Annotated in this window: 50 protein-coding genes, 1 tRNA gene, 1 pseudogene and 1 riboswitch (2 of these 53 running past the window's edge); of the genes and pseudogenes, 30 read left to right on the top strand and 22 right to left on the bottom strand. The window is 59.3% G+C overall.

What is annotated here, in order from left to right:
- Window positions 1-100 carry the 5' end (the start) of a YjfB family protein gene (locus HP15_RS18710; RefSeq protein ID WP_014578913.1) on the bottom strand. Its footprint begins 113 nt before the window's first position, so the window shows 100 of its 213 coding nt (coding positions 1-100); the start codon lies at window positions 98-100; its stop codon lies beyond the left edge, outside the window.
- 225 nt (window positions 101-325) lie between these two features.
- Between HP15_RS18710 and HP15_RS18715 the strand changes: the two genes are divergently transcribed.
- Entirely contained in the window at window positions 326-1,501 is a 1,176-nt protein-coding gene (locus tag HP15_RS18715) for a type III PLP-dependent enzyme (RefSeq protein ID WP_014578914.1), read from the top strand.
- Window positions 1,502-1,671: 170 nt separating this feature from the next.
- Here the strand turns inward: HP15_RS18715 and HP15_RS18720 are convergent, their stop codons facing one another.
- From HP15_RS18720 to HP15_RS18735, 4 genes and pseudogenes are all read right to left on the bottom strand, one after another.
- Window positions 1,672-2,874 carry an MFS transporter gene (locus HP15_RS18720; RefSeq protein WP_014578915.1) on the bottom strand — a complete coding sequence of 401 codons (1,203 nt, stop codon included), beginning with the start codon at window positions 2,872-2,874 and terminating at the stop codon, window positions 1,672-1,674.
- A 12-nt stretch (window positions 2,875-2,886) separates the two neighbouring features.
- Window positions 2,887-3,282, bottom strand: coding sequence for an ectoine synthase (locus HP15_RS18725; RefSeq protein WP_008176749.1), 396 nt, complete (start codon window positions 3,280-3,282; stop codon window positions 2,887-2,889).
- Between the two features lie 50 nt (window positions 3,283-3,332).
- A pseudogene (locus HP15_RS18730) lies at window positions 3,333-4,762 on the bottom strand (GTPase/DUF3482 domain-containing protein).
- Entirely contained in the window at window positions 4,759-6,168 is a 1,410-nt protein-coding gene (locus HP15_RS18735; protein WP_014578918.1) for a DUF2868 domain-containing protein, read from the bottom strand. Before HP15_RS18735 ends, HP15_RS18730 begins: the two are co-directional and overlap by 4 nt.
- A gap of 97 nt (window positions 6,169-6,265) precedes the next feature.
- Between HP15_RS18735 and HP15_RS18740 the strand changes: the two genes are divergently transcribed.
- On the top strand, window positions 6,266-6,628 hold the full coding sequence (locus HP15_RS18740; protein WP_008176755.1) for a DUF6164 family protein: 363 nt from the start codon (window positions 6,266-6,268) through the stop codon (window positions 6,626-6,628).
- 11 nt (window positions 6,629-6,639) lie between these two features.
- Here the strand turns inward: HP15_RS18740 and HP15_RS18745 are convergent, their stop codons facing one another.
- Complete coding sequence (locus tag HP15_RS18745; protein ID WP_049784504.1) at window positions 6,640-7,551, bottom strand: alpha/beta hydrolase; 912 nt, start codon at window positions 7,549-7,551, stop codon at window positions 6,640-6,642.
- A gap of 354 nt (window positions 7,552-7,905) precedes the next feature.
- Here HP15_RS18745 and HP15_RS18750 point away from each other — a divergent pair, with 354 nt between their 5' ends.
- The 8 genes from HP15_RS18750 (at window position 7,906) to HP15_RS18785 (ending at window position 20,533) form a co-directional block, all read left to right on the top strand.
- The gene (locus tag HP15_RS18750; RefSeq protein ID WP_041646439.1) at window positions 7,906-10,011 is read left to right on the top strand and encodes a 3-hydroxybutyrate oligomer hydrolase family protein; all 2,106 of its coding nucleotides are present in this window, start codon (window positions 7,906-7,908) and stop codon (window positions 10,009-10,011) included.
- 142 nt (window positions 10,012-10,153) lie between these two features.
- Window positions 10,154-11,566, top strand: a complete 1,413-nt coding sequence (locus HP15_RS18755; RefSeq protein ID WP_014578922.1) for a sigma-54 interaction domain-containing protein — start codon at window positions 10,154-10,156, stop codon at window positions 11,564-11,566.
- A gap of 327 nt (window positions 11,567-11,893) precedes the next feature.
- The gene (locus HP15_RS18760) at window positions 11,894-12,946 is read left to right on the top strand and encodes a TRAP transporter substrate-binding protein (protein ID WP_041645879.1); all 1,053 of its coding nucleotides are present in this window, start codon (window positions 11,894-11,896) and stop codon (window positions 12,944-12,946) included.
- Between the two features lie 116 nt (window positions 12,947-13,062).
- The gene (locus HP15_RS18765) at window positions 13,063-13,701 is read left to right on the top strand and encodes a TRAP transporter small permease subunit (protein WP_014578925.1); all 639 of its coding nucleotides are present in this window, start codon (window positions 13,063-13,065) and stop codon (window positions 13,699-13,701) included.
- On the top strand, window positions 13,701-15,065 hold the full coding sequence (locus HP15_RS18770) for a TRAP transporter large permease (RefSeq protein WP_014578926.1): 1,365 nt from the start codon (window positions 13,701-13,703) through the stop codon (window positions 15,063-15,065). Before HP15_RS18765 ends, HP15_RS18770 begins: the two co-directional genes overlap by 1 nt.
- A gap of 13 nt (window positions 15,066-15,078) precedes the next feature.
- The gene (locus tag HP15_RS18775) at window positions 15,079-15,858 is read left to right on the top strand and encodes a 3-hydroxybutyrate dehydrogenase (RefSeq protein WP_014578927.1); all 780 of its coding nucleotides are present in this window, start codon (window positions 15,079-15,081) and stop codon (window positions 15,856-15,858) included.
- Between the two features lie 16 nt (window positions 15,859-15,874).
- Window positions 15,875-17,863 (top strand): acetoacetate--CoA ligase, encoded by a 1,989-nt coding sequence (locus HP15_RS18780; protein ID WP_014578928.1) that lies wholly within the window; start codon window positions 15,875-15,877, stop codon window positions 17,861-17,863.
- Window positions 17,864-18,289: 426 nt separating this feature from the next.
- Window positions 18,290-20,533, top strand: a complete 2,244-nt coding sequence (locus HP15_RS18785; protein ID WP_014578929.1) for an NADP-dependent isocitrate dehydrogenase — start codon at window positions 18,290-18,292, stop codon at window positions 20,531-20,533.
- A gap of 88 nt (window positions 20,534-20,621) precedes the next feature.
- Here HP15_RS18785 and HP15_RS18790 read toward each other — a convergent pair whose 3' ends face one another.
- Together HP15_RS18790 and ybaK are read right to left on the bottom strand one after the other, a co-directional pair.
- Window positions 20,622-21,815, bottom strand: coding sequence for a cation:proton antiporter (locus HP15_RS18790; protein ID WP_014578930.1), 1,194 nt, complete (start codon window positions 21,813-21,815; stop codon window positions 20,622-20,624).
- A 3-nt stretch (window positions 21,816-21,818) separates the two neighbouring features.
- Complete coding sequence (gene ybaK / locus HP15_RS18795) at window positions 21,819-22,289, bottom strand: Cys-tRNA(Pro) deacylase (protein ID WP_014578931.1); 471 nt, start codon at window positions 22,287-22,289, stop codon at window positions 21,819-21,821.
- A 222-nt stretch (window positions 22,290-22,511) separates the two neighbouring features.
- On the opposite strand from ybaK, the gene HP15_RS18800 reads away from it, so the two are divergent.
- Together HP15_RS18800 and HP15_RS18805 are read left to right on the top strand one after the other, a co-directional pair.
- The gene (locus HP15_RS18800) at window positions 22,512-23,699 is read left to right on the top strand and encodes a sensor domain-containing diguanylate cyclase (protein WP_108018187.1); all 1,188 of its coding nucleotides are present in this window, start codon (window positions 22,512-22,514) and stop codon (window positions 23,697-23,699) included.
- Window positions 23,700-23,823: 124 nt separating this feature from the next.
- Window positions 23,824-25,110: an EstA family serine hydrolase gene (locus tag HP15_RS18805; RefSeq protein ID WP_014578933.1), complete on the top strand. Its 1,287-nt coding sequence runs from the start codon at window positions 23,824-23,826 to the stop codon at window positions 25,108-25,110.
- A 10-nt stretch (window positions 25,111-25,120) separates the two neighbouring features.
- On the opposite strand, the gene HP15_RS18810 is transcribed toward HP15_RS18805, so the two are convergent.
- A complete protein-coding gene (locus tag HP15_RS18810) occupies window positions 25,121-25,465 on the bottom strand; it encodes a hypothetical protein (RefSeq protein ID WP_008176786.1) in 345 nt (114 codons plus the stop codon).
- Window positions 25,466-25,661: 196 nt separating this feature from the next.
- On the opposite strand from HP15_RS18810, the gene HP15_RS18815 reads away from it, so the two are divergent.
- Window positions 25,662-25,913, top strand: a complete 252-nt coding sequence (locus tag HP15_RS18815) for a hypothetical protein (protein ID WP_008176788.1) — start codon at window positions 25,662-25,664, stop codon at window positions 25,911-25,913.
- Here the strand turns inward: HP15_RS18815 and HP15_RS18820 are convergent.
- A complete protein-coding gene (locus tag HP15_RS18820) occupies window positions 25,910-26,980 on the bottom strand; it encodes a hypothetical protein (RefSeq protein ID WP_014578934.1) in 1,071 nt (356 codons plus the stop codon). The two genes, HP15_RS18815 and HP15_RS18820, sit on opposite strands and share 4 nt — an antisense overlap.
- A 202-nt stretch (window positions 26,981-27,182) precedes the next feature.
- Here HP15_RS18820 and HP15_RS18825 point away from each other — a divergent pair, with 202 nt between their 5' ends.
- From HP15_RS18825 to HP15_RS18835, 3 genes are read left to right on the top strand one after another with little or no spacing between them, the layout of a single operon-like run.
- The gene (locus HP15_RS18825; RefSeq protein WP_257903058.1) at window positions 27,183-30,641 is read left to right on the top strand and encodes a response regulator; all 3,459 of its coding nucleotides are present in this window, start codon (window positions 27,183-27,185) and stop codon (window positions 30,639-30,641) included.
- 32 nt (window positions 30,642-30,673) lie between these two features.
- Window positions 30,674-31,231 carry a hypothetical protein gene (locus tag HP15_RS18830; RefSeq protein ID WP_041645885.1) on the top strand — a complete coding sequence of 186 codons (558 nt, stop codon included), beginning with the start codon at window positions 30,674-30,676 and terminating at the stop codon, window positions 31,229-31,231.
- Between the two features lie 14 nt (window positions 31,232-31,245).
- A complete protein-coding gene (locus tag HP15_RS18835; protein WP_008176796.1) occupies window positions 31,246-31,659 on the top strand; it encodes a response regulator in 414 nt (137 codons plus the stop codon).
- 25 nt (window positions 31,660-31,684) lie between these two features.
- On the opposite strand, the gene HP15_RS18840 is transcribed toward HP15_RS18835, so the two are convergent.
- On the bottom strand, window positions 31,685-31,957 hold the full coding sequence (locus HP15_RS18840; protein WP_041645887.1) for a hypothetical protein: 273 nt from the start codon (window positions 31,955-31,957) through the stop codon (window positions 31,685-31,687).
- Window positions 31,958-32,504: 547 nt separating this feature from the next.
- Between HP15_RS18840 and HP15_RS18845 the strand changes: the two genes are divergently transcribed.
- Window positions 32,505-32,744 (top strand): hypothetical protein, encoded by a 240-nt coding sequence (locus HP15_RS18845; protein ID WP_008176800.1) that lies wholly within the window; start codon window positions 32,505-32,507, stop codon window positions 32,742-32,744.
- A 15-nt stretch (window positions 32,745-32,759) separates the two neighbouring features.
- Here the strand turns inward: HP15_RS18845 and HP15_RS18850 are convergent, their stop codons facing one another.
- Entirely contained in the window at window positions 32,760-33,293 is a 534-nt protein-coding gene (locus HP15_RS18850; protein WP_014578938.1) for a 3'-5' exonuclease, read from the bottom strand.
- A 185-nt stretch (window positions 33,294-33,478) separates the two neighbouring features.
- Here HP15_RS18850 and queC point away from each other — a divergent pair, with 185 nt between their 5' ends.
- Both queC and queE read left to right on the top strand, forming a co-directional pair.
- Window positions 33,479-34,144 carry a 7-cyano-7-deazaguanine synthase QueC gene (queC, locus tag HP15_RS18855; protein ID WP_041645889.1) on the top strand — a complete coding sequence of 222 codons (666 nt, stop codon included), beginning with the start codon at window positions 33,479-33,481 and terminating at the stop codon, window positions 34,142-34,144.
- Window positions 34,144-34,800 carry a 7-carboxy-7-deazaguanine synthase gene (gene queE, locus HP15_RS18860; RefSeq protein WP_008176809.1) on the top strand — a complete coding sequence of 219 codons (657 nt, stop codon included), beginning with the start codon at window positions 34,144-34,146 and terminating at the stop codon, window positions 34,798-34,800. Before queC ends, queE begins: the two co-directional genes overlap by 1 nt.
- On the opposite strand, the gene HP15_RS18865 is transcribed toward queE, so the two are convergent.
- From HP15_RS18865 to HP15_RS18880, 4 genes are all read right to left on the bottom strand, one after another.
- A complete protein-coding gene (locus tag HP15_RS18865) occupies window positions 34,801-35,868 on the bottom strand; it encodes an AraC family transcriptional regulator (RefSeq protein ID WP_014578940.1) in 1,068 nt (355 codons plus the stop codon).
- Between the two features lie 156 nt (window positions 35,869-36,024).
- A complete protein-coding gene (locus HP15_RS18870; protein WP_014578941.1) occupies window positions 36,025-36,912 on the bottom strand; it encodes an alpha/beta fold hydrolase in 888 nt (295 codons plus the stop codon).
- A gap of 128 nt (window positions 36,913-37,040) precedes the next feature.
- Complete coding sequence (locus tag HP15_RS18875; protein ID WP_169702186.1) at window positions 37,041-38,660, bottom strand: ExeM/NucH family extracellular endonuclease; 1,620 nt, start codon at window positions 38,658-38,660, stop codon at window positions 37,041-37,043.
- 150 nt (window positions 38,661-38,810) lie between these two features.
- The gene (locus tag HP15_RS18880; protein WP_014578943.1) at window positions 38,811-39,752 is read right to left on the bottom strand and encodes a helix-turn-helix transcriptional regulator; all 942 of its coding nucleotides are present in this window, start codon (window positions 39,750-39,752) and stop codon (window positions 38,811-38,813) included.
- 232 nt (window positions 39,753-39,984) lie between these two features.
- Here HP15_RS18880 and HP15_RS18885 point away from each other — a divergent pair, with 232 nt between their 5' ends.
- From HP15_RS18885 to HP15_RS18915, 7 genes are all read left to right on the top strand, one after another.
- Window positions 39,985-41,268, top strand: a complete 1,284-nt coding sequence (locus HP15_RS18885; protein WP_014578944.1) for an MFS transporter — start codon at window positions 39,985-39,987, stop codon at window positions 41,266-41,268.
- A 162-nt stretch (window positions 41,269-41,430) separates the two neighbouring features.
- Window positions 41,431-41,856: a MarR family transcriptional regulator gene (locus HP15_RS18890; protein ID WP_008176821.1), complete on the top strand. Its 426-nt coding sequence runs from the start codon at window positions 41,431-41,433 to the stop codon at window positions 41,854-41,856.
- 3 nt (window positions 41,857-41,859) lie between these two features.
- On the top strand, window positions 41,860-43,251 hold the full coding sequence (locus HP15_RS18895; RefSeq protein WP_014578945.1) for an MDR family MFS transporter: 1,392 nt from the start codon (window positions 41,860-41,862) through the stop codon (window positions 43,249-43,251).
- Between the two features lie 51 nt (window positions 43,252-43,302).
- A riboswitch (yybP-ykoY riboswitch) is annotated at window positions 43,303-43,486 on the top strand.
- Between the two features lie 3 nt (window positions 43,487-43,489).
- Window positions 43,490-44,059 carry a TMEM165/GDT1 family protein gene (locus HP15_RS18900; RefSeq protein ID WP_014578946.1) on the top strand — a complete coding sequence of 190 codons (570 nt, stop codon included), beginning with the start codon at window positions 43,490-43,492 and terminating at the stop codon, window positions 44,057-44,059.
- Window positions 44,060-44,111: 52 nt separating this feature from the next.
- Window positions 44,112-45,158: a L,D-transpeptidase family protein gene (locus tag HP15_RS18905; protein ID WP_014578947.1), complete on the top strand. Its 1,047-nt coding sequence runs from the start codon at window positions 44,112-44,114 to the stop codon at window positions 45,156-45,158.
- 105 nt (window positions 45,159-45,263) lie between these two features.
- Window positions 45,264-46,751, top strand: a complete 1,488-nt coding sequence (locus HP15_RS18910; protein ID WP_041645892.1) for an NfeD family protein — start codon at window positions 45,264-45,266, stop codon at window positions 46,749-46,751.
- A 37-nt stretch (window positions 46,752-46,788) separates the two neighbouring features.
- Window positions 46,789-47,592, top strand: coding sequence for a slipin family protein (locus HP15_RS18915; RefSeq protein ID WP_014578949.1), 804 nt, complete (start codon window positions 46,789-46,791; stop codon window positions 47,590-47,592).
- 39 nt (window positions 47,593-47,631) lie between these two features.
- Here HP15_RS18915 and HP15_RS18920 read toward each other — a convergent pair whose 3' ends face one another.
- The 3 genes from HP15_RS18920 to HP15_RS18930 form a co-directional block, all read right to left on the bottom strand.
- Complete coding sequence (locus HP15_RS18920; RefSeq protein WP_014578950.1) at window positions 47,632-47,913, bottom strand: Lpp/OprI family alanine-zipper lipoprotein; 282 nt, start codon at window positions 47,911-47,913, stop codon at window positions 47,632-47,634.
- 206 nt (window positions 47,914-48,119) lie between these two features.
- On the bottom strand, window positions 48,120-48,683 hold the full coding sequence (locus HP15_RS18925; RefSeq protein WP_014578951.1) for a L,D-transpeptidase family protein: 564 nt from the start codon (window positions 48,681-48,683) through the stop codon (window positions 48,120-48,122).
- Window positions 48,684-48,790: 107 nt separating this feature from the next.
- Entirely contained in the window at window positions 48,791-50,515 is a 1,725-nt protein-coding gene (locus HP15_RS18930; protein WP_014578952.1) for a potassium/proton antiporter, read from the bottom strand.
- Window positions 50,516-50,584: 69 nt separating this feature from the next.
- Between HP15_RS18930 and HP15_RS18935 the strand changes: the two genes are divergently transcribed.
- A tRNA-Gly gene (locus tag HP15_RS18935) sits at window positions 50,585-50,658 on the top strand.
- 24 nt (window positions 50,659-50,682) lie between these two features.
- Here HP15_RS18935 and HP15_RS18940 read toward each other — a convergent pair.
- On the bottom strand, window positions 50,683-51,993 hold the full coding sequence (locus HP15_RS18940) for an NAD(P)/FAD-dependent oxidoreductase (RefSeq protein ID WP_014578953.1): 1,311 nt from the start codon (window positions 51,991-51,993) through the stop codon (window positions 50,683-50,685).
- A gap of 246 nt (window positions 51,994-52,239) precedes the next feature.
- Window positions 52,240-52,845: a TetR/AcrR family transcriptional regulator gene (locus HP15_RS18945; RefSeq protein ID WP_014578954.1), complete on the bottom strand. Its 606-nt coding sequence runs from the start codon at window positions 52,843-52,845 to the stop codon at window positions 52,240-52,242.
- 117 nt (window positions 52,846-52,962) lie between these two features.
- Between HP15_RS18945 and HP15_RS18950 the strand changes: the two genes are divergently transcribed.
- Complete coding sequence (locus HP15_RS18950) at window positions 52,963-53,517, top strand: carboxymuconolactone decarboxylase family protein (protein WP_041645893.1); 555 nt, start codon at window positions 52,963-52,965, stop codon at window positions 53,515-53,517.
- A gap of 25 nt (window positions 53,518-53,542) precedes the next feature.
- On the opposite strand, the gene HP15_RS18955 is transcribed toward HP15_RS18950, so the two are convergent.
- Window positions 53,543-55,651 carry a NosR/NirI family protein gene (locus HP15_RS18955; RefSeq protein ID WP_041645895.1) on the bottom strand — a complete coding sequence of 703 codons (2,109 nt, stop codon included), beginning with the start codon at window positions 55,649-55,651 and terminating at the stop codon, window positions 53,543-53,545.
- Between the two features lie 109 nt (window positions 55,652-55,760).
- Between HP15_RS18955 and yghU the strand changes: the two genes are divergently transcribed.
- On the top strand, window positions 55,761-56,633 hold the full coding sequence (yghU, locus tag HP15_RS18960; protein WP_014578957.1) for a glutathione-dependent disulfide-bond oxidoreductase: 873 nt from the start codon (window positions 55,761-55,763) through the stop codon (window positions 56,631-56,633).
- Window positions 56,630-56,806, top strand: the 5' end (the start) of a protein-coding gene (locus tag HP15_RS18965) for an LOG family protein (protein ID WP_014578958.1). The gene runs 384 nt beyond the window's last position; the window shows 177 of its 561 coding nt (coding positions 1-177); its start codon is at window positions 56,630-56,632; its stop codon lies off the right edge, out of view. Before yghU ends, HP15_RS18965 begins: the two co-directional genes overlap by 4 nt.

A 56,806-nucleotide genomic window follows, 5' to 3' on the forward strand; every position in this document is an offset into this window, starting at 1 on the left:
TATCGAGGGAGGCTTTCAGGACAGAAAGCTGTGCCTGCTCCTGCACGCGCTGCTGATTCAGTTGAGTGCTGGCGGCGGCAATTGAGCTGATGTCCGACATATAAAAACCACTGGGTTCTTATCAAATAATGCTCAGTTTAACACGAGCGGAATAGCCCTCAACGCCCCTTTTCATTCGGTAACAAATTCCCTTCGTTTTATGGGTAAAAGTGCTCATATCCGGGCCCTCAAAAAAGCCCGATGATCGCGCTATCTAACGGGTGCTGCAGCGTTGCTGTAGTGCCTTTTTTTATGCCTGTTTGCCCTGTGGAGGGACACACCACCCATGACCGAAGCCGCTAACGCCAATATCGCCGATTACTACGAAGCCGACACGTTCAAGCGCATCAAGGACTTTGCCGACGGCAAGGAAACTCCGTTTGTGGTGATCGATACCGCAACGATTGACCGTCAGTACGACGAGCTGGTCGAGGGTTTCCCCTACGCCAAGGTTTACTACGCGGTGAAAGCCAACCCGGCCCCGCAGATCCTGACTATGCTGCGCGACAAGGGTGCCTCTTTCGATATCGCGTCGGTTTACGAGCTGGACAAGGTGATGGCCCTGGGTGTGACCGGTGAGCGGATCAGCTATGGCAATACCATCAAGAAGGCGAAGGACATTCGCACCTTCTACGAGAAAGGCGTTCGTATGTTTGCCACCGACTCGGAGGCAGACCTTCGGAACATCGCCAAGGCGGCCCCGGGCTCGAAAGTGTATGTGCGTATCCTGACCGAAGGTACCCTGACGGCAGACTGGCCGCTGTCCCGCAAGTTCGGCTGCCAGACTGACATGGCCATGGACCTGCTGATCCTTGCCCGTGACCTGGGCCTGGTGCCCTACGGCGTGTCGTTTCACGTCGGTTCCCAGCAGCGCGAGATTGGCGCCTGGGATGCGGCCCTGAACAAGGTGAAGGTGATTTTCGAGCGTCTGAAGGAAGAAGACGGTATCGAGCTGAAGATGATCAACATGGGCGGTGGTTTCCCGGCCAACTACATCACTCGCACCAATGAGCTGAAGGTGTACGCCGAGGAGATTGCCCGCTTCCTGCACGAGGACTTTGGTGCGGAGCTGCCGGAGATCATCATCGAGCCGGGCCGATCGCTGATTTCCAACGCCGGTGTTCTGGTGAGCGAGGTGGTTCTGATTTCCCGGAAATCCCGTACTGCCCTGCATCGCTGGGTGTTTACCGATGTGGGCAAGTTTTCAGGCCTGATCGAGACCCTGGATGAGGCGATCAAGTTTCCGATCTGGACGGAAAAGGTGGGCGAAGGCGAGGACTGTGTGATTGCCGGGCCGACCTGTGACAGTGCCGATATCATGTATGAGCACCATAAGTATCCGTTGCCGTTGAATCTGGCGATTGGGGATCGGATGTATTGGCTGTCTACCGGAGCCTATACAACGACGTACAGCGCCATTGAGTTTAACGGGTTTCCTCCGTTGAAGGACTATTACATCTGACCCTGTATTAGTTCGAAGTCTGGCCGCGGGGCGAGGGTGTCTTTTCCTCTGGGAAAAACAACTCGCTTTGCTCAGACATTTTTTCCCGGCGGAAAGGACACCCCCGCCCCACGGCCGTTCCGGCTGGATACGGGGAGCCCGCGAAGGGAAAATTGGTATTCAGAGAAGGATCAGCTTTCGGGCTGGTCCTTTTTTCGTTCCAGGTTCAGGGTAAAGGCCAGGGGCAAGACCAGCAGGCCGTAGGTGATCATCAGCATCAGGGCATGGCGGGCATCACCGGTCCAGTCGGCGACGACACCGCCAAGCATGGGCACGCAAAAAGCGACGGTGTAACCGACCAGAAAGGTGCCGGCGGAGAGGCGGCCAGTTTCGGCGGAGGAGACCACCAGCGGAGGTATCGCTACGAGCAGGATCAGGAGCATGCCGGCGACCAGGCTCATGAGGGTGGCACTGACGATGGACCACCAGCCGGTAAGCATGACCGCGCCAATGGCGCCGAGCAGGCTGATGCTGGCCAGGGTGGCTATGACGCCACGACGCCCGACCCAGTAGCGCGCCATTTTCAGCATGATCAGGGAGGCGAAGACCTGGGCAAGGTTGTACCAGAACAGGGCATCCGGCAGTTTGTCGAACTGGCTCTGATGCTGCAGCAGGTTGCCCATGTACGCGTTGAGGCCAAAAAACAGCGAGCCGGAGAGGCCGAGCAGTAGACCGATTCTCAGGGTCAAGGGGTTATGCCAGTCCGGTAGCCAGGCTACTTTTCGCACCGGTTTGGCGCGGTCCCGTTTGGGCAGGAACAGGGCTGCGGCAACCAGCAGCGCCGGGAGTGACCAGGCCACCAGGGTGGCGCGCCAGCTGTTGTCCAGCAGGGGCATGAGCACAGGCAGCGTGATGCCGGCACCGATGAACTCACCCATCAGCATGCCGTTCATGTAGATCGCCGAGCCTAACGCGAGGTGGTGGGGTTCCAGCCACCGGGGCAGTAGTGCCGGCAGTGATGGTTGCATCATGGAAACGCCGATGCCCATGACGGCACTTGCAATCATCAGGGTCAGGGTGTCGGGCATCAGGCCGCGCCCGGCGGAGCCGATCACCATGATCACCATGGCCAGAGCCAGGGTATTGCGGGGGCCAATCCGGGCAATGGCCAGTGAGCCGGGCATGGAGCCGATGGCCAGCATCAGGATGGGGAGGGTGGTCAGGGCGCCGGTGAGTGCCTGGGTGAGTGCCAGTTCGTCGCTGATGAACGGCGCCAGGGGCGGCGCGACCAGTACCGGTATCCTCAGGTAAACGCCTGCCAGCCAAAGCAACACCGCCACCGGCAGCAGCTTCGCTGGCGGTGGCGGTGTGGTCGCGGCCTGGTGTTCAGCCACGGGCAAGACGATTCAGTCTTCGCTGGTGTCCGGCAGATAGGCACCGTCTTCGTCGTGGACTTCACGGCCGGTAACCGGTGGGTTGAAGGCACAGATCAGTCGCATGTCCTCGGTGCCACCATACAGCGTGTGCTGGTCATGCTTGTCGAGTGCGTAGAGAGTGCCGTCGGTGATCTCGTGGGTTTCACCGGTGGCCTTGTCCAGGATCTTGCCGTTACCGGCAACGCAATAGACGGCTTCCAGGTGATGCTTGTACCAGAGGTTCAACTCGGCCCCGGCAGGGATGATGGTCTCGTGGAAGGAAAAGCCCATGCCGTCTTTCTTGAGCAGCATGCGGCGGCTTGTCCATCCGGGGCCGGTGACTTCCCGCTCGGTACCGATAATGTCTTGCACTCGTACGATTTTCATGAGCATTCCTCATTGTGTGATGGAATAGCCTTTTAGTATAAACATCCCTTTCAGGTGCGGTTCAACCGCCAATCGTCGTAAACGGCCATGGCCTGTTCGATCGAGGTGGCGAATCTTTCCCGCTGGCGTTCATCCAGGGGGCGCCGTTTCCGGCACTTGTCGAAGGCTTTCTGAATTTCCTGTCGGCTCGATTTTTCAAGTCGCTCGAGCCAGTGATGGTCTGCTGGCTCAAGGTCCAGCAGGTCGCGACCAGCGTGATTCCGATGGGAGATATGCCACCAGTGATCCACGGCCCTTCCCAATACAACATAGCCGAACTGGCTGTCCTGTACAGGACCGAAGGTGGCTGTTTTCAATCCGTCCCTGAGCACGCCGATGTTCAGGGCCGGCAGGGCCAGCCGATCGCCGTAGAAATAGCTGCCGGCAGCACCGATCAAACCGCCCACCAGAGCACCGGTTCCAAGGGAGGAGCCGAAGGTCAGCGCGTCGATTCCGGCGCCACTGACGGCGCCCGCGCCGAAGCCGGCGGTGGCCAGGTAGCGCTTGCTGACCGCCCAGGCTTTGCGGCTGTCTTCCGAGAACAGGTCGTGTTCGCTGTGCCACTCCAGTTCGGCTTCCTGGCGACGGATGCGCTGGTGCTGATAAAGATGTTCGATATCCACGCGCAGGGTCTGTTCCCGCTTGCGCTGGTGACGATACCAACGTTCCCGCAGCTGTTCGGCCAGGGAGCCGTCACTGGTTTCTGCAGCCTGGCCGGCGGTAAGCGTCCGTTTTCCTGGTAGGACATCATGCTCTGAAGTGTCCCGGCGATCAGTACTGCGGCCTGATGGCGGCGCTGCTGCCGCTGGGCGGACAGGTAGTGAGTGGCCTGTTCCAGTGGTGTTTCCCAGTCCGGCTCCAGTTGTCCGAAAGCCCGTAAAAGGCCCAGATGTTGCTCGAATGGGGCGCGAACAGCGTCGAAACGGCGAACAACCTGAAAGAACTGGCCCAGCGCGGCCTGCCAGGTATCACTGTAGTCGTCGGCACCGATGCTGTTGATCAGGGCCAGGCTCGGACGGCCAGTCCAGCGCAGGATGGTCATTTCTGCCTCGTGCTCTGCGCTGTAGGGCACCGAGCCGTCCACCACGTAGATGATCCCGGCGCCTTCAATCAGCGGTCTGAGAAGCTCACATTCATCGGTGAATCGGCCGTCCCCCTCATGCTGTGCCACAAAGGCTTTGACGGTGTCTGCGTGATCAGAGGCGGAGACACTGTGGGCTTCCAGCCACTCCATTACCCGTCTCGGCCGCTGGAATCCGGGCGTGTCGACCAGAGTGTAGAGGGTCTGGCCGTCCACCTTCAGCGGGTAAGCCTGATGCCTGCGCGTGGTGCCGGGTTCCAGGGCAATGGCAATGGCATCGTTCTGGGACAGGGTCGCCACCACGCTGGATTTACCCTTGTTCGGGTGTCCGACGACCGCAAACGTGGGTATCTGAGTCATGACCCGTCCCCGATGGCTGTGTAGGGGTCCCGCATCTGGAATGGGGGCAGAGACACCTGGACGAACTCGCTGCCCACCCTTTCGGCAAATCGCAGCCAGGGCTGGATCTGGTGGGCATCGGGTTGCTGATTGCTGTCCGTGGCCAGTGGCACCAGCGCGACCCTGGCGTTGTCGGGCCAGATGTCCCGGGCGGCCGCGAGGAAGTCCTGAAGCTCGCCGGTCGGGGGTTGCCAGCAGCGAACCAGCAGGATGACTGCCCTGGCGCGGTTTTTCAGATGCTCGGCGATCCGGTGCAGGGCCTGATCATCGTCCGAAAGGCTGGCGCTGCCGCCGGCGCTGAGCACGAGCTGCTTGCCTGACCGAAGCGACTCTGGCAATTCCGGTTCACCGGCGCCGGCCCAACACAAGAGAATGTCGCTGTCGGGCAGTGGTAGCAGGTTGCCTCGAGTGTCGGTGTCCGGCAGATCGTCGGCATCATGATGGCTGTTGCCAGTGTCCAGGGCGGGTGTTTCCATGCGATACAGCAGGGCGTGCATGGCCGGATGGCTGGTGAGCAGGCGCCGGGCTTTTTGCCGGGCCTGCACGGACGCACACGCCCAGAGAATTATCCTTGGCAGAAGAACCCAGGTCGACCACATCATGGCCACAAACGGCCACCACAGGCCCCAGAGGGCCGGGTCAGGACTTGCCGTCGGGTCACCGGCCCGGAAAAAACGCGTTGCCTCGACCAGCGCTAGATCCGGGGCCGCGGCAGGCCAGAGCCAGGCCCAGGGCATCGCAATGGCCTTTACCAATCCGTGATAGCTGGTGGCGGCAGTGTCCAGCGTGGTGCTCCAGCCGAAGGCGAGGTCCTGCAAGACGACCATGGCCAGCAGGGTAAACAGCCCTGCGATGGCGAACGCAATGCCGCCCAGGTGAGCCGCTCTGGCCATCAGAACAGGCTGAAGCCTCGTGAAGGCGCCATCTCCCGGGTTGACCCCCAATCGATGCGCCAACCATCGCCAGGGCTGCCATCCGGCCATGGCTTGCACGGTGGTGAACAGGGCGAATATCAGGTGCAGCAACACGAACGCCAGGAAAACCGTGATGTTGATGCGCTGGCCGCCGTCATAGAACAGCAGCCCAGCCATCGCCAGCGTGCCCGCGACCGCGCCTGACACTGCAAAACCACCGTTGATCCGGCGCCACGATGCCAGTGTCCGGTCCGCGGATGTCGGGGTTGTCCGGGGACCGCTGAGGCGGTTCAGGTGGGCGAGCCAGCGGGCCGCGTCCGGGGCCTCGCCCTGCTCTTCACAGACGAGAGCGAACTTGCGGTCGCGTCGATGCAGGAAGGTAGGCGGCTGTGATCTATCCCGTTGCGCCTGGCTGTCAAACTCCAGCAGCAATCGGAGGGGGTTGTCGGTCATTCAGGGTTCCGGTGTCGAATTCGGGCTGTCGGGCCCCGTCGGGCTTTAGTGCTAGGATATAGGGATACCCGCACCTGATACCAGACAACGAGAGTCCATGCCCCACCATCTGATGAACCTGCGCCATGTACCCGATGACGAGGCCGAGGAAATCCGGGCCCTGTTTGATGCCCATGAGGTAGCCTATTACGAGACGCCACCAAGCCGCTGGGGCATCAGCATGGGTGGTTTCTGGGTGCACGACGACGATGAGGCGGCCAGGGCCAGGGCGCTGCTGGATGAGTATCAGAGGCAACGCTATGAAACCCAGCGACAGGCCTACGAGGAGCACCTGGCCCGGGGCGAATCCGGCGGTTTCTGGTTCATGCTTAGGCAGAGGCCAATCCGGACTCTGGCGGCCTGCATTGCCATTCTGGTCATCATGGGCCTGAGCCTGCTGCCGTTCATCCGGATCGGATAGCGACCCGGCAATCAGTTGCTTTTCTTTCGGTCGAGGAATGCGATTGCCTCGTCAACCGCATCGCCGGCTGTGAGAAAGCTGGTGACATGTCCTCGCAGATGCATTTCATAGAGTTCGCTGTATACCTGATGACTTGCGAGTGCGTCCCGGAAACGTTCGGCCTGGCTGAAGGGCACAAGCATGTCCACGGCGCCGTGAAACAGGAAGAAGGGCGGTGCGTTGGCCGTCACGTGACTGATCGGTGAGGCACGGCGATAGGTGTCCGGCATCGCCTGCTGCTCGCCACCGAGGAACTGCCGGATCAGCTTGCCCGAACCGAACGCCATGAGGTCAGACGGCAAGCCGCCGGCGACAACAGCGTGCAGCCGGGACTCCGGCCCGCCGTAGGGCTCGTTCAGCTCGCTGTCGGAGCTTGCCACCAGGGCCAGCAGGGCAATCAGATGGGCGCCGGATGAAAACCCGAAACCGCTGACTTGCTTGCGGTCGAGGCGGTATTTGTCGGCATGCTCGTTCAACCACTGGCGGGCGAGCTGGAGATCATGCAGCTGCGCCGGGAAGGTGTATTCCGGTGCAAACCGGTAGTCGATGTTCAGCACCGCGAAACCGTGGCTGGCCACTTCTTCCGCGATCCAGGCCATGTCTTCACGGGACCGTCGTTGCCAGCCACCCCCGTGAACCATCAGGACCACCGGATGGCGATGCCCTGAGGCCCCGTTTTCGGGCAGGTAAAGGTCGGCGAACAGTCGTTGTGGCCAGTTATCGGGGGAGAACTGTAAATTGCGCTCTACCTGAAAGGATTGTTCTCCCGGCAAGGTCGCGTTCTCTGGTCCATTGTGGTGGGTCGCGCATCCGGCCAGCAACAGCAGGCTGCCAATCACGCCGACCAACCCACCCCGTCTGCCCCCTGTTCGGTAACCGGGCACTGGGCTCTCCTTTTTCAGGCGAATTGAGGTTTCACATCAAATCTACGACGGACTGATATTGATGGATGCCGGTACGGGGCGGATTGCCTCATCCAGACTCCATTGTCCGACATTCAGTACAGTGTCCGGTTTCAAGGACAATCTCTGCAAGGCTCGCAATAGGCGTGTTTTTTGATGATTGCCGGCCCCGGGGCTGTCCGGAAATCCGGAATTATTCTCTAAGGTTCAAGTAAGAGGTAAATTTAATATTTATAAATCATAGACATAGCCAGTTGGCACAGGATGCGCATGGCGTTCCCGGGGCCCGGCTTGCGGCCTGGTCTGTTCGTTTACAACAACAAACAAGGAACGATCATGAAACGAATAATGCTCTGCGCCCTGATCGGCGCCACGGGGTTGACCCTCTCAGCCTGCAAGGATAATCCACCGTTTAACGAAATCCCCGATTTCATTCAGGGCGATATCAGTCAGACCAGCTACGACGGTATTACCGATGACCTGCTTACTGCGGGCCTGGGTGCCAGCGGTCTGGCCAGTGCGCCCGGGCCTGCATTCGCAGACCCTTTGAACCCTACCGCTGCTGAACTCCGACGGTTGGCGATCTATAACAACTACCGCGCACTGGTGGATACCGCCCCCGGAGGCGGTTATGGAACCTTCTTTGGTCCGCAGGTTAACGCAAGCGGTGAAGGCCTGATTGCGGGTGACGAATTCATTGCCTACATGTCAGTGCCCGGAACCGACGTGCCGGTTACGGTGATGGCTCAGGTGCCCGATAGCTTTGACCCGGATCGACCCTGCATGGTCACGGCGCCGTCCTCCGGCTCCCGTGGCATCTACGGTGCTATCGGTACGGCCGGCGAGTGGGGCCTGAAAAAAGGGTGTGCTGTCGTATACACCGACAAGGGCACAGGAACAGGTTCCCATAACCTGGCTACAAACACCGCCCAGCGGATTGATGGCACGCTCACCTCCGATGTCGAACCAGTGCAGTTCCGTGCCGACCTGACCGATGGGCAGCGAGCGGATTTCGACAGCGCCTGGCCGGATCGGTTTGCCTGGAAGCACGCTCACTCCAGAGCCAATCCGGAAGCCGACTGGGGCCAGCATGTACTGCAGTCCATCGAATTCGGGTTTTACGTGCTGAACGAGAAGTTTGGCCGTGAGCTGGGCAACGGCGAAACGCTTCTGACCATCAAACCCAAAAACACCGTGGTCATTGCCTCCAGTGTCTCCAACGGTGGTGGTTCTTCCGTGCGTGCAGCCGAGCAGGATACGAAGGGCCTTATCGATGGCGTGGCGGTGTCCGAGCCCAACGTGAACCCGCAGGTGGACCGAAGCTTCACCATACGCCAGGGCGAGGGCCCGGAGATTACCGAGCACAGCCGCAGCCTGCTGGATTACACCACGGCCCTTGCCGTCTATCAGGGCTGTGCCAACCAGGCGCCGGCGATCCGGGACGATGCGCCTTTGAACGCCACCTTCAATCCCCCTGCAATCGGCGAGAATATCTGTAACTCCCTTGCCAACAAGGGTCTGGTGAGTGGCGCCACTCTGGATGACCGAGCCACAGACGCGCTGCGCATCCTGAACGAGGACTTTGGTATTCAGCCGGAGCAGAATCTGCTGGCGCCGGTGCACTTCGGGCTCGCCGTAGCCCAGAGTATTTCCATGACCTATGCCAATGCTTATGGTCGCGCCGGTGTCGAGGATCGTGTCTGTGAGCTCAGCCTGGCGGCAACCGATTCGGCCGGAGCCGTGACCCAGTTGGCGCCCGCTGCAGAGGCGGCACTATTTTCGGCCAGCAATGGCATTCCGCCGTCGGCCGGGGTGAACATCGTCTACGATGGTGCCGATGGTCAGCCCACCAATCTCCCTGCCAGTGCTTCACCAAGTACCAACCAATTGGACTATGGCCTGGATGCACTGTTGTGCCTTCGTAGCCTTGCCCAGGGCAGCGACGCCGTCAGCGGAGCTGATCTGCAGGGCTCTGACGCCGAGCTGGCAACGGCTATTGCCGAGGGTATCGCCGAAGTCCGTGCCTCGGGTGATCTGCAGGGCAAGCCGACGGTTTTCGTGACCGGCCGTGCCGATGCGATTCTACCCATCAACCACACCTCCCGGCCCTATTTTGGCCTGAACCAGCGAGTGGAAGGAAAGAAAAGCAACCTGCGGTACTACGAAATTCTGAACGCGCATCACCTGGACGTACTTAATGGGTTCCCGGGCGTTGCTGACCGGTATGTGCCGTTGCACCACTATTATTTCCAGGCGCTGGACCTGGTCTGGGCGAATCTGACTGAAAAGCAGGCGTTGCCGCCAAGCCAGGTAGTCCGGACGGTGCCACGGGGCGCTATCACAACACCGCTGGCGGAGGTCAACCTGCCGGCGATCAATCCCGCGCCGGATGCCGGCGACCGGATTGTCTTTACTGACAACCAGGTCCGGATCCCGGAATAAGTGTGACACGCGCCGGCCCGTTGCGGGGCCGGCTTCGTTTGCCCCCGGTCCGGGGGCCCCATATACTTCCGTCACTGCACCCGGCCTGTCGGGTGCGAGGGTTATCCAGATGAATGACATTCGACCCGTTGGTGCGCGGTACATGACACAGCTGTTTTCTGACAACAATAAAAGTGGCCTGACCAGAGACCTGATCGAAGCCCTGTTTCCCATGTTCGAGGAAGCCAGCGCCGGTGCCATCGCCGTGGACTGCGATGCACGGATTACCTGGATTAACAGCAGCTACTCCCATCTTCTTGGCCTGGGCGATCCGTCTACCATCATCGGCAAACCGGTGCGCCAGCTGATCCCTCACACCCGAATGCCCGAAGTGGTCGAAACCGGTAAACCCCTGCTGCTGGACATTATGGAGCACAACCAGCAACAGTTGGTGGTAACGCGCCTGCCGTACTACGACGACAACGGAAAAATCGTCGGTGCCGTGGCCTTTGTACTTTACGACGACCTTCAGCCCCTGACGCCACTGGTGTCGAAATACCGTCGGCTCCACCAGGATCTGGCGGCCGCGCGCAAGGCGTTGGCGAAAAAGGCACGAGGTACTCGCTACAGCCTCGGTGATTTCGTTGGTGCCAGCCCGGCAGCGCTGGAGGTCAAGCGTCGCGCGCGCTTGGCGGCCGGTCGCGATATGCCGGTTCTACTGCTGGGAGAAACGGGCACCGGCAAGGAAGTGCTCGCCCAGGCGATTCATACGGTCTCGGGACGTGCGGAGAAACCGTTCGTGGGAGTGAACGTGGCCGCCATTCCGGACAACCTCCTTGAGGCCGAGTTCTTTGGCGTCGCACCCGGCGCCTACACCGGTGCCGATCGCCGCACCCGGGAAGGCAAGTTTCAACTGGCCAACGGTGGCACCCTGTTTCTCGACGAAGTGGGTGACATGCCGTTGCCGCTGCAGGCCAAGCTGCTGCGGGCCCTGCAAGAGGGAGAGATTGAACCGCTGGGCTCCAACAAGGTGGTTTCGGTGGATGTTCGGGTTATTGCTGCCACCAGCAGAAATCTTGAGGTCATGATCTCCGAAGGAACTTTCCGCTCCGATCTTTATTACCGCCTTAATGTCCTGGAAATACCCATCCCGCCCTTGAGGGATCGGCTGGCGGATCTCGGTGTGCTCTGCGAAGCCCTTCTTGAAGAGATCTGCGAGGGGCTGGAGTTGCGTGGTGAGATTACGGATGCTGGCGTCTCGGCGCTGGGCAGTTATGATTGGCCGGGCAATATCCGTGAGTTGCGCAACGTTCTCGAGCGGGCAATGACCATGGGCGAGGAAGGTGGCTTGCTCGATGCCGACGCGATTTTCAAGGTGTTGCCCCGAGCCGGGACACGTCCGGTGTCTTCTCTGGCGCCGCAACCGGTGAGGCCGTTGTCCCAGACACTCGCCGAGGCAGAGGCCCAGGCGATCGAAGAAGCTCTGGTGGCAAGCCGTGGTAACCGTACCCGGGCTGCCAAGCTGTTGGGTATATCCCGATCTGTTCTGTACGAGAAACTGGCCAAGTTGTCCTGAAATCCGGACGACTGTCTGCCCATCCGTACAATCCCTTACGACTGACGTCTAATGATGTCCTAAATTCCGGACACTTTTCCCCGTGCCTGCCCCGGCCGTATTTTATAACTAACTGAATTATATCAATAAAATTAAGATGGCATAGTGTCTGCTATATCCGAGGCGCAGGACGTCAGAACAATGCACAGAACAAGACTGGCGCTAACTGTTGGACCCCAAACATCACCCTGTCCGTCTGTTCCTGCATTCTCTGACTATACTCAGTTCAGGCCTTTCTGGTTGAAAGCCGCCAGGCCAGACAAAACAACAAAGTTAGGAGACTTGCCAATGAAACTTCTCAAGGCTCTCACCGGTGTGGCCGGTGCGATCGCTCTTACCACGGGCTCCGCTTTTGCAGACGATCTGCGCTGGAAAATGCCCGTAGCCTTCGCAACCAACCTTCCTGGCCTCGGTTCTCCCGCTGCCTGGGTCGCAGACAACCTCACTACCGCTTCTGATGGCAGCATCCAGGTCCGTGTCTATGAGCCCGGCAAGCTGGTTCCGCCGTTCGACATCCTGCAGTCCGTCTCAGACGGCAAGGTTTCAGCCGGTTACACCTGGATCGGTTACGACCAGGGCAAAGTGCCTGCGATTCCCCTGTTTGCCGCTGTTCCCTTCGGCATGAAGCCGCCTGCCTACATCGGCTGGTATTACTTCGGTGGCGGCCATGAGATGCTGCAGGAAACCTATGCCAACAAAGGCTTCAATGTTCACGCACAGCTGTGCGGCATCATTGGGCCCGAGACTGCCGGCTGGTATTCCGAGCCCATCGAAACACTGGAAGACTACAAAGGCCTGAAGATCCGCTTCGCCGGCCTCGGCGGCAAGGTCCTCGAAAAGCTGGGCGCCTCTGTCACCATGATGCCCGGCGGCGAGCTCTACCAGGCACTGGAGAAGGGCACCATCGATGCCACCGAATTCTCCATGCCAGCCATCGATCAGATCCTCGGCTTCAACCAGGTGGTCAAGTACAACCTGTTCCCGGGCTGGCACCAGCAGTTCACAGCCCAGTACATGCTGATCAACAAGGACGAGTGGGCACGTGCCACCGAGGCACAGAAGGCGCTGGTCGAGGCCTCCTGCACTGCGGCAACCACCCGTGGTCTGGCCGAGGGTGAGTACAAGAACGGCAAGGTTCTGGCCGAGTTCCAGGACAAGGGCGTTCAGGCTGACCAGATCCCCCGCGACGTTCTGCTCAAGTTGCGCGAAGTAACCCAGGAAGTGCTTGAAGAAGAAGCCTCCAAGGATGCCGACTTCAAGCGTGTCTATGAAAGCCAGCAGGAGTTCATGGAATCCTACAAGATCTGGGATACCCGCGCCTATGTTCCGGCGGACCTCTAAGGTTCGGGGCTGACCCTGGGCACCGGACGCAATTCCGGTGCTCTTCGATTTAGTCTGGATGGCCCTGCGGGGCCATCCTTGTTTCACGGCAGGCTTTCTGAACGAGGAACTGTTGTATGACAGTGTCTGATAAAGGCTCACCACCCGATGTGCATGCATCGGCGTCGGACGCCGGTCAATTTATTCATCATCACACCGAGTTTCCGACCACCCGGCTGAGCAAGGTCCTGGACGGTGTGATTTCTGCGATAGGCAAGAGTGCCTCCTGGCTCTGGATTGTGGTTACCGGCGTGATCATCTACGCGGTGGTGGGGCGTTATGCCTTTGGCCAGGGTTCGGTAACGCTTGAAGAGGTCCAGTGGCACCTGGCAGGCGCCGGCTGGTTGTTGGGATTGGGTTACACCCTGGTGACCGATGACCATGTCAGGGTTGACGTCATTCATGAGCGCCTGTCGCTCAAAGGCCAGGCCTGGATTGAGCTATTTGGCCTGGTATTTCTCCTGCTGCCGTTTCTGGTGCTGGCGGTCTACGAAATGATTCCCTATGCCGTGAGCTCCTGGGAGCAGGGTGAGACCAGTCAGGCGCCGGCGGGCCTTCCTTACCGCTGGATCCTCAAGGGCGTTCTGGCGCTGTCGTTTGGGCTCCTGATCGTCGCGGCCCTGTCCCGTCTGCTGAAAGTGACGGCTTTGCTTTTCGGCTTTCCGAAGCCAATCCGGGTCGAGTCCGGTGAGACCAAGAAAGAGGATGCGTCCTGATGGAGCTTGAAACCCTATTCGTAATCGGCATGTTCCTCACCTTCGGGGCGCTGCTGATGACCGGCTATCCGGTTGCCTGGGTACTGGGCGGCACCGCGGTTATCTGGACCGTCGTTGGCGTCGTCGCCGTTGAGAATTTTGGAGCCAATCTGTGGTTCGATTATCAATCTTCCATGGGGCTTGTGCCCGAGCGAATCTGGAAGGTGGTCAGTAGCGAAACCCTTGTGGCCCTGCCCATGTTTATATTCATGGGCATCATGCTTGACCAGTCCGGTGTGGCCGAGCGACTGATGAACAGCATGGTCAAACTGTTTGGCGCCGTTCGCGGCGGCTATGCGGTGACCGTCATCGTTATCGGCGTTCTGTTGGCCGCGACCACCGGTATCATCGGGGCGTCCGTCGTGCTCCTCGGCATGTTGTCCCTGCCGGTAATGATGGAGAACAAGTACGACAAGGGCTTTGCGGTGGGTACGGCATGTGCCACCGGGACCCTGGGTATTCTGATTCCGCCCTCCATCATGCTGGTTCTGATGGCTGACCGCCTGGCGGTTCCCGAGGCGTCAGTCGGTGACCTGTTTATGGGCGCCTTCTTCCCCGGCCTTATGCTGGGTGCCATGTACGTGGCCTACGCGATTATCCGTCCGATGCTGCAGCCGAACATTGCGCCGGTGCCGGAAGGTACCGAAAAAGTGAGCTGGGCCATCGTCTGGGAAGTGGCAAAGGCCGTAGTGCCAACCGCCGCGTTGATTCTGGGCGTACTGGGTTCCATCTTTGCCGGCATAGCGACTCCAACGGAGGCTTCCGGTGTGGGCGCCCTGGGTGCTCTCCTGCTGGCACTGATGTCTGGCCGACTGAACCTGAACGTGCTGAACTCTTCCATGCAGCAGACGACGCGCACCGCCGCGTTCATCTTTGCCATCTTCCTGGGTGCCACCGCGTTCTCCGTTGTCCTGCGGGGTCTGGGCGGCGACCAGGTGATCGAGGACGCCCTGTTGGGTCTGCCGTTCGGCCCTTATGGTGTGGTTCTGACCATTCTGTTCGGCGTATTCCTGCTCGGCTTTTTCCTGGACTGGGTGGAAATCACACTGATCATCCTGCCGCTGGTTGCCCCGGTTGTGCAAAGCCTCGGCTTTGATCTGGTCTGGTTCACCATCCTGTTTGCCATGTGCCTGCAGACTTCTTTCCTGACGCCGCCGGTCGGATTTGCGCTGTTCTACATCAAGGGTGTGGCGCCGCCGGAAATCAAGGTGACCGATATCTACCGTGGCGTTATACCGTTCATCATTATTCAGCTGGCAGCGCTGGCTATTGTGTTCGTGGTACCGGAAATCGCGACCTGGCTGCCCAGCGTGGCTTACGACTAAGGAGAAAATAACCATGCGTCTGGAAAACCGGATTGCTTTGATTACCGGTGCCGGTCGCGGCATCGGCCGGGCCATTGCCGAGGCCTACGGCCGCGAAGGCGCCAAGGTCGCTGTGGCTGATCTGACACTCGAGGCGGCCCAGGACACCGTAGACGCCATCGAGCAGGCCGGCGGCACTGCCATCGCCCTTGAAATGGATGTGACTGACGAAGAAGCAGTTGACGTAAACGTCAACTCTGTGGTTAAACAGTGGGGTGGTCTGGACATCGCCATTGCGAACGCCGGCATCCAGCACATTGATCCGGTGCACAAACTGGCTTATTCCGATTGGCGCAAAGTCATGAATGTGCATCTTGATGGCGCTTTCCTGGTGACTCGCGCGGCACTCAAGCACATGTACGAGAGCGGCGGTGGCACCATGCTCTACATGGGGTCGGTGCATTCTCTGGAGGCTTCTCCCCTGAAAGCCCCTTATGTGGCGGCCAAGCACGGCATGCTGGGGTTGTGTCGGGCGGTGGCGAAGGAAGGTGCGGAACACGGGGTGCGGAGCAACATCATCTGCCCCGGGTTTGTGCGCACGCCCCTGGTGGACAAGCAGATTCCGGAACAGGCCAAGGAGCTGGGCATTTCCGAAGAGGAAGTGATCAGTAAAGTTATGCTCAAGAACACTGTGGACGGGGAATTCACCACCCTGGAAGACGTGGCAGAGTTGGCCGTTCATCTGGCTGCATTCCCCTCTGCGGCTTTGACTGGCCAGTCCATCGTGGTCAGTCACGGCTGGCATATGCAGTAACATTCAGGAGATATGGATGAGCAATGAAGAACAATCACCGGTAGTCTGGTCTCCGTCGGAAGACACCCTGGCCAATTCCCGTATGGGCCAGTTCAAGGCCTGGCTGGAGCAGCAGGGCTTCGGCCCGTTTGCTGACTACCACGCACTGCACCAGTGGTCCATTGATGAGCTGGAAACCTTCTGGCAGAAAGTCTGGGATTACTGTGGTCTTGTCTGCGATACACCGGCTGAAAAAGTACTGGGCAAGCATGAAATGCCGGGCGCCGAATGGTTCCCCGGGATGAAGCTGAACTTTGCTGCCAACCTGCTGAGGCTCGCAGATGGTGAGCACCGCGATCGCGAAGCAGTCGTGGCGTACTGTGAAACCCGTCCGGTCCTGCGTCGCACCTATGCCGAACTGAAAGCCGACGCCGGTGCCCTGGAAGCCTTCCTGCGCAGCAAAGGCATCAAACAGGGTGACCGGGTAGCCGGTGTTGTTACCAACGGCTATGAAGCCCTGGTGGGGATGTTGGCCGCTACAAGTCTTGGGGCCATCTGGAGTTCCGCGTCACCGGATTTCGGCATCGGCGCGATTCTTGACCGCTTTGGCCAGATCGAACCTTCAGCTCTGATCGTCGTGAACGGCTACGGCTACGGCGGCAAAGTGTTTGCGCGCCAGCAGGATTTTGCCGAGCTCATTGCCGGCCTGCCAACGCTCAAGGCGGTTGTCAGTGTCCAGCAACTGCCAGACGAGGCTCCGATTTCCGGCGATCTGGTGACTACCTGGGAAAACGCCCTCGCTGCTGGCGAAGGAACGGCTCCTTCCTTTACGCCTCTGCCTCCGGATCATCCGGTGTATATCCTGTATTCCTCCGGCACCACGGGCAAACCCAAGTGCATCGTGCACGGCAATGCTGGCCTGCTGGTCAATCATGCCAAGGAGCTGATGCTTCACGGCGACGTTGGCCCCGAAGACCGGTTCCTGTACTTCACCACCTGTGGCTGGATGATGTGGAACTGGCAGGCCTCCGCCCTGATGACCGGCGCCGCCGTAATCACCGTTGATGGCTCTCCGGGTTACCCGAGCCTGAACTTCCTGTGGGACACCGTTGCGGAAGAGAAGGTCACCCACTTCGGAACCAGCGCCCGGTTCATTGCCGGCTGCCGAAAAGGCGAACTCAAGCCCGCAAAAACCCTGGATCAGAGCAAGCTGCGAGTGGTGTTTTCCACCGGCTCACCGCTGTTGCCGGAAGACTATGACTGGGTTTACAGCGATGGCGCCCCCGACGCCCTGCTTGGCTCCATTGCCGGTGGCACGGACATCTGCGGCTGCTTCGTGGGTTCAACGCCACTGCTGCCTGTTCGCCGCGGTGAAATCCAGTGCCGTTTCCTGGGCGTCGACGCGGTTGCCTACGGCGACGATGGCCAGCCGGTCAGTGAAGGTCGCGGCGAGCTGGTCTGCCGTCAGCCGCTGCCATCCATGCCCGTCAGCTTCTGGCAGGATCCGGATGGCGAGCGCTACCGCGACGCCTACTTCAACACCTTCCCGGGCGTATGGGCCCACGGTGATTTCATCGAGTTCACCGAACACGGCGGGGCTATCATCTATGGCCGCTCTGACGCCACCCTGAACCCGGGCGGCGTTCGAATCGGTACCGCGGAAATCTACCGCCAGGTCGAAACCGTGGCCGAGGTCAAAGACAGCCTCGTCGTCGGCCGCCAGATCGACGGCGACGTGGAAGTGGTTCTGCTGGTGGTTCCGGCCGACGGCCAGGAAATCACCGACGACCTGCTGAAACAGCTCAAGAGTCGAATCCGCGAAGGCGCCAGCCCACGGCACGTGCCCAAGCACATTGTGGAGGTGAACGACATTCCGTACACCCGCAGTGGCAAGAAGGTTGAACTGGCGGTGGCCCGGTTAATCAACGGCTCGAAAAAGGCCGACAACCGGGATGCCCTGGGCAACCCCGAGGCCCTGGACCATATTCGGGAGCGGTTGTCTGCGGTCGGGTTATTGCCGGAATAGGGCCGGTTTTGTTGACAATAAGTCGCTGAAAACGGGCGGGATTCTTGCCGTAGAACTCGCCTGAACAGCCCAACAGCGGGGCGGGTGGAGCCTCCCAAAACTGTGCGGAGCCATGGATGGCGGAGCCCAAGCGCCACAGGGATGTGCCGCAAGGAGCGGGTTTTGGGAGGCTCCACCCGTCCTGCGTCCACTCCAGGTCGATGTTAGAAAGTTTCGTAAATTCCCGCCATTTCATCGTCTTGTAACCGAAGATCAGGCATTTTTAGTCCGTTCTTATACTAAGATCGTAACCAAAATTAACGAAAAAATGGTATCTTAGTAGCCCTATCAAAAGTTCCTAATCAGTCATTGCTCAGGTCGGACGTTCAAAAGACGCCTGACCCCGCCATGACCGTCCTGAACCCACCCATTAGCCTGAGGACGAAAATGACATCATCCAAAGCCAAGATTGTCTACACACTGACCGACGAGGCGCCAGCCCTCGCAACACGGTCGCTTCTTCCCATCCTGGAAACCTACGCCAAGCCGGCTGGTATTGAATTCGAAACCAGCGACATCTCTCTCGCGGCGCGTATTCTGGCGAACTTCCCGGATTATCTGGAGGAAGATCAGCGGGTTCCGGATGCCCTGGCCGAACTGGGTGAATACACCAAGGACCCGGACGCCAACATCATCAAACTGCCGAATATCTCAGCGTCCATTCCCCAGCTGCGGGCCGCGATCAAGGAGCTGAACGAGCAGGGTTACAACGTTCCGGAATACAAAGAAAACCCGGAAAATGACGAAGAGAAAGAAATTCAGTCCCGTTATGCCAAGGTTCTCGGTAGTGCCGTTAACCCGGTGCTGCGTGAAGGCAACTCCGACCGTCGTGCGCCGACTGCCGTAAAGGCTTTTGCCCGCAAATACCCGCATTCCATGGGTGAGTGGAGCCCGGCCTCACGCACCCACGTGGCCCACATGCGCGGTGGCGACTTCTACTCCAGCGAGCAGTCCGTAACTCTCGACAAGGCGACCAAAGCCAACATCGTGTTCGAGAACAAGCAGGGTAAGCAGACGGTTCTGAAGTCCGACCTGCCGCTGCAGGAAGGCGAAGTTCTGGACGGCATGTTCATGAGCAAGAAGGCGCTGGTGAAGTTCTTCGAGGACGCCATTGCCGATTGCGAGAACACCGGTGTCATGTTCTCCCTGCACGTGAAAGCCACCATGATGAAAATCTCCCACCCGATCGTATTCGGTCACGCGGTGAAGGTTTTCTACAAGGATCTGTTCGACAAGTACGGCGAGCTGTTCGACGAGATCGGCGTGAACCCGAACAACGGTCTGTCCAGCGTGGTCGAGAAGATCAAGCAACTGCCGGAATCCAAGCAGGAGCAGATCCAGGAAGACCTGCACGCCTGTTACGAGCACCGTCCGGAAATCGCCATGGTCGATTCCGTCAAGGGCATCACCAACCTGCACGTTCCGAGCGACGTCATTGTTGATGCCTCCATGCCGGCGATGATCCGTAACTCCGGCAAGATGTGGGCGCGTGACAACAAGCTCAAGGACACCAAGGCGGTTATGCCCGAGTCCACCTACGCCACCATCTACCAGGAAGTGATCAACTTCTGTAAGACCCACGGTGCCTTCGATCCCACCACCATGGGGACCGTACCGAACGTCGGTCTCATGGCGCAGAAAGCCGAAGAGTACGGCTCTCACGACAAGACCTTTGAAATCAAGGAAGACGGTGTTGTTCGCGTTGTTGCCGAAGACGGCACCGTGCTGACCGAGCACAACGTCGAGAAAGGCGACATCTGGCGCGCATGCCAGACCAAGGACCTGCCGATCCGTGACTGGGTCAAGCTGGCGGTCAACCGTGCCCGTGCCACCGGTATGCCGGCGGTTTTCTGGCTGGACGACGAGCGTGCTCACGACGCCCAGCTGATCCAGAAAGTGAACACCTATCTGAAGGATCACGACACTGAAGGTCTGGATATCCGCATCATGTCCCCGGTTCGTGCCATCCGCTGGACCATGGAGCGCCTGATTCGCGGTCTCGACACCATCTCCGTGACCGGTAACGTACTGCGTGACTACCTCACCGACCTGTTCCCGATCCTCGAGCTGGGTACCAGTGCCAAGATGCTGTCCATCGTTCCGCTGCTCAACGGCGGTGGCCTGTACGAGACCGGTGCCGGCGGTTCCGCACCCAAGCACGTGCAGCAGCTGATCCAGGAAAACCACCTGCGCTGGGACTCCCTGGGTGAGTTCCTGGCTACTGCGGTCTCCCTGGACGAGCTGGGCGAGAAGCAGAACAACGAGCGCGCGCGTCTGCTGGGTCAGACCCTGGACAAGGCCACCGAGCGTTTGCTGGAAAACAACCAGTCTCCGTCCCGGGTTACCGGCGAGCTCGACAACCGTGGTTCCCACTTCCACCTCGCCCGCTACTGGGCAGAGGAACTGGCCAACCAGGACAGCGACAAGGAGCTGAAGGAGTTCTTCACCAAGCTGTCTGCACAGCTGGAAGAGAACAAGGACAAGATCCTGGAAGAGATGACGGTGGTTCAGGGCAACCCGGCGGATATTGGTGGCTACTACCACCCGCCGATGGAGAAGGTCTGCGAAGTAATGCAGCCGAGCGCCACGCTGAACCGGATTCTCGAAGAAGCTCGCGCATCCGTGAAGTAAGTCAGCCTGTGAGCATCCGGTTTAACAGCCGGGTGCCCTCAAAAAACCGGACAACCCTGGCGGGTTCTCCGGTTTTTTTGTGCCTGCCTCAGTCGTCGTCGGCGGGCTCCTCGTAACCTCTCCCGGTTTCGCCGGCTCGCTTGAGGTTGTACATCGTGATGGGCGGGCCAATCAGCTCGAAGAAAACGGTGGAACCGATGATCAGAGGCAGAATAAAGGCAACCTCCGGCAGCCGGTCTGTGGCCACCAGTGCCAGCCCCATGGCCACGCCGGCCTGGGGCAGAAGGCAGGCACCGTTGCGCAGTTTTACCGCGTGGCTCGAATGGGCAAGCTGACCACCCATGGCGCCACCGAGTATCCGTCCGGCGATCCGTGCAGTCACGTACGCACCACCAAGCAGGCCCAGCGTGGGCAGCAAGTCCCACTCAAGGCTGAAGCCGGCAAGAAAAAAGAACGTTGCCAGAAACGGCTCGATGATCCCCTCGATAGAGCGGAAAGGCCGTACGTGGTGGTGGGCGCGGTTTGCAACGGTAACGCCCAGAGCCATACAGGTGAGCAGGTAGGACAGTTCCAGCGCCCCGGCTATGCCCGCCGCGAGAAAAACAAAGCCGGCGGATTCCAGCAGCATGGGTTCCCCTGGCTTGAGCCGGCCGGTCATCCAGGCCATGGGCAGGCCAAGGAGAACACCGAGAATCATGGCACCCAGCACCTCATAGACACCGAACCCGATTGACTCGATAACTGCCGACCCATTACCGGAGACCAGTTCCGCGAAAACCAGCAGGATACTGAACAGGATGGCCCCCCAGGCATCGTCGATGGCGACCACCTGCGCGACAACGCGAGTCAGTGGCCCCCTGGATCCAGCCTCACGCATCACGTCCAGTGTCGCCGCCGGATCCGTTGCGGTGGCGATGGCAGCCAGTAACAGGGACGCTGTCAGATTTCGGGTGACCAGCCAGACAACCACGAAAATGATCAGCGCGGTGACCAGGGTGACCGCGAGGCTCACGATAATCGCTTCCCTACCGTCCTTCAGATCGCGCACCGACATCCGCTCGCCCAGCAGAAATCCGACCATGGCGAGGGTGAGCTCGGTGACCAGCGGAAAGTTGTCACTGACTCGAACCGGAATGATATCCAGGAGTGAGGGGCCGGCCAGCGCTCCCACAAGCAGAAGCAGGGTTACCCTGGGGACATGGACCCTCTGGCCCAGCGTGTGAGCGCCAAGTGCGAGGAGCATGATCCCGCCGATCAGAAGAAGGTCGGTGGCGTGATTCAAGGCTTACTCCTGATGGAGTGGGAAAAAACCGCCGTTTACCAGTGCTGCCAGGTCCCGGGGCGCGAGTTCAATCTCCAGGCCTCGTCGCCCGGCGCTCACGAAAATGGTCTCGAAGCCCAGGGCTGAGTCGTCGATAAAGGTTTTCAGCTTTTTCTTCTGTCCAAGGGGGCTGACTCCGCCCAGGACATAGCCGGTTGTTCGTTCAACCGCCTGCTTGTCAGCCATAGCGGCTTTTTTACCCTGCGCCGCCCGGGCAATGAGCTTCATATTGAGCATGGTGTTCACCGGGACAATGGCAACCACCAGCTCCTTGCCGTCGACGGCAACAACCAGTGTTTTGAAGACGCGGGCGGGATCCACGCCGGTTTTCTCGGCGGCCTCGGTGCCATAGCTCTCGCTGGCCGGGTCGTGGTCGTACTCATGAATGGTATGGGGTACAGCGGCTTTGCGCGCAGCGTTGATGCCAGGCGTCATGCTGGGCTCCTGAAAGACGGCAGAAACCGGGAATTAAAGCAGCTAAGCGGCATCACAACAACTGTCTGGCGTGGAGGCAAAACCCGATTCCCGGGTGGATTTTACCGGGCATGACATTTGACGCTCGACTTAAAGCGCCGTTATGACTATTTTTCGTACATTATAATTATTCAAACATCGATGGCGGTGTTCATGGAGCCTTCGTCGTCGAAATCTCAGGGAATGAAAAGCTTGAACGAAAACCGCACACCCCTGCGGCGCGCTGGCTGGGCTGCCGTGGTCTATCTGATCGCCGGCTTTGCCTGGATTGCGTTTTCCGACACTCTCGCGGAAACATGGTTTCCCGATCCGAAAACCCTCTCCGTCATCCAGACCTGGAAAGGCTCTTTCTTTGTGCTGATAACCGGGGTGATTCTCTTTTCTGTGTTGCTCCGCCAACTCACTAAGGATCGGGCCCTGCTCAACCTCCAGCACCGACAACGGCAAGCACTCCGTGAGCGCGAGCGTCAGCTCCAGATCCTGATGGACAATCTCCCGGGCATGGCCTATCGCTGCCTGTATGATCCCGACTGGACAATGAAATTTGTCTCCCAGGGATGCACCAAGCTGACTGGTTATGAGCCCGATGAGTTGGTCAACAACCGGGTCACCAGCTATGCGGCGCTGGTTAGCGACGCTTCTAATCAGCAACTGTTCGAGCAAGTCAGAGTGGCCCTGGAAAAAGAAGAATCGTTTTCCCTGGAATACGAGGTCACCCGAAAAGACGGCAGTCGTATCTGGGTCTGGGAGCGGGGACGAGGCGTTCAGGAGGACGATGGCTCGCTCCACCTGGAAGGCATCATTCTGGACATTTCTGACCGCAAAGTGCTGGAGACAGAGCTTGAGCAAATGGCCACTCGGGATCCCCTGACCGGTCTTCTGAACAGGCGGGAAATGTCCCGGGTGCTGGATGAGGAGCTTCAGAGAGCCCGACGTTACCAGCGACCCATGGCGGTACTCTGGGTGGATTTCGACCATTTCAAGGATGTGAATGACACCTACGGCCATGCTGCAGGTGACTCGGTTCTCAGAGCTATCAGCCGCCTGTTGCTGGGTAGCGTCCGCAGCGTCGATTCCATCGGTCGGTTTGGCGGCGAGGAGTTCGTGATTGTTTTGCCTGAAATGGATCTGGAGGAGGCCCAGGAAACGGCCGAGCGTTTGCGGCGCAAAGTGGCGGAAGAGCCGCAGCCGTTGGGGAATGGCGAGGCGGTGCCTCTGACCATCAGCGTGGGCGTTGCGGTCTACCCGGATCACGGGCAGACTGCTTCGACACTCTGTGCCGCCGCCGACAAGGCCATGTATCTGGCAAAGGACAGGGGCCGCAACTGTGTCGCCATGGCGCACCTGCACGACCAGGTCCATAATCAGTAGTGAGACTCGTGTCCTGGCAGGTGGAGGAGGTGACGTCCGCTCTGCTGCGGCCCGGCCAATGTGGCCCGGGCCAGTTCTGTTGAACATAGAAAAACAACAATCGTACTGAAAAAGGTTTGAGCCGATGAACCGACTTGCCCGCCGTGCCCTCCATAGCAGCCAGATTCCCGAGGATCTCGAATCCGTCACCTTTCGGGATGATGCCGGTGAAAATCCGGCAGCTGCCGGTGTCAGTCAGGAAACGGTTGATGCCCTGTGGCGCAGCGTCCAGAGCCTTTACCGGACCGGCGTGCACCCGGGTATCCAGATTTCCATCCGCCACAAGGGTGAGCAGGTTCTGCACCGGGCGATTGGCCATGCCAGTGGCAATGGCCCCCATGACCCGCGCGACGCCGCCAAGGTTCCGATGACGACTGATACCCCGATCTGCTACTTCTCCGCCTCCAAGGCGGTGACGGCACTGCTTATGCACATGCTGGCGGAACAGGGCCTGGTCAACCTGATGGATCCCGTCTCCTACTACTGCCCGGAGTTCGGGGTTAACGGGAAAAGGACTATCACCGTTCACCAGATTCTTTCTCACCGCGGGGGCATTCCTGCCATTCCACGGGAAACGCCGATTGATGTGCTGTGGGATAACGATGAAATCTGGCGTCTGCTCTGTGCTGCACGACCGGTGGAAGTGGACGGCGCCAAGGTGGCCTATCACGCCATCACCGGCGGTTTTGTCCTGCAGCGGGTATTGGAACGCGTCACGGGCGACTCCATTGAAAAATACCTCGACAAGCATTTGCGTCGGCCCATGGGCATGAAATGGTTTACCTATGGCATTGCCCCGGAGCATCTCGATGAGCTGGCCTGCAATTACGCCACCGGACCCACGCCGCGTTTCCCCGTTTCCTGGGTTGTAAATCGCGCGCTGGGTGGCGATATCCGGACCGTCGAGCGGGTTACCAATGACCCGAGGTTCCAGGAAGCGGTGATTCCGGCGGGCAATCTGTGCGGCACCGCCGAGGAAATGGGCCGCTTCTTCCAGATGATGCTGAATGGCGGGCTCTGGAACGGCCGTCGTATCTGCAGCGAAATCACCATCCGCCGGGCTATTCAACAGTTCGGTTCGCTTCAGATAGACCGCACCATGATGATACCCATGCGCTTCAGTGCCGGCATGATGCTGGGTGGCAATCCGGTGGGCCTCTGGGGGCAGAACAGCCGGTTTGCTTTCGGTCACGTCGGTCTGATCAACAAGCTGTGTTGGGCGGATGCGGCCCGTGATATTTCGGTCAGTCTGCTGAACACCGGAATCCCGATCGTCGGTCATCACCTGCCGGCACTGGCGAAGTTCGTGTATACCGTGGGCAATCGTTTTCCACTGATACCCGAGCACCGGCGACCGCTGATCGCCGCCTGAGGCAAAGGGTTCAGAGCGTCCTGAGCTGGGCTTCGAGTATGCCCAGCACGGAGGACAGAATGTCCCTGAAATCCGTCAGAGTCTGGGTGCGCTGGATAACGTCTTCCCGGTTTTCATCAAGTCGCTCAAGCTTGGGCACAACCCGGCGTATGCCTTCTGTAATTACCTCATAGGGGTAATGGTGGTCCTGGATACTGAGCTTGTTTATCTCGGCCACTTCCTGGCTGAAGATGCTGATAATGTCGTACAGCATGTCCTTGTGGTGAATGCTGCTGGCTTCCCAGTAGGCATCGTCCAGCAGTTCCAGCAGCGACAGATATTCACGGAGGGTATCCGCCACGGATGTCTGGGTCATGGGAGCTCCTGTCGGTGGGCAATGTCGTCTCTACAGGGAACTATAGCAGGGGTTCTGTCGTCTGGATGACAGGAGGTCCGGCAGAGCTGAAAATAAAAATGAAACTCTATTCATTTTAATTGCACTATGTCGGACAGTTGTGCAGACTTGCGTGATGGGAAAAGGATCTATCACGACTCATTGGACGAGAAGCCGAATGGACAAGCCCACACCCCCCAGTAACCAGCCCGCCTCCCGCGAGGTCAAGCTGGACCATCACGACAGCGTTCGCAATCATGTGCACCAGCAGGTGCGCTCTGAAGTTGAACGGCTGGAGCGCCGAATAGAAACCCTGCGTCTTGTCAAAGCACCCCACGCGGCCATCATGATCTCCACCTATGAACGCATGATCGACCGCAAGAAAGGCTTCCTGCAGAACTGGGACCTCAGGGATGGCGGCGCCGGCTAGCGGCCGGCGACAGGCACCGTTGTCCAGCTGGTAATCGCGTCGGCATCTTCCTGGTAGGTGCAATTGGCCGGATTCGGAATGGTGTCCTGCCCGTCGGTTGAGTCAGGGTCGTCAATGCGCGCTGGCTCGCCGTTCGAGGCAAAAATCCTCACCAGATCCATGTTGTAATCCAGCTCGACTCTCAGGCAGTCCGGGCTGTTGTCTCCCAGGCCATAACCTGGATAGCGATCGAGTGTGATCACCTCGGATTCGTCATTCTTTATAAACAGCGTGTCGGTGTTTTCGTCAATGAAATCCTGGCGCAGTTCAATGCCGCCATGGTTCCGACTCAGGTAGTCCGCAGTTGCAAACTCGGTGGGGCTGTAGCCCAGTGTCATGAAACTGTTGGCATCAAACCGGCTGCCTGCCAGCACGCTGACCAGTTCCGGCTGGGCCGCCTGCTCCTCTTCTTCAACACTGCGGCTGACATACTGGATCGTGCGATATACCTTGTTGTCGAGGTCCGAGCCTTCCGGGCCATCCGGCAGGTAACGCCAGTCGAGCGTCGGGTAGATCCAGAGCTGGTCGTTCAGCGGCAGAATGGCAATCACCGCCGACTGGTCTGTGAACCGGATCTGCGCGCCGTTGCCCCGGCTGTTGTAGGTGCCTGCGACACCATCTGCAATCCTCTGGCTGATGTATCGTTTGCCTTCCTGGAAATTGGTGACTTCGCCGGAGGCCAGCACCTGGTTCATCAGGTCCAGCGGGTTGCGCACGCTGTCATAGCTGGTGCCGGCGTCCGTTGGCGTGGCGCGGATGAAAACCTCGATGTGGTTGCGTATTTCGCTGGTGGTATCAAGGTCATCGGAATCGTCTGCTTCCGGCTGGATGCCCCGGTAAAAGTTCCAGAAACGGGTATTGCCGAGGTTGTCCGGTGCCACCTCCGTGTTTTCCAGGTTGAAGCTTGAGAACGTCAGATCCACATTGGTCGCCGGATTGAACGCGGAAGGTCCGGTATCCTCAAGTCCGCAGCCACTCAGGACAAGTGTGGTCATGGAAACAGCGGCGAAAATGCAGGAATGTCTCATTTCAGATGGCCCCGGGATGCGAAAAACGGTGTAAACGGCTAAAGTGAGTCGCCGGGACGGTATAGCCCCGGCGTGGCTACTGACAGTAAAACAAAAAACCGGTATCTACCCTCGCGGAGATCACATTTTGCGGCAACGGCTTGAATTGGCGCTTCCAGCGGTGACGTCTTTGGTAGCGGTCCTGCTGTTCCTGGTCACGGCCATGATGCCGGCGTCGGCCAGTGCGGCCGGGCCCTGCCATGATGGCGAGATTGTACTGGACGGCGGTATCGAGAGTATCCGTGATCTGGGTGGCTGCATCTGGTATCTCGAGGACCCGGGGCAGGAACTGACCCTCGATGAGGTTCGCGCTCTCGAATCGGGTGCCTTTACCCGCCACGAAGGCGGTGTGTTGAACTTCGGCTACACGGAATCCGCATATTGGGTGCGCCTGGATCTCCGCTCCGTGGGCAATCCTGACCAGAACGGATGGATCCTTGAGCTTGCCCTGCCTCTGGTGGATGAAGTCACCCTGTTCATGGTCCGCGACGGGGATCTGGTTGATCAGCGACAGGCGGGTTATGAGGACAACTGGGTGGAACGGGACCTCGCCGTCCCCAACCCGACATTCCGCCTTTCACTGGCACCGGATTCCCTGAGCCACGTCTACTTGCGGGTGGTCAACACCAATACTTTCCGTCTGCCGATCAGCCTCTGGCACCCGGACAGCTACATTGAAAAAGTCTCGGTGGATGAGCTGGTGCGGGGCATCCTGCTTGGTTCGGTGCTGGCCATTCTTGCCTACAACCTGTTCGTCGCGGTCTCGGTTCGCGAGCGGAGCAACATCTATTACGTGCTCTACCTGGTCTTTGCGGCCATCTTTATCTTCACCGAACAGGTTCACGGTATCCAGCTTCTCGACAGCCGGCCCGCTCTGTTCGACAAGCAGTTCCTGCACTTCCAGATCATTCTGACCTGGTTCTGGGGCCTGCTGATGGCAAGGTCGCTGCTTGAAACCCGGGAACGGTCGGCCGATCTTGATCAGGTCATCCGCCTGTGCCTGTATTCGGTGGTTGCCACTTTCGTGCTGTCGCTGTTCCTGCCCTACCACGTCGCCATGGAATGGATTGTGGTTGGCTCCATTCTGCTGAGCCTGATTCTGATCGTGGTCAGTTACCTGTCCTGGCGCTATTACAATCCGGCGGCCCGTTCCTATTTTTTCGCCTGGACACTGGCGCTGGTGGGCTTCGGTATCTATGCCCTGACGGTGATGGGCATACTGCCATTGAACACCTTCACCGCTTACTCACCCCAGTTTGGTCTGACCGCCCAGATCATCCTGTTTTCTTTTGCCCTCGCCGACAGGATCAAACAGGTCCAGGGCGAGGCCCTGGGCTGGAGCCAGCGGGCGCTGTCGAACCTTCAGCGTTACCAGTCGCTGTTCGATAACGCCATCGAGGGCGTGTTCCAGATGTCGCCGGACCGGCGATTTGTCACGGCCAATCCCGCCATGGCGCGCCTGCTGGGCTATAACAGCAGCCGCGAGTTGCTCAAGCGGAACCCGGACGTACTGGAAACCTGCATCGCCGACGAGCGGTTGCGGCGGCTGGTGATCGAGCAGCTGGAGGCCCGGGGCACGGTCAAGGGCATTGAGGCCCGATACCTGACCCGGGACGGTGACGAGCGCTGGGCGACCATCTCACTGCATACGGTGTATGACACCGAGGGTGAGCCGACCCATCTGGAAGGCACCTGCATCGACGCCACCGAAAGTCACAATCGCTTGAGGATCGAGAGGGAGCGCGAGCAGGAGCGTCTTGAGAAGGAGCTTGCCCGCAATTCCGCGGAGGCGAAAAGCCAGTTCCTGGCCAATATGAGCCATGAGATCCGCACACCGCTGGCAGCCATCATCGGTTACGGAGAAACGCTGCTTGATCCGGATCTCAGTGAACCGGAGAAAAGAAGCAGTGCCGAGACGGTGGTGCGCAGCGGCCGACATCTGCTGGACCTGGTCAACGACATCCTCGACCACTCGAAAATCGACGCCAACAAACTGGATGTGGACATCGTATCGGTCAATCTGCCGGAGCTTCTTGATGAGATTCGCGCCTTCTTCGCGCCAAGAGCCCGGGAAAAAGGACTGGATTTCAGCATCATCTGCGAATACCCGTTGCCGGAGCAGGTACGCACCGACCCCACCCGACTGCGCCAGATCATCATCAACCTGTGTGGTAATGCCCTTAAATTTACCGATAAGGGGTCCATTTCCCTGGTGGTCCGTTGTGATCGCGATCAGGAATTGCTCGTGGCCCGGGTCGTGGATACCGGCATTGGCATGAAGCCGGAGCAATTGGGGCGGCTGTTCGATCCCTTTGCCCAGGGCAGCGCCGCCATTTCCAGGCAATATGGTGGCACTGGCCTCGGGCTCAGCATTTCCCGGCGTCTGGCGGAAATGCTTGGCGGCAGTATCCGGGTGAACAGCACCTATGGCGAGGGCAGCGAGTTTGAGCTTTCGATCCGGACAGGGCCACTGGATGAGGTGCATTTCCTGCGCGATGCCTCGGAGCTGAGCCAGCGCCGCCGGACCATCCCCATGGTTGTCGCGCCGCGATTGTCAGGGCGTATCCTGTGTGCCGAGGACAACGAGGTGAACCGGCGGCTTGTTTCCCTGCTGGTGTCTCGAACCGGAGCCGAGCTTGTCCATGTGAGCAACGGAGCGGAAGCCCTGGAATTGGCGATTCGCGAACCCTTTGATCTGATCCTGATGGACATACAGATGCCGGTGATGAACGGCCGTGACGCCACGGCGGCACTTCGAGAAGCCGGGGTGAATACGCCGGTCATCGCGCTCACCGCCAATGTGATGTCCGAGGACATTGCCGACTATCGCCTGGCCGGCTGCAATGAACACCTGGCGAAGCCCATCGACAAGCAGCGCTTCTATGAAACACTGGGACGATACCTGTCGGTGACGCCGGCCTCCGCTAATGAACGAACCTCACGCTATCAGGGCAAGGTGCTGGTTGCCGAAGACAACACGGAAAACCGGCAGCTGGTAGAGCGTATGCTGCGCCGGGAAGGTCTGGACGTCGTGGCAGTGACCGGCGGCGAGGACGCGGTTCGGACTGCATTGTCTGATACGGTTCATCTGGTGCTGATGGACCGTCACATGCCGGGAATGGATGGTGTTGATGCCACCAGGTTGCTGCGCCAGGCCGGGTTCCGCCGGCCGGTGATTGCCTTTACAGCCGGCGATCAGCAGGAAACCGATGCATTGCTTGAGGCCGGTTGTGACGGCGTGCTGAACAAGCCCATTGATCAGTCCCACCTGACGGCCCTACTGGATCGGCTGCTGGGCACGGGCCCCGTTTTCGCCGCGGATACCGGTGAAGACGCTGAAATTGCCCACCTGGTGGCACAGTTTCTTGACGGGCTTGCCGCGCGGCGGACCCGAATGGATGCCGCGCTGGCGGACGCAGATCGTGAAGCAATGAAAACCGAAGCCCACCAGATCAAGGGCACGGCGGGTGCCATGGGCTATCCGCTGATGACCCGACAGGCGGGTATACTGGAAGAGCTGCTGAAAGTCACTGAGCCGGACTGGGAACGTGTTCGCAGCGAACTGAAGGAACTCGGTGAAATGATAGACCGTGCCCTCGCCGCTGCGAAAACGCCAGGCTGACGTGTGTGAGTATGACCAACAGGAAGAACCCGATGAGTGAGCTGCCGGAACGCCGAGAACACCATTCCCTGAGCATGATGTATGGTACCTATGCCGACATCCTGTTTGTGTTGTTTCCCTTTCTGATTATCGGTATGCAACGGTTGTGGGAAGGCCGGCTTTACGAAACCCTGCTGCGACCGGACCTGAGCATCGCCGCCGCTATCCTTGCCGGTCTGGCTATCGGCAAATTCGTGCTCGGTCTCGTGACCAACCGGGAGCTCGGGCGCTACAAGGAGCGGATTGTTTTCTTCATTGCCCTGACGCTTTTCGTGGTGCTGGGGCCGGCAATCATTCTGATCCTGAGTATACTGGGAAGCGCGGATGTACCCGGTTTTGTAACCTTTGTTCAGCCGATCCTTCTGATTATTGCGATATCCCTCTACACAACCGCTGTGAGCATCAGCAATATACTGACACGGTTTGGCATGGAGGACGGGACGACGGCCAATCCGGAGACCTCGCCACGCCCTGACTACAGTGACATGAGCGAGCCCCGACCAGCGCCGCTGGACCTGCCGCGGCGCACAGGCAACGACCCGACAGTTTGAGAGGAGCAACCCACATGACGGATCTGAAAGTGCTGGTAGTGGAAGATGAGCCTGTGATGCGAGAGCGGCTCGTGGATATGCTCTACAACGCTGGCGCAACCAAGGTGATCGAGTGTATTGACGCAGCTTCCGCCAGGACGGCTTTCAAGGCCGGGGAATTTCACATCATCCTGCTGGATCTGGGGTTGCCGGACGGCGATGGGCACGAACTGATGCTGGAATTCAAGGACGCCCGTGAGGAGCAGCACATTGTGCTGGTGACGGCGGACGATTCGATCGAGAGTATTCAGCGTGCGATCAGTGCCGGCGCTAACGGCTACGTGGTCAAGCCTTACTCCCAGGAAAAAATACACGATGTGGTCAACAATTACGCCATGGTTCACGGCGGCGATATGGCGATGATGCAGGGTCTGAACCGGCGCCACTGACCGGTTCAGACACGCGGCTTCTGAATCAGGCGACCTGCCGGGCGATCCAGGAATTGTAACGGGTCGCCAATGCTCTGACGTACCTTGCCTCAGCGTCGTTCATATTGCCCAGGACGCCCTTGAAGATCCAGCCCCGCTCATACACTCCCAGCACCCGCTGTTCGTCATCCAGATTGACGCGCTGATTAAGTTTTTTGCAGATGGCATCCAGCAGCGGCAGCTTCTCCGGACGCTTGATCGGGCCCTGGCGATTGTTCATGGGCTGGTTTGCTGCGCGAGTTGTCGGATGTCTTTTCATGATGTTCTCCTTGTCGTTTTGCGGCTGCAAAAACAAAACCCCGGTGCCTGAAGCGACCGGGGTTTCGCGGAGAAGCTGACCCGGTCGCTACATAGGCTCCCGGGACTGACCGAAAGCCGTTAGATGTCTTTCACCATCGCGCGAACAGACTGCCCTGCATGGCAACCTGCTGCTGTGTAAGCGCTGAACTGTGGAATCATTCTGGTCATACCGGCTCTTATGTTTCGGTTCGACTACCAGTGTATAGGCTAATGGGCCGTTTGCAATAGCCCGGCTTCTTCGGCAAACCCCTACAGACGGCCTCCAGGGGCGCTTGGCATAATTCTTTCCGTCACGTGTTTTACGTTGTGCAATCCCGACTGCCTGCCGCGCCAGGTAGTCGATGGATCTCTCCTTTCTACGCAGCCTCTATGGCTGCGTTTTTTTTTGGGTAGTGGAATCTTCGTAGCCATTACTTCTTACAGATTTTGCGGCCTGTCCCGGCGATAATTCGCACACTAATAGTCGATTAATCGCCATCAACAGACAGAGGTTGAAACCTAGCAAAATGTCCGACGAAGCCGGATCTGCCAGTAAAAAGTTCCGTTCCCACGCATTGATTGAACTCGCCCTGATTATTGCACTTGGTCTTTACCTGCTGGTCGCGCAGGAGCAGGTCGTGGGTGAGAATCTGGTGTTTACCGTGACCGGAGCCGCGCTCATGGCCCTGGTGACCTACTGGACGCTGAATACCCTTCGGGATGGTCTCGAGGTCATCGCACTGCGTGTCCGTCACGCCAGGCACTGATCAACCGGGAATGCGTCAGGCCTGCCGGGTTTGACCCGTTAACGGCGCCAGTTCGTCCTGATTCGGCGCAATCCGTTCCCAGGTTTTGTGGAGAATCAGGGCATCGTTTGCGGCCCGATGCACAGGCAGGCCGAGCTCTGTAATCACCTGTTGGCGAAGTGCTGACCATTCGCGCACCTGCCTCGTGTCCAACAGCGCTGAAATGGATTCAAGCTGAAACGTTGGCGTTATGCGGGCGGCCTTGAACAAACGGTGCAGCCAGAAACTGTCGAAGGTCCAGGCATCGCAAAACACCTGTTCCGGCAGCAGTTCGTTGAGGGCACTGGCGACTTCGCTCACCGCAATACCATCCGCTTCCAGGGTCTCGCGGGAAATGCCGTGAATCTGCTCAGCGCTTTGTGACCAGTCCTGCCACAGCACGTGGGGGCTGATCAGCCAGCTGTGGAGAGTGCCATCCGGCATGCAGATTCCCACCTCAATGGGGTAGCTCGCGATCAGATCAAGGCTTGATGCCTCGAAATCGATGAATGCCGGCTGGATAGTGGTCATGGAGTCAGTGTAGCTGATGAGTTGTTTTTCGCTGAGTTTACCCGCCCCGCAAGCGAGACGCGAACCCAACCTGTTCCTGCACTGTTACAATATGTCCATTCATTGTAAAAGCCCGATGACAGCAACAGGCCTCGGGCGCGACAGTAAACCAGCCAAATCCGAACCGCACCATACGGGGAGCCCGAATGACAGACACCTTAGTCGTAATCTATTCCGGAGGCATGGACTCCTACACCCTGCTGCATCTGGCCCGGGAGCGCGGCTACCAGGTTCATGCCCTGTCCTTCAACTACGGGCAGCGCCATGTCCGGGAGCTTGAGTGCGCGCGTTCGGTCTGTGAAGCGCTGGGTGTGCCCCACAAGGTGATCGATATCCGCGCCATGAGTGAGGTGATGGCCGGCTCATCGCTGACCTCGGATATCGATGTGCCGGAAGGCCACTATGAAGAAGACAGCATGAAAGCGACCGTGGTGCCCAACCGAAACATGATTCTCCTGTCCCTGGCGACCGGTTACGCCGTGACCGCAGGTGCTGGCGCCGTCTGGTACGGAGCTCATGGTGGCGACCACGCTATCTACCCGGACTGTCGCCCGGAGTTTGTGGATAAAATGGACGCGGTCTGCCGCGTGGCCAACTACGAGCCGGTCGGCATTGAGGCGCCTTTCATGACCATGGACAAGGGTCAGATCCTGGCTGAAGGCCTGCGCCTGGGACTGGACTATGCACAGACCTGGACCTGCTACAACGGCCGGGAGCGGGCTTGTGGACGCTGCGGCTCCTGTGTTGAACGACTGGAAGCCTTCGCTGCCAATGGTGTCAAAGATCCCCTGGACTACGAGGCGGCAAGCTGATGTATCGGGTCAAGGAAGCCTTCTACACGTTGCAGGGTGAAGGTGCCCAGGCCGGGCGTGCTGCCGTGTTCTGTCGTTTCAGCAAGTGCAATCTCTGGACCGGTCGCGAGAAGGACCGCGCCACTGCCGTGTGCAATTTCTGTGATACCGATTTTGTCGGTACTGATGGCCAGAATGGTGGTCGCTTTGAAACCCCGGAGGAACTGGCCCGTCACATACGCAATCTTTGGCCGGAGGCACCCGGCAAGCCCTACGTGGTCTGCACCGGTGGCGAGCCCCTGCTGCAGCTGGATGCTCCCCTGATCGAGGCTCTGCACCGGGAAGGGTTCGAGGTAGGGGTAGAGACCAACGGTACCCTGCCCGCGCCCGAAGGCATCGACTGGCTCTGCGTCAGTCCGAAAGCCGATGCCCCGGTGGTGCTTGAGGCCTGTGACGAGCTGAAGCTGGTCTATCCCCAGCCCCTGGCGATGCCGGAGCGATTCCTGGGCATTCGCGCAAGCCATTATTTCCTGTCGCCGATGGCCTCTCCTTCGATACCGGAAACGGCCGTGGATGAGATCAAACAAAGCAATACCCGACGCGCCACCGATTATTGTCTCGCGCATCCGCAGTGGCGCCTGACCCTGCAAATGCACAAGATCATCGGCATCGACTGATTACCCCGTGGCCAGTGCCCGCCTGGCGTTAATCAGCCCTGGGCCGGGCGGCGAAATTCGGTAATGGCTGGGGCTGCTGCCGGTCCAGCGCTTGAAAGCCCGGGTGAAATTCGCCGCGTCGGCGTAACCGAGGGCATCGGCAATCTGGCTCAGATTCATGGTGGTACTGCGGAGTAGATCCTGTGCCCGTTCCAGGCGGACCTGATCTACCAGCTGCTGGAAACTGGCGTCTTCTTCCTGCAGCCGCCGCTTGAGCGTTCTCTCGGACACAAACAGGGTGGCCGCTACCCTGGCCAGTTTTGGCGGGAAGGGGTGGCTGGTCTCGATCACCCGCCGGACGCGACAGGCAAATCCGGCGTCTTCGGTCAGCTGCCGCAGCGCTTCCTCGCACTGGGCTTTGGACGAGGCCGCCAGTTGATCATCGGTGAAGCGCACGGGCAGGCTCAGACGGCCAACCGGAATCACCAGGGCATTCTCCGTAGCGCCGAATTCCACCGGCACCGGGATCTGTGAGCGGAAACGCTGGAAATAGGCCGGCTCCGATCCCCGGCGAACAATCCGCAAACCGTCAATGACCGAGCCTGTCAACTGTGCCCCCATGGAAACGCAACCGAATAGCATGGCATCCATGATAAAGCCGTGCAGAGGGCCCAGGTCGATATCACAATTCACAACGTACCAGGCCAGGTTGCCGGTCTCCCGTTTGCAGACCCGAAGGTGGGGCACCCTTAGCGTCAGGTATCGGGTCATCAGCTCCATGGCATCGCCCAGGGTACGGCTGCTCATGACGGCCGTACCCAGGGCGCCGTGCAGGGGCAGCTTCAGCTCCCTGGCGAGCATGATACCGAGTCCCGGTTCGCCGCTTTCGATAATGGCCCGGGTGACGAATTCGCTGGCCTGGGTCTGGCTCACCCGCCGATCGGTGGATTGCAGGCGGACCGGGTCAAGACCGACCCGGAGGAGGAGGTCCTGTTCGTCAACACCGATAGTGTTCAGCAGTTTGGCCAGAAGATGCAGGTAGATGGCCGGCATGCCCAGGTCCTGTGCCGTTGAAACGGAGGCGCGCATGGGATTTCCTCGTCTGATTCTGTTCTTGTTATGTCGCAGAACGCTTGGTTTCGACGATTATGGCGCCTCGCGGCTCGTTGCCCCATGACTTCGGTGACGGAATAAATGGCCTGAAAGGCCAATCATCGGCTGGTTGGCAGGAAGCATCCGGATCGATCACTGGCCATGACGGCGAACGAAGTGTTCCAGGGCTGCGGCAGATCGCCCGGGCGTTTCCAGCATCGGAAGATGCCCGACACCCCGGAACATGTGGATTTCTGCCTGAGGCGTGGCCGAGCTGAACCAGTCGACGCAGCGGGTCGGGGTAATCACGTCACGGTCGCCCCACTGAACCTGCAGTGGCGGTGTCTCGGGGCCCAGGTAGCGGGCCGGTGCCAGCGCGTCTGCCACCATGTCACTGAAGATATGCCGGAGGGCCTTGGTGCGGCCCAGGAGGTCCGGTCCGAGGAGGCCGGCCATGGCAAGTCCGGAGACCGTGGGCTTGCCGGTGCCAACACTGTTGAACATACGGTAGACGCCTTTCCAGTCCCGTGGAATCAGGATGCCATCCCGGTCAGGCTTCAGGGGGGCGTGAATGTCTACCTCTTCATGTTCGGGGATGCCGGCGCTGTTGAGCAACGTCACCGAGCGGGGCGCCGGATCCAGTGTGTGGGCCAGTATTGCGGCAATCGCGCCACCCATGGAGCTGCCGGCCAGATGGATGTTGTCGGTGTTAACGCCGGCAAGCCACTGAGCCAGTCGACGGGCCTGGGTTTCGTAGCGGTAACAGGCCTCCGGCCGGTAATCACTCTCCCCGAATCCCGGCAGATCCGGCGCCAGAAGATGCCAGTGTCTTGGCAGTCTTTGCAGCCACAGCCCCCAGTTTTCCTTCATGGCGGCAAAGCCATGAATCAGGACGATCGTCGGGCGGCCGACACCTGGTGATCCCCGTTCCAGGAAAACCATCTTGTGGCCATCGACCATGGTTTCACGGCGGCGGGCCTGGAGAAGAAATCGTTGTCCCGTGCGGGCAGCGGGCCAGAAGTTGGGGGCAGGAATTCTCATGGTTGTCAGCGATCACCGGTTTTGGGTCTGACCACCAGTCTACCGGGACCAGAATCCGGAGCCTTGGCCACAGTGCCCGTGGACGTCGGCGAATGGGCAACAGATTGCCCGTGACGGGGCGTCGAAAGTCAGAGCTTCAGGTCGACAATCACCGGATTATGGTCGCTGGATCGCCAGGGTCCCCGGCCGGATGCCGGGTGATCGCTCCGGTAGTCGAGTACCCGGGGCTCATCGGCGTTCACCAGCCAGCTCCAGGCGCCCATGACCCTTGGTTTTAAGGTCTCGGAGGCGAGTGCGAAATCCAGCGAGCCCTTCTGACCACGGTAACGGTAGGTGTAGTGACCACAGGTCTTTTCGGTACAGGGATAGAAATGGTGCACCATGCTGGTAAACCCTGCCTGCTCCAGCACCGCGATGGGATGTTCGCGGGCATAGCTGTTGAGGTCACCGATTATCAGGGTGCCGACCGAATAGTGCCTGCGGGTATCGCTGCCGGACCAGGCCGCAAGTGTTTTCGCTTCGTTGGTCCGCCGGCTCGCGTAGCAGCCCTGGCCATCGGCCTGGTCCTGATTATCGCCACGGGCGCCCCGACAGGATTTCGATTTCAGGTGAGGAACAATGACCCGAACGGTAGCATCACCGTCCGTTCGTCCGAAATCCTGAGCCAGGGGAGGCCGGCCTCCCGATTCAAATGGCCCTTTGGCAAGCCGTTCTGGCGAGCCAACGGCGCTAATCCGGTCGCTGCGGTAGAGCAGGCCGGTCCGGATCTCGTCATCGCCGTCCTGGCCGGGCGTGCTGACGAACCGCCAGGTGCCGCCCAGGGCCTCTGCAAGTTCGGCTATGGAACTTGCCGGTCCATAGCCGTCGTTCTCAAGTTCGGTCAGCGCAAGAATGTCCGGATCGGGGGCCAGAAGTGTGTTCACCAGTTGTTGTTGCTGGCGCCGGAATTCCGCCGGTGTCCCGGCCCCGCGACTCGTTGGAAACTCGCCGCCCCGGCCATCCCCGTTAAAGAAATTACCAAGGTTCAGAGCCATGATCCGCACCGAAGCCTCATGCCGCGGCCCGGGTGCGGTTTCTCTGGGATTGGTGGCGAGGAAAGCCGGCTCCTGAGAGGGCTGGAGCCGCCAGGCATCGAAGCGGAAATCCAGCACACCGATGAGCCCTTTAATCTGATCCCCGGCCCTTACGGTTGCCGAAGACAGGCCGCCCGGGGGCCAGGGTACCGGGCGGGGGTCTCTCCTGGACCGGTTGTCATCAAGCAGAACGCGGTTTGCCCCGTTCCGGGTGAATGCCCGGTGTGCTTCTTTGCCGGGGGGCAGGTATTCCGTAGGCTGGACCTGGTCTGAGGCTGCCAGCCCAAGCTCGCCGTAGCGAGCCAGGTTGTAGTTGTCCACCACCGTCAGGGGCTGGCGAAAGGTAACTCTCATGTTCTCCAGATGTTCCGGATCGACGGTCCAGGGAAGGGTGATGGGAATGGGCGCTGGAAGCGGCTCACGCCCGCACGTCCGGATGCTCCGAACTGACACCAGTTCGGTTAGCCCGTGGTATTCCTTCACCTTTCCGGTTACCCGCACTCGCATGCCGACATCGGCGATTTCACGATCGGTGTAAATAAACAGCGCTTCGGAAGTGGCGGGATTTCCGTCGGTCTGATGGTCGGCCTGCTGCAGGTAAAAACCACCAAAGCCGCCCTTTGCCCGGGAATCCTGGGTCAGGATGCCCTCGACGGTGACGGTAGCTCCTGCCATGGGTGAGGTCGGGCCAGTTCCCTGGACCCGGGAAATGGGCGTTGCGGGATCACCGCAGACCGATTCTGCCCTCCCTGCTGCAGGCAGAAACGACAGAATCAGAACGCCGAGAAAGACATACCGCCAGGTCCCAGGGCTCACACTGGCAGTTTAGCTGAGGCCGGCAACGGCTTTGAGGGCCTGTTCGCGTTTGCTGCCAAATCCCAACTGGTCGGGATTGGCCAACTCAAGCTGTTGCACCAGAGGATCCGGGTGCTGATTGTCGAAGGTAATACCGAGCCGTGATAGCACGTAGGGGGCAAGCGCGGCACGGGTAGCAACTTCCAGGCGACCCTGTTCCATGCCGTAGTCACGGGCAATGATCTCTTGCTGGGCTTGGGTCAGGCGCTGATCCGGGGTAACCACCAGGGTAACCTCCCGGTTCCAATGCTCGTCCTGGTCCCGATTGTGTCTGGCGCGCTGTCGGAGAGCCTCCGGCGAGGTCCGGAATCGGCTCAGGGCGAAATCCCGGAATTCCCGGTTTGAGTCGCACCATGCCCGCAAGTGCCAGCTGTCGCCGGCACAAACCAGAGTGTGCGGCTCAAGTATGCTTTCCACCGCTTCCGGTCGGCTAAGGGAGGCATAGCTGGCCCGCAGCTGTCTTCCCTGTCGTGTTGCCGTCACCACCGCACGCATGGTTTCCGGCGCGATGACGCGATTCGGACCCTGAACCACGGTGCTGTCCGGCAGGCCAATGTTCAGGGATTCAAACGTAGTGCTCAGGTTTTGCTGGCGGGCAAGCAGGTCCAGATATTCATTGACCACGCCTCGGGTGACCACCGGGCGAAATCTATCTGCCGGGACATAACCTTTCAGGTGACGGTCGTAAACCAGATTGCCCGGCGCCAGTTCGCGCAGATAGGTGTTGATATCCTTGGACGCCTGCTGACGACCGATCCCGAAACTGTGGCAGATGTGGTTGGTAGTCAGACGACCTTCCCACAGGGCAATCGTTTCGATAAGTCGATAGCGAAGCAGCAGATCCCAGCGGATGGGCCAGTCCGTTTTTTTCATAACCAGGCGCTCACGGTCCAATGAATAGCTCGTTTTCATGTTACCTGCTCCGGCACTCATGGTCTGTTACGGCGCATTAATGTAAAACCCTGTTAAACCGCTACACGGCGGCCTTTGCGGGTTTTTGTGATGCAGTTAACAGGTTTCGGGAAGTGCCTAGTGGCTTCACTTCCCGCTACTGATCTAATACGTCGCCGGCAAAGTCCGGGACTTGCTGCTATTTTGTCTTTCATTCAATCCAGAATACCCTGTAACGCCCGGAGCCGCTGTAATGACCCGAATGGTCACCTCCCTGTCTGCCCTGATTCTAAGCATTATTCTGCTGGTCAGTGGCAATGCATTCCTGATGACACTGCTGGGCATCCGTCTGAGTATCGAGGCGATATCGCCAGATATTATCGGCTGGATTCTGGTCTGCTATTCCATCGGTTTTGTGTTGGGTACGCTCTATGTTCACCGGATTATCGGCCGGGTTGGTCATATCCGGGCGTTCGCGGTGTTTGCCGCTGCTGCCGCTGTGACGTCGTTACTCTATCCGATGGCTGTTTCCGAGATTTTCTGGGCCGTTCTGCGGGTACTCTCCGGGTTCAGTATTGCCGGTGTGCTGGTGGTCATCGAGAGCTGGTTCTCCAGCCGTGCCACCAATGCCAACCGCGGTGCGTTGTTTGCGGTGTACCAGATTGTTTTTTATCTGTCCGCCGCCGGCGGCCAGCTCATTGTAAATATCGGTGACCCCGCCAATTTCATGCCTTTCTCGATTGCCGCAATTCTGTTGGCGCTGGCGCTGATGCCGCTGGCACTGACCAAAATGGAAGCGCCCGTCATTGAGCAGGTTCAGCGAATCTCTATTTTCACTTTGGCACGGGAATCCTTTTCCGGTGTTGCCGGCGCCCTGATCTGTGGCGTCATGATTGGCGGCTTTTATGCGCTTGGGCCGGTGTACGCAACACTGGTCGGGCTGGACGTTGCACGGACATCCACATTCATGGCCAGTGCCATTGTCGCGGCCATGATCCTTGCCTGGCCGCTGGGCCGGCTCTGCGACCGTTTCGACCGGCGCCGCGTGATGTTCTGGATCGCTCTGGTAGCGGCTTCAGCCGCAGGCGGTGTCGGAGTTCTCGGGGCCGAAAATGCGTGGCTTTTGACTCTTCTGGTTGGTGTGTTCACGGGGCTTTCAGCCGCTTTGTATCCCGTAGCCGTGGCCATCACCAATGACCGTATGGAAAGCACCCGTATTGTGGCGGCCAGCGCCACGCTGTTGCTGAGTTACGGCGTTGGCAGTGTCATCGGGCCGGTTGTCATGGCGGAGCTGATCAATCTCCTGGGGCCGAAAGGCCTGTTCTTCGGTAATGCCGGCTTCCTGCTGCTGCTGGCCGTGATTACCAGCTACCGGATCAGTCATACCGAGGACGTTGCCGTCGCAGATCAGGAGCACTTCGTGCCTGCCATGCCGGAAGCGTCGCCGGTGCTTGCTGAAATCGATCCGCGGAACAGCGAGTTCCACGAGTCTCCCGAAGTCGAGGAGATGCACGAAGAGCAGCGTCAGGCGAGCTGACGCTGCTTTCGGTTTTCCCCGATTTTGTTTTTACTTCCGTATCTGTTTTTATCACAATGGTTAGCATACTATTGGTGACTTTCCGATAATGTGATTAATTGGCCGAAGGCGTGGCAGCGCCCGGCCCGGGCCAAGCCCTCTTTTGATATGGAGTGACGACAAATGAGAGACCAGTTTCCTTTTGCGGTAGCGCGGGTTACCCGGCGCTGGAGAAAAATGCTGGACGAGCGCCTGAAGGATCTGGGCGTCACCCAGGCGCGCTGGAGCACGATGGTGTACCTGGAAAAAGGCGGTGAGGGCCTCACACAGCGTGAGCTGGCAAGCCTGATGGCGATCGAGAATCCGACTCTGGTGCGACTGCTGGACAGTCTCGAGCAACAGAATTTGATTGAGCGCCGGCCCTGCCCGAACGATCGCCGTGCGCGGCGGCTGCATCTGACCAACGCCGGGCGGGCGTTTATGGATGACCTTTCCGAGCGAGCCGAGGTGCTGCGCGAGGAAATGCTGGAAGGCATCAGCGACAAAGAGATCGAGTGCACCGTGAAGGTCTTCCACAAGATCCTGGAAAACGCCGAAAAGCAGAAATAACCCTTGGCTGATAACTCAGTTGAGGGCCTGAAAGCCCGCTACGGGGATCGCTGGCGCTGGCTGGCAGTGGCCACGGTGATGATAGGCACCATGGCCACCGTGCTCAGCGCCACCGTGGTGAACGTGGCGTTGCACGATATCATGGTGGAGTTCGGCATTCGCCAGGGCCAGGTTCACTGGCTGGCAACGGGCTTTATCGCCGCCATGACCACCACCATGCTGGCCTCCTCCTGGCTGCTGGATCACTTCGGGGTTCGCAAGACCCTTGCCGTAGCCATGTTTCTCTTTACCCTGATTTCCCTTGCCGGCGGTTTTGCCGAGACGCCGGGGCAGCTTATCGCCGCCCGGATCGGCCAGGGTGCCATGGCCGGCCTGATGCAGCCCATGGGCATGTATCTGGTGTTCCGGATTTTCCCCCGCGATCGCCGCGGCCAGGCCATGGGTATCTACGGTATGGGGGTGATTCTGGCCCCGGCCCTCGGTCCGGTGCTGGGAGGCTTTCTGGTTGATCAGCTGGACTGGCGCTACGTGATGTTTGCACCGGCTCCGGTCACGTTGCTGGGTGTTTTCATGGCCTGGCGCTTCCTGCCCTTGCCGGTGTCCCGGCCAGCCCCCTATCGCTTTGATCTCCCCGGCCTTGTATTGCTCGGGTTTACCATCGCCCTGTCGCTCGATGCTCTGAACCGGTTGCAACAGGCGGCAGGCCAGAAGAGCTGGATCCTGATCGAAGGGCTACTGGCCCTCGGCGGGCTGCTGCTCTTCGTGCTGCGTGAGCGGCAAACTGCCCATCCTCTGGTGAACATTGCCCTGCTGCGCAAGCCGGTCTTTGTTTTCGCCTGCCTGGGTGCCATGGCACTGGGGCTGGCGCTGTTCGGATCCACCTACCTCATTCCATTATTCGTACAGACAGCTCTGGGCTTCAGTGCGACGGAGGCAGGTTTGCTGATGCTGCCCGCGGGGATTGTCCTGGGTATGACGTTTCCGTTGGCGGGCCGTATGGCCGACAGGCACAGTGCCCGGGGTTTGGTGGTGTTCGGTATTGGGGCATTTGCCCTTTCCGCCGTGCTGTTCGCGCTGTCCGATCTTGAGCTCGCCTTTGGCTGGCTGGTGCTCTGGACAGTGCTGGGCCGCATCGGTATCGGTTTCATGCTCCCGGCCCTCTCGACCGGCGCCCTGAATCCGCTGGAACCACAGGAGCTGGGGGCCGGCTCGAGCACGCTTAACTTCATGCGCCAGCTCGGTGGCGCCTTTGGCGTTAACCTGGTGGCACTGACCATTGAATTTGGTGAGCACACCTCCGGGATGCCCACGATCAACGCGTTCCACTCGGCCTGGTGGCTGGTAGCGGCATTCGTAGCGGTTGCGGCGATCCCGGTGTGGCGAATGCGGGTCTAGGAAGACCTGTGGTTGCGGCCCCGCGCCGGATTCATTATGATGCCGGCATCTCTTCAGGGGAGTAGCCTCCGCATCGGAATGTCCGAGCGGATGATAGTCAACATACTTGGGGCCAAATCCCCATGGCTATCATGTCTCACCGCAACACCGGTGATATTGGCAAGACCTGAGGCGGTTTCACCTCCATTGGGCGGAAGGTGGGCTGCCTCATGTCTGGTTATCCGCCCTGGAGTTTTTCATGGACGCTTTTCTCGCTTCGACGGTTGCTGTTGCCATAGCGGAAATTGGTGACAAGACCCAGTTGCTCTCGCTTTTCCTGGTTGCCCGATACGCCACCCGCCTGCCTATTATTCTCGGCATTTTTGTCGCAACGGTTCTCAATCACGCCTTATCTGCCTGGCTCGGTGCCTGGGTCGCTTCTTTCATTCCGGAAGCCTGGTTGCCGTGGATTCTGGCCGGCAGTTTTGTTGCGATCGCGCTCTGGTTGCTGGTACCGGACAAGGACGACAGCGATGATTCAAAGTTCCTGGGCATGGGGGCGTTCATGGCCACCACCATCATGTTCTTTCTGGCGGAGATCGGCGACAAGACGCAGGTTGCGACCGTCGTTCTCGCTGCCAGGTTTACCGAGACGTTCTGGGTTATTCTGGGCACCACGGTGGGTATGCTGCTGGCCAATATACCGGTTATCATGGCGGGACGCTGGCTGATGGAGAGGTTGCCCCTCGCCACAGCGCGGATTGGTGCAAGTGTGTTGTTTGTGGCGCTTGCCGTCGTAACAGTATGGGCGACCTATATGAACTCCTGAGGGTACTTGCTGTCACTGTACCCGGTTGCCTGATGCTTTCGGAACGTTTTCTATGTGGTTCAGATTTTTAGCGGTTTTTTCTCTGGCACAGTTTCTGGTGTTCCCGACCGCCGTGTTTGCGGAGGCTCAGGATGCTGCCAGCGACCCGGAATCCCCCGAGGAGCCGGATCGAAGCCCTCGTGTGCCCACATTCCCTGTCCAGGGGGATCTGGCCGGAGAGCTCGGTGTTTTTGAAACCCGTTATGAGGACACCTTTGCCGCCATTGGTAACCGTTTGGCCATGGGGTACCTGGAGCTGGTCAAGGCCAATCCTGGTGTGGACCCCTGGCTACCCGGCGACGGCACCACCATCACCCTGCCGCGCCAGTACGTGCTGCCGGACGCCCGGCGGGAAGGCATCGTTATCAATCTTGCCGAGTACCGCCTGTATTACTTCACCGATGAGGGTGTGCAGGTTTACCCCGTGGGCGTTGGCACGGCAGAGAATCCGTCGCCTCTGACCGATGCCGAGGTCACCATGCCACTTGAGTCCCCGGCCTGGTATCCGCCTGCGAGCATTCGAGCAGAGTACGAGGCGTCCGGAGACTATCTGCCCAGGATGATTCCGCCCGGCCCCGGCAACCCGCTTGGCACCCACGCCCTGCTCCTGAGTGAAAAAGGCTATCTGATCCACGGTACCAACAAGAAATTTGGCGTCGGCATGCCGGTCAGCCATGGTTGTTTCCGGATGTACAACGAGGATATCTCCCGGTTCGTGTATCAGGTCGAGAAGGGCACGCCGGTCCAGGTTGTCCACGACGCCGTCAAGATCGGTTTTTCGGATGGCGAGGTCTGGCTGGAAGTCCACCGTCCCCATGAAGACTACCCCCGCGAAGATCGAGAGCGCTTGTGGCAACAGGTGTTCGCTGAAGTTGAAGCTTTCCGGAGCCGTCATCCGGAAGTCGAGGTCAAACGCGGTGCCATTGAACTGGCCGTCGACCAGGCGGATGGCCTGCCGACCATGATTGGTGAGCGGGTGACCCGGATGGCCGCCGACAAGACCGTGGAAGACAAGTCGCCGGAATCGGCCAAGGAGCCGGAGCAGCGGCTATACTTCTGATGCGGTGCGCTGAACACGGTTGCCGGCCTGTGTAGGACAGAACCGCGGCCCCGCTGCCATCGTATCTGTATCAAGTTGAATTTCTTCCGGATCCGGGGAGGCTTTATGCAGGCACACCGTCCCATGCGATCACAGAATCCCGCCCGCTTCCGGGCCTGGGCTCTGGTATTCCTGGCAGGTGTGCTGCTAGCGCTGGCGTCCCTGGCCCATCAGGTTTTTGCCCAGCAGAAATCCTCCGAAACTGCTCTGGTACTCACCGTTGAGGGGGCTATCGGCCCAGCCACCATGGACTACGTGACCCGGGGCATCCGCCGCGCGGAATCCGAGGGTGCCGGTCTGGTGATTATCGAAATGGATACGCCCGGCGGCCTGATGGATTCCATGCGGGACATCATCAAGGTGATCCTGGCCTCCGACGTTCCTGTCGCGACCTATGTTTCCCCGCAGGGCGCCCGGGCTGCCAGCGCAGGCACCTACATTCTGTATGGCAGTCACATTGCCGCCATGGCGCCTGCCACCAACCTGGGATCGGCCACGCCGGTCCAGATGGGTGGGCTGCCGGGTAGCCCTGAACCCGAGAGCGATCCGGCCTCCGAAGCCCCGAAATCCGAGGAAGGTTCGGATTCCGCCTCCGACTCGTCATCCGACAGCGACCGGCAAGCCAGCGACGACGAAGGCAAACGGCGCGGAGGCACCGCCATGGAGCGAAAGGTTCTGGAGGACGCGGTCAGTTACATCCGCGGCCTGGCCGAACGCCATGGTCGCAACGCCGACTGGGCTGAAGAGGCCGTCCGTGAGGCTGTAAACCTCGGTGCCGAAGACGCGCTGGAGAAGAACGTCATTGATGTGGTCTCTCCCAACCTCCGGGATCTGTTGCAGCAAGTGGATGGACGCACCGTTCGCATGGCGTCAGGCGACAGGACCCTGAACACGGCCAATATGGAAATCGTCAGATCCCAGCCGGACTGGCGGACCCGCCTGTTGTCGGTGATTACCAATCCGAACGTGGCCTACTTTCTGATGATCATCGGCTTCTACGGCATCATCTTCGAGCTGGCCAACCCCGGTGCCGTCGTGCCCGGCGTGATTGGCGCGATTTCGCTGATCCTTGCGCTATTCGCCTTCCAGGTCCTGTCGGTGAATTATGCCGGCCTGGCCCTCATTCTGCTCGGGTTGGCGTTCATCGTGGGCGAGGCTTTTGTGCCCAGTTTCGGGATACTGGGGGTTGGCGGGATTGTCGCCTTCGTGACTGGCTCGATCATCTTGATGGACGGCAGTCACCGGGATATTTCCCTGCCGACCATTGGCGGCACGGCCGTCGTGGCTGCCGGTTTTATCCTGTGGACGGTGACACGGTTTATCGGGCTGCGTCGACGGCATCCGGTCAGTGGTGCTGAACAGATTACCCACGAGGAAGGTGTGGCGCTGGATGACTTCTCCGGAGACCATGGTCATTTTCGCGGCCACGTCCGTCTGAGCGGTGAGCGGTGGAACGCCATCAGCGAAGGACCGGTCAACGAAGGTGACCGGGTTCAGGTGACAGCAATCGAGGGTTTGACGGTAACCGTCAGGGTTATTCCGGACAACGGCTGACCTGGCAGACAAAGTAACGGCAATACAAGGAGGCCGTATGATTGGCGATCTGATTCCCTATTTGGCACCCACGGTGGTGTTACTGCTGATTCTCGCTTCGGCCATCAAGATCCTGCCGGAGTATGAGCGGGGCGTCGTGTTCTTTCTCGGTCGGTTCCAGGGTGTTAAAGGCCCGGGGCTGATCATTGTGATTCCCGGCATTCAGCAGATGGTGCGGGTGGACCTGCGGGTCATCACTCTGGATGTGCCCAGCCAAGATGTCATTTCCCGGGATAACGTGACGGTGCGAGTGAATGCCGTGCTTTATTTTCGTGTCGTGGATCCGGAGCGGGCCATTATCCGGGTGGAGGATTTCAATTCCGCTACCAGCCAGCTTGCCCAGACAACTCTCCGGTCGGTGCTGGGTAAGCACGACCTGGATGAAATGCTGTCAGAACGGGACAAGCTCAATTCCGATATCCAGGAGATCATCGATGCCCAGACGGAGGAATGGGGCATCAAGGTGGCCAATGTGGAAATCAAACACGTGGATCTCAACGAATCGATGATTCGTGCCATTGCCCGCCAGGCGGAGGCCGAGCGTGAGCGGCGTGCCAAGGTCATCCACGCCGAAGGCGAATTGCAGGCATCCAAAAAGCTGGTGGAAGCGGCGGATGTCATGTCTACCAATTCCGGTTCCATGCAGTTGCGTTATCTCCAGACCCTGGCGGATATGAGCAACACAAACTCATCCACTATTGTGTTCCCTCTGCCCATGGAACTGATGACCACGTTCCTGAAGGAGAACAAGCCCTTTACGCCGGATAAATCCGAACCGGAAAAGCCCGATTCCGGGGCATAAAAAAGGCCGGCAATGCCGGCCTCTCTGTTGCGTATCAGCTTATTTCTGGCTGGCACGCTCGAGCATACGCTTGGCACGCTCGTTTGCTTCGTCAGCGGCTTTCTGGGCTGCCTTGGCAGCGGCCAGAGCTTCTTCTGCAGTCTGCTGGGCAGTACGTGCAGAGCTTGCAGCGCTGTTAGCGGTGTTCAGTGCATTTTCTGCAGTGCGCTCAGCGGAGCTGGCGGTTGCATTTGCTTCGTCGATAGCGCCCTGGTCAGTGGTGGCACAACCTGCAGTCAGAGCAGTGGCCAGTGCAATCCCGGCGATCGTCAGTTTACGCATTGTAAATCCCCTTATTGGTCGAGTTATTTCCTGTGATCCGAAAGTCAGTATAGACGACTTCCTGTCAACCTGCGCAGCAACGTTTGTCAGGCAATGACTACCGGAGTCGTTAAACAGTGTAAAACACTGTAAGCGGGAATGTTAACTACAGATACGTAAATTTGCTAAGCATATGACAACAACTTAATGCAGCTGTCAGGTTTGGCTCATGGGTGAATGCTGATAGGGGTTCCGTTGGACACCAGTTGCCAGATTTCGTCCATCTCTTCGTTGGTGACGGCGATGCAGCCATCGGTCCAGTCCAGGCCGGTATAGGCAAAGGCCATGTCGCCCACGTTATTGGGCAGGCCGTGGATCATGATGCTGCCACCGGGGTCCAGGCCCCAGGCGGATGCCAGTTCCCGATCCCGCTCACTGGGATAGGAGATGTGGATGGATTTGTAGAAATCGCTCTCGGCATTGCGCCAGTCCAGGGTGTAATCGCCTTCCGGTGTGCGTTCGTCACCCTCGTACAGCTTGTGGCCTTCCGGATTGTCGCCCAGGGAAATGCGGTAGCTGCGAACCACGTCCTCGCCATCCATCAGGTACAGACGGCGCTCTCCCTTGCGAACCACCACCCTACTGACGTTCTGAATTTCCGCGGGCTCATACATTGTGGCAACCGGCATCCGGGTGTCGGCCTTGGCCAGCAGCTCGGTTGCAACGGCGGTTGGAGCGGCCGCCATGCAGAGCAGGGCGAGGCTGGATAATAGGGCGCGGAAAATGCTCATGTCCTTAACTTACCAATGATTAATCTTTGTACAGGCGTTTTATACCATAGCCCGCAAGGGATCTGTTAAGGGGTTTTGTTAACTTTTTTGGCTATCTGGTTCGCTGATCAACCATTTTGTGAATTGTCCATCTTCAGTCCCACCTTGGTTACCTGGTCAGCACTGGTGGCCCGGGCCACCAGCGTTACCGGGCCAAGGGTAACCACGTCACCGACAACCGGGTGCCCCTTGGTGCGCCTCGCAAAGCATTCAGCCAGGGACAGTTCCGGAGGCAGATCGTCGAATTCAATGCCATAAACCTGCTCGACGTCACCCAGCAGGGCATCGCCGTTGAGCACAAAATCTCCGAAAAATGCGCGTTCAGCCAGGTACTTGGGCGCGTGGCGGCCGCTCAGGGCCTTGCCGAGCTCGGGCAGCACACTGGGGGTTGCGAACATCGCCACCATGTCGCCACTGGAAACTTCCAGATCGGCTTTCGGCTGCAGGCAAACCCGGTTCCGGAAGACGCCGGCGACGGCCGTGTTCTCAGGAAGCCGCAGCTGGCTCAGCCGCCGCGGCGTCTCCCAGATTTCGCCCCGCAGCGGGAACAGCATCAATTCATGGTCGCCGGCGGCCGGCGCATCCAGGGGCAGCCTTCGATAGGGATCCTCTCCGGCCGGAACTTCCAGGCGAAGTTTCCGGGCCAGGGGTGTCATGGTGGTGCCCTGAACCAGGAGCGAGACCAGCACGATAAAGAAAGCCGCGTGGAAGACCAGTTGGGCTTCCGGCAAGTCGGCGATGATCGGGAACAGGGCCAGTACAATCGGCACCGCACCCCGGAGGCCGACCCAGCTGATGAAACCAAGCTCGCGGCGATTGAAGGCAAACGGCCAGAGGGTGAGCATGACCGTCAGCGGGCGGATAATGAAGATCAGCGAGAGGGCCAGGATCAACCCGCCGCCGGCCAGAGGAATCAGATCGGAGGGCGTTACCAGCAGTCCGAGCATCAGGAACAGGCACAGTTGGGCCAACCATGCCAGACCATCGTGTACCTGCAGGATCATCGGCATCATCCGGACATGGCGGTTACCGATCACCACGCCGGTCAGATAAATGGCGAGAAATCCGCTGCCGCCGAGGGCGTTTGTGGCAGAAAACACCGAGATGCCAGCAGCGGCGACCAGAAGGGGATACAGCGAAGGCGTCAGGCGGATCCGGTTGGCCAGCTCAACCACGGCGAAACCGCCAATGATCCCGGCAACGGCGCCGACACCGAACTGCTGCACCAGCATGGTCAAGACCGCCCAGCCCGCGTGGTCGCCATCGTTACCGATGAGCGTGACCAGCATCAGGGTCAGGAAAATCGCCATGGGGTCGTTACTGCCCGATTCGATCTCCAGGGTGGCACTGACCCGTTCGTTCAGGTGCAGGCCCCGCCCCTGAAGCAGTGAAAACACGGCGGCGGCATCGGTGGATGAGATGATGGCGCCAATCAGCAGGGCCGTCAGCCAGTGCAGGTCGAACACCCACCAGGCCACAACTGCGGCACCAGCGGCGGTCATCGCGACCCCGAGCGTAGCGAGCACCAGGGCGGGTTTCAGCCCCACGCGGAAGGTTTCGGCACGGGTGCGCATGCCGCCGTCCAGCAGGATCACGCCCAGCGCCAGATTGGCAATCAGGAACGCGAGCTCGAAATCGTCGAACTGGATGCCACCCGGGCCGTCCTCGCCCATCATCATGCCGACCACCAGAAAGATCAGCAGCACCGGCATGCCCACCCGGCTGGAAAGCGGGCTGAGCACAATACTGATGACCAGCATCAGGGCGCCAATCAGAGTCAGGGTGGGATCCATTGTTGCTCCAGACAGAATGCTTGCCCATTGCCGGGCGGACCGCTTATATTGCTTTCGCGGCCCTTTTTTGCGGGTGTAGTTCAATGGTAGAACGGCAGCTTCCCAAGCTGCATACGAGGGTTCGATTCCCTTCACCCGCTCCACTTCATTGCCGCTCGACTGTATCTCTAGTGTAGTTTGAGTCGGGGTTGCATGGCACGGCTGATTTTATCCATCAGCCAGATAATCCCGGTGCGGAACATGCCGTGCAGGGCTACCTGATGCATCCGGTAGAGGGACAGGTAGAACATGCGGGCCACCTTGCCCTCGATGTACATGCTGCGGCCGGACAGGTTGCCCATCAGATTGCCGACGGTGGTGTAGCGGCTGAAATTGATCAGCGAACCGTGGTCGTTGTAGACGAAGGGCACCGCCTCGCCATTGTCCAGGCGGTTGCAGAGGGTCTTGAACAGGGTGTCTGCCTGCTGGTGCGCAGCCTGGGCCCGGGGGGGAACCGGCAGGTCGGAATCCGGTTGCGGACAGGCAGCGCAGTCGCCGAAGGCGAAGATATTGGCATCCTGGGTGGTTTGCAGGGTCTGTTCCACCACCAGTTGATTGCTCCGGTTCACCTCCAGACCTTCCAGCTCGGCCAGGAAGGCCGGGGCCTTGATGCCTGCTGCCCAGATGGTCATTTCCGAGGGTAATTCGGTGCCGTCTTTCATCACGACCGTACTGGGCCTGACTTCACTTACCGGCTGGCCGGTCAGCACTTTCACCCGCTGGTGTTCCAGCTCCCTGGTGGCCGCCGCAGACAGCCGGCCAGGAAGGGCGGGAAGAATGCGGTCGGCGGCCTCGATCACGGAAATGGAAACGTCCGAGGGCTGAAGGTGGTTCATGCCGTACACCGGCAGCTCGCGGGACGCCAGTCGCAATTCTGCTGCCAGTTCCACACCGGTGGCACCCGCGCCGATGATGCTGATATTCAGGGTATGCTCAGCCCCCTGCAACGCCTCGTGATTCTTGCGCAGAAAGGCGTTGAGCATCAGGTTGTGAAAGCGCCGGGCCTGTTTGAGGCTGTCCAGAAACAGGCAGTTGTCCTGGGCGCCGGGCGTGCCAAAGTCGTTGGCGGTGCTGCCCACGGCAATCACCAGTGTGTCGTAGGGGATATGGCGTTCGGGAACGACCTCTGTGCCGTCGACATCGTGGAACGGGGCTATGACCACTTTCTTGCTATCGCGGTCCAGTCCGCTCATGCGGCCGAGCTGGAATTCGTAGTGGTGTTTGCGGGCATGGGCGCGGTAGTTGATCTCGTTCGCGCTGGCATCCAGGGAACCGGAGGCAACTTCGTGCAGCAGGGGTTTCCAGACGTGGGTCAGACCGGAATCCACCAGCGTGATTCTGGCTTTTCCCTTTTTACCGAGTTTGTTGCCGAGGCTGGTAACAAGTTCGAGACCGCCGGCGCCACCGCCGACCACAACAATGTGATGAAGGTTATCCATACCAATCAGACCTGTAAGTGAAGAGAGCCAAGCACTCTTCAGGCGAGAATGCTTGGCTGTCCTCACTCGGAACCAGACGAGAAGCCGGAATTCGATCGGGAAACAGGGCGGGGCCTGAGCCGGGCAATAATGTTAACGCGCCCGGACCCGTGGATACAATTCTACGGAAGTGCTGTTTCCTTCCGGCCTGGCGCTCGCGAACCTGTGGGTGGCGCGCTCGCCGGAGCCGCAGAAGGAAAAGCGGGTTTAATGTTGGGTGCGATACCCGTCCAGGATGGAGGCCATATCGTCACCAAGGTCTTTCATGGCTTGCGGATCCAGATTGCGTTCACCCATGGATCTCAGGCCCATGATCTGCGCCTGCAGGAGCCGGGCAAGTCGACGGCTGTCTACGGATTGCGCCAGCTCCCCTTTCACCCGAGCCTGCTCTACCAGGTCTGCAAGAGATCCCTCGATCGCGGCTAGAATGCTGTTGGCCTGGTCCGCCAGGGCCGAATGCGTATTGCTGGATTCCAGCAGCGTTTTCACGATCATGCAGGCTCGTGAGGGTGCCGCGCTTCCGTCGCCGCAACTGCAGGCGATGCCGCGCAGATAGTCCTGAAGGCCGTCAACAATGGAATCAAAACCCTTGAGGTGAACGGCCAACTCCCGGCCGCCCTGTTCCGCATAGGCGGCCAGTGCTTCTGAAAACAGACCGTCCTTGCTGCCAAACGTGGCGTAGATGCTGCCCGGCCGCATATCGAGGGCCTGCTCGATCTGCTTCATGGAGCTGCCGTGATAGCCCTTCTCCCAGAACAGGCCAACGGCCTTTTCCAGAGCGGTTTTTCGGTCATAGCGTGCGTGTCTGGCCATAACAACAATTCACCATCGTAGTGATTTGAATGACCGCTCAATTATATATTGAATGATCGCTCAATAACAGTTAGCCTGAAGTATTAATTGAGCAAGCATTCAATAAAGGAGTTGGCAATGACAGATTTCCCCCTTCACGACAAAGACACGGCACCGGAGAAATCCAGACCATTGCTGGACAACTCGCTCAAGGCGTTCGGCATGATTCCTGGCCTGCATGCGGTCATGGCGGAGGCGCCGGGCATCCTTGAGGGTTACCAGCAACTGCATCAACTGGTGCTGGACAGCAGCTTTGACAATGATGAAAAGACCGTCGTCTGGCAGACCATCAACGTGGAAAACGCCTGTCATTACTGCGTTCCGGCCCATACCGGGATTGCCAAAATGATGGACGTGTCTGACGACATTACCAATGCACTGCGGGACGAAACGCCGCTGCCGAGCGACAAGCTCGAGGCGCTCAGAACCTTCACTCTCGCGGTCATGCGCAAACACGGCAATGTCAGCAAAGAGGATCTGGTCGCGTTTTATGAAGCGGGCTACCAGCACCGCCAGGTACTGGAAGTGATTCTGGTATTGTCCCAGAAAGTCATGAGTAACTACGTCAACCACATTGCGGAGACGCCCGTTGATGAGCCGTTCAAGAAGTTTGAATGGCAGAAGAAGCAGTAAGCCGGGCGTACGGCAACGGGACGGGTCAGCCCGCGTCCGTTGCCAGTATGTTCGGCTGTCTTGATCGTTTTTTGGTCTCGAGCCGCTTGTCGACGCACCGGGTGTCGTCCTCGAGAATAACGACGCATTCCAGGCACTGAATGCATTCGTCGTAATCGATCCGGCCATCCTTGCGAATGGCATTGATACCGCACTCATTCTTGCAGTGCTGGCAGGGGTTGCCACAGAGCTCAACCCGGTCCAGCCAGCTGAACAAGCGTAACCGGCCGAGCGCCGCGAGGCCTGCGCCCAGCGGGCACAGGTAGCGGCAGTAGAATTTGTGGATGAACATGCCGATCACAAGCAGGCCGACGGCGTAGAGAACGAAGGGCCAGGAGCGAACGAAAAACAGGGTTATGCTGGTTTTGAATGGTTCCACCTCCGCCATTTTTTCGGCGACGGTCAGGGAGTAGAAAGCGGTGCCCACCAGGGCCAGCAGGATCGGATATTTGAGTAGAATCAGGCGCCGGTGCCATTGCTCGGGCACTTTGATCTGGCGGAACTTCAGTTTCTCGCCAAGCCAGGCGGCCATTTCCTGCAGGGCCCCGAACGGGCAAAGCCAGCCACAGAAAAGGCCACGGCCCCAGATGAACAGGGTTATGAATGTGTACACCCAGAGAATAAAGATGATCGGATCCAGCAGGAACACATTGAGAGAGAAACCGTCCCAGATCGCCAGGAACAGGGTGTAGATGTTAACCACCGAAAGCTGGCCCTGGGCGTAGAAGCCGATAAAGAACAGGGTGAAGAACAGAAATCCCCAGCGGAACCCGTGTACCAGCTTCGGGTTGCGGCTCAGGGTTTTCTGGCGGGCGAAGAACACGGTCAGAACGGTCAGGCCGATTACCAGCAGTGAAATCTGCCACCAACGTTCTTTCCAAAGGCCGATCCAGACCGGTTGACGGGTGTCCTCCGGGTTGGGAGCAACCTCGACGGTTTCGAACAGTTCTTCGTTGAACCGGACCGGGATATTCAGGGACGTGCGGTCCACCATCAGGTGATTGCGGGCCAGTTCTACGTTGAGCTTCAGATTGGCTTCCGCCCCGGGGTTGAAGCCGGCGTTACCGCCCACGCGGAACAGGTTTCCGGCATCGAATGACGGAATGCCGGCCGCCCGGAAATCGAGATTCTGGTCCAGCAGGTTGAGGTCGCGCATTTCCACGGCAAGGTTGTTCTGGGTGAGCCCAACACGGTCCGGAGAGCTGCCAGGAACGAACTCGCGGGAAACGTGGGGAAAGGCGCCCCGGGACATGACGGCCAGAACCTGCGCGCCGTCATCCAGCCGTTGCATGAGGCGCTGGTAGCCATCGTCTCCGAGAAGGTTCCGTCCCACCATGGGCGAATTGATGTAGGCGAAGAAAAGCTCGGTAAAAGGTTCGCCGTCTGCGGGTTCGATGTCCATGGGGTAGTCTGAAAGAGGCCGGCCCAGCTCGGCCTCGATGGATTCGGCAGCAATCTGCCAGTGTCCGATGTAACCGCGATCCACCAGTTGCTGCCAGGACATGGGCTGGTAGAAATCCGCTTTCGCCCGTGTGGGTGCGCTCTGGGCAAAGCCCTCGAGTTTCTTGCGGGCCACCTTGAGGGCTGAAGAGAGCACGGTGTCGTTGATGATCAGGACCGAAACCGTAGCTTTGCTGACACCGTCAAAGTGCACCACGTTGCCGTCGCTGGTTCGTCCGGAACGGCTGGAGTTGGAGGTGCTGACAATAATCTGCTCTTGTAACGAATGCCCTTCGTATTGGTCTACAAAGTCGAACAGGGGGGCTTCGCCCAGGCCATGGAGAAAGACCGGCTCGTGGTGATTCAGCACCTTGATGCCGGTGAAACGCCCTTTGCTGTCGAGGCCGATCAGCATGCTGATCGGTTTGCCGGCAAAGCCCTGTAGGCGGCTATGGTCTGCGGTTTCGTAGGCATAGCCGAGCAGTTCCTGGAGTTGATACACCGGGTACACGGGAAAATCGGGCAGCTTGTCTTCAATGACCGTTGCCGAGGGAAACAACTCCTGAATCAGCGCCCGCTTGCTGTCTGACAGCTCGGCGTGAACCGGGGGCACTAAAAACAGACAGGCAAGAAGGAGCACGATGCGCCCTGCCATGGGGTACTCCTGTGGTTCTTTTTGTTTGAACTTCCATGCTAGAGTTTTCGGCCCCGGGCTCAATGCGACCTCGGAGCCAGCTGAATGCTACTTTGTGAGGAGAAATGCCATGACCGACGCTACCTACACGCCACCCAAAGTCTGGAAATGGGACTCTGAGAGCGGAGGTCGGTTTGCAAGTATCAATCGCCCGATCGCCGGTCCGACCCACGACAAGGCGCTACCGGTTGGCAAGCATCCGTTGCAGCTTTATTCGCTGGCGACGCCCAACGGCGTGAAAGTTACGGTGATGCTGGAGGAGCTGCTGGAGCTGGGTATCAAGGACGCCGAGTACGATGCCTGGCTCGTCAGGATTACCGAGGGCGATCAGTTTGGCAGCGGGTTTGTGGAGGTGAACCCCAACTCCAAGATCCCGGCCATGGTGGACCACAGTGTCACCCCGTCAATCCGCCTGTTCGAATCCGGGTCCATCCTGCTTTACCTGGCGGAAAAATTCGGGGCGTTCCTGCCCAGTGACATCGCCGGACGCGCGGAGACCATGAACTGGCTGTTCTGGCAGATGGGCAGTGCGCCCATGCTCGGTGGCGGCTTCGGTCATTTCTATGCCTACGCGCCGGAATACTACGAGTACCCGATCAACCGCTACACCATGGAAGTCAAGCGTCAGCTGGATGTGCTCGACCGGCAGCTGGCCAATAACCGCTACATCGCGGGCGATGAATACACCATCGCCGATATGGCGATCTGGCCCTGGTACGGCGCCCTGGTGAAAAACAAGGTGTATGACGCGGCCGAGTTCCTGGAAGCTCACACCTACACCAACGTCATTCGCTGGGCGGATGAGATTGCCCAGCGCCCGGCGGTCAGGCGTGGCCGCATGGTCAACCGGGCCTGGGGTGAGCCGAGCAGCCAGCTGCACGAGCGTCACGACGCCAGTGATTTCGAGACCCAAACCCAGGACAAGATTGGTGACGGTGAATGAAGGTCGCGGTCTATTGCGGCTCCCAGTCCGGAAATGATCCGCTTTACGCGGACAAGGCCCGGGAGTTGGGTGATTACTTCGGTCGTAATGGCATTGAGCTGGTGTTCGGTGGCGGCCACGTTGGCCTGATGGGTGTTGTGGCGGATGCGGTCCTGGCCGCGGGCGGCCGGGTC

It is taken from the genome of Marinobacter adhaerens HP15 (genome assembly GCF_000166295.1).
Classification (GTDB): Bacteria; Pseudomonadota; Gammaproteobacteria; order Pseudomonadales; family Oleiphilaceae; genus Marinobacter; species Marinobacter adhaerens.

Excerpts from the sequence above, each read along its gene's own strand:
- HP15_RS18875 (WP_169702186.1), bottom strand. The coding sequence starts at position 38,660 with ATGGCAGGAGCTACCGTCACCGTCGAGGGCATCCTGACCCAGGATTCC.
- HP15_RS18905 (WP_014578947.1), top strand. The coding sequence starts at position 44,112 with ATGTGGTTCAGATTTTTAGCGGTTTTTTCTCTGGCACAGTTTCTGGTG.
- HP15_RS18840 (WP_041645887.1), bottom strand. The coding sequence starts at position 31,957 with ATGAAAAGACATCCGACAACTCGCGCAGCAAACCAGCCCATGAACAAT.
- HP15_RS18930 (WP_014578952.1), bottom strand. The coding sequence starts at position 50,515 with ATGGATCCCACCCTGACTCTGATTGGCGCCCTGATGCTGGTCATCAGT.
- HP15_RS18715 (WP_014578914.1), top strand. The coding sequence starts at position 326 with ATGACCGAAGCCGCTAACGCCAATATCGCCGATTACTACGAAGCCGAC.
- HP15_RS18865 (WP_014578940.1), bottom strand. The coding sequence starts at position 35,868 with ATGCGCGCCTCCGTTTCAACGGCACAGGACCTGGGCATGCCGGCCATC.
- HP15_RS18815 (WP_008176788.1), top strand. The coding sequence starts at position 25,662 with ATGGACAAGCCCACACCCCCCAGTAACCAGCCCGCCTCCCGCGAGGTC.
- HP15_RS18910 (WP_041645892.1), top strand. The coding sequence starts at position 45,264 with ATGCAGGCACACCGTCCCATGCGATCACAGAATCCCGCCCGCTTCCGG.
- HP15_RS18825 (WP_257903058.1), top strand. The coding sequence starts at position 27,183 with ATGATGCCGGCGTCGGCCAGTGCGGCCGGGCCCTGCCATGATGGCGAG.
- HP15_RS18890 (WP_008176821.1), top strand. The coding sequence starts at position 41,431 with ATGAGAGACCAGTTTCCTTTTGCGGTAGCGCGGGTTACCCGGCGCTGG.
- HP15_RS18925 (WP_014578951.1), bottom strand. The coding sequence starts at position 48,683 with ATGAGCATTTTCCGCGCCCTATTATCCAGCCTCGCCCTGCTCTGCATG.
- yghU (WP_014578957.1), top strand. The coding sequence starts at position 55,761 with ATGACCGACGCTACCTACACGCCACCCAAAGTCTGGAAATGGGACTCT.
- HP15_RS18805 (WP_014578933.1), top strand. The coding sequence starts at position 23,824 with ATGAACCGACTTGCCCGCCGTGCCCTCCATAGCAGCCAGATTCCCGAG.
- HP15_RS18810 (WP_008176786.1), bottom strand. The coding sequence starts at position 25,465 with ATGACCCAGACATCCGTGGCGGATACCCTCCGTGAATATCTGTCGCTG.
- HP15_RS18850 (WP_014578938.1), bottom strand. The coding sequence starts at position 33,293 with ATGACCACTATCCAGCCGGCATTCATCGATTTCGAGGCATCAAGCCTT.
- queC (WP_041645889.1), top strand. The coding sequence starts at position 33,479 with ATGACAGACACCTTAGTCGTAATCTATTCCGGAGGCATGGACTCCTAC.
- HP15_RS18885 (WP_014578944.1), top strand. The coding sequence starts at position 39,985 with ATGACCCGAATGGTCACCTCCCTGTCTGCCCTGATTCTAAGCATTATT.
- HP15_RS18955 (WP_041645895.1), bottom strand. The coding sequence starts at position 55,651 with ATGGCAGGGCGCATCGTGCTCCTTCTTGCCTGTCTGTTTTTAGTGCCC.
- HP15_RS18820 (WP_014578934.1), bottom strand. The coding sequence starts at position 26,980 with ATGAGACATTCCTGCATTTTCGCCGCTGTTTCCATGACCACACTTGTC.
- HP15_RS18755 (WP_014578922.1), top strand. The coding sequence starts at position 10,154 with ATGACACAGCTGTTTTCTGACAACAATAAAAGTGGCCTGACCAGAGAC.
- HP15_RS18835 (WP_008176796.1), top strand. The coding sequence starts at position 31,246 with ATGACGGATCTGAAAGTGCTGGTAGTGGAAGATGAGCCTGTGATGCGA.
- HP15_RS18915 (WP_014578949.1), top strand. The coding sequence starts at position 46,789 with ATGATTGGCGATCTGATTCCCTATTTGGCACCCACGGTGGTGTTACTG.
- HP15_RS18770 (WP_014578926.1), top strand. The coding sequence starts at position 13,701 with ATGGAGCTTGAAACCCTATTCGTAATCGGCATGTTCCTCACCTTCGGG.
- HP15_RS18940 (WP_014578953.1), bottom strand. The coding sequence starts at position 51,993 with ATGGATAACCTTCATCACATTGTTGTGGTCGGCGGTGGCGCCGGCGGT.
- queE (WP_008176809.1), top strand. The coding sequence starts at position 34,144 with ATGTATCGGGTCAAGGAAGCCTTCTACACGTTGCAGGGTGAAGGTGCC.
- HP15_RS18780 (WP_014578928.1), top strand. The coding sequence starts at position 15,875 with ATGAGCAATGAAGAACAATCACCGGTAGTCTGGTCTCCGTCGGAAGAC.
- HP15_RS18945 (WP_014578954.1), bottom strand. The coding sequence starts at position 52,845 with ATGGCCAGACACGCACGCTATGACCGAAAAACCGCTCTGGAAAAGGCC.
- HP15_RS18900 (WP_014578946.1), top strand. The coding sequence starts at position 43,490 with ATGGACGCTTTTCTCGCTTCGACGGTTGCTGTTGCCATAGCGGAAATT.
- HP15_RS18830 (WP_041645885.1), top strand. The coding sequence starts at position 30,674 with ATGAGTGAGCTGCCGGAACGCCGAGAACACCATTCCCTGAGCATGATG.
- HP15_RS18800 (WP_108018187.1), top strand. The coding sequence starts at position 22,512 with ATGAAAAGCTTGAACGAAAACCGCACACCCCTGCGGCGCGCTGGCTGG.
- HP15_RS18870 (WP_014578941.1), bottom strand. The coding sequence starts at position 36,912 with ATGAGAATTCCTGCCCCCAACTTCTGGCCCGCTGCCCGCACGGGACAA.
- HP15_RS18740 (WP_008176755.1), top strand. The coding sequence starts at position 6,266 with ATGCCCCACCATCTGATGAACCTGCGCCATGTACCCGATGACGAGGCC.
- HP15_RS18725 (WP_008176749.1), bottom strand. The coding sequence starts at position 3,282 with ATGAAAATCGTACGAGTGCAAGACATTATCGGTACCGAGCGGGAAGTC.
- HP15_RS18950 (WP_041645893.1), top strand. The coding sequence starts at position 52,963 with ATGACAGATTTCCCCCTTCACGACAAAGACACGGCACCGGAGAAATCC.
- HP15_RS18750 (WP_041646439.1), top strand. The coding sequence starts at position 7,906 with ATGAAACGAATAATGCTCTGCGCCCTGATCGGCGCCACGGGGTTGACC.
- HP15_RS18760 (WP_041645879.1), top strand. The coding sequence starts at position 11,894 with ATGAAACTTCTCAAGGCTCTCACCGGTGTGGCCGGTGCGATCGCTCTT.
- HP15_RS18765 (WP_014578925.1), top strand. The coding sequence starts at position 13,063 with ATGACAGTGTCTGATAAAGGCTCACCACCCGATGTGCATGCATCGGCG.
- ybaK (WP_014578931.1), bottom strand. The coding sequence starts at position 22,289 with ATGACGCCTGGCATCAACGCTGCGCGCAAAGCCGCTGTACCCCATACC.
- HP15_RS18785 (WP_014578929.1), top strand. The coding sequence starts at position 18,290 with ATGACATCATCCAAAGCCAAGATTGTCTACACACTGACCGACGAGGCG.
- HP15_RS18920 (WP_014578950.1), bottom strand. The coding sequence starts at position 47,913 with ATGCGTAAACTGACGATCGCCGGGATTGCACTGGCCACTGCTCTGACT.
- HP15_RS18880 (WP_014578943.1), bottom strand. The coding sequence starts at position 39,752 with ATGAAAACGAGCTATTCATTGGACCGTGAGCGCCTGGTTATGAAAAAA.
- HP15_RS18735 (WP_014578918.1), bottom strand. The coding sequence starts at position 6,168 with ATGACCGACAACCCCCTCCGATTGCTGCTGGAGTTTGACAGCCAGGCG.
- HP15_RS18845 (WP_008176800.1), top strand. The coding sequence starts at position 32,505 with ATGTCCGACGAAGCCGGATCTGCCAGTAAAAAGTTCCGTTCCCACGCA.
- HP15_RS18775 (WP_014578927.1), top strand. The coding sequence starts at position 15,079 with ATGCGTCTGGAAAACCGGATTGCTTTGATTACCGGTGCCGGTCGCGGC.